Origin of the sequence: Dokdonella fugitiva (genome assembly GCF_004342425.1) — a bacterium.
Taxonomy (GTDB): Bacteria; Pseudomonadota; Gammaproteobacteria; order Xanthomonadales; family Rhodanobacteraceae; genus Dokdonella_A; species Dokdonella_A fugitiva.
The window spans coordinates 572,561-626,999 of sequence record NZ_SLWQ01000001.1 but is presented as its reverse complement, the minus strand read 5'-3'; the positions used below and the strand labels follow the sequence as shown (position 1 = coordinate 626,999).

The 54,439-nt window shown below is 71.1% G+C and carries 55 protein-coding genes (1 of these 55 only partly in view); 26 read left to right on the top strand and 29 right to left on the bottom strand.

The genetic code is table 11. From position 1 onward, the window contains the following. Nucleotides 1-160 precede the first annotated feature (160 nt). Nucleotides 161-826, top strand: coding sequence for a hypothetical protein (locus tag EV148_RS02690; RefSeq protein ID WP_131993047.1), 666 nt, complete (start codon nucleotides 161-163; stop codon nucleotides 824-826). A gap of 497 nt (nucleotides 827-1,323) precedes the next feature. Next, nucleotides 1,324-2,328 carry a choice-of-anchor Q domain-containing protein gene (locus EV148_RS02685; protein ID WP_131993044.1) on the top strand — a complete coding sequence of 335 codons (1,005 nt, stop codon included), beginning with the start codon at nucleotides 1,324-1,326 and terminating at the stop codon, nucleotides 2,326-2,328. A 31-nt stretch (nucleotides 2,329-2,359) separates the two neighbouring features. Here EV148_RS02685 and EV148_RS18335 read toward each other — a convergent pair whose 3' ends face one another. The 6 genes from EV148_RS18335 to EV148_RS02660 all read right to left on the bottom strand — a co-directional run bounded on the left by EV148_RS18335 (nucleotide 2,360) and on the right by EV148_RS02660 (nucleotide 6,757). After that, nucleotides 2,360-2,518: a hypothetical protein gene (locus tag EV148_RS18335; protein ID WP_158287278.1), complete on the bottom strand. Its 159-nt coding sequence runs from the start codon at nucleotides 2,516-2,518 to the stop codon at nucleotides 2,360-2,362. Nucleotides 2,519-2,654: 136 nt separating this feature from the next. After that, nucleotides 2,655-3,251, bottom strand: coding sequence for a 1-acyl-sn-glycerol-3-phosphate acyltransferase (locus EV148_RS02680; protein ID WP_131993041.1), 597 nt, complete (start codon nucleotides 3,249-3,251; stop codon nucleotides 2,655-2,657). Beyond that, nucleotides 3,248-3,670, bottom strand: a complete 423-nt coding sequence (gene arfB, locus EV148_RS02675; protein WP_131993038.1) for an alternative ribosome rescue aminoacyl-tRNA hydrolase ArfB — start codon at nucleotides 3,668-3,670, stop codon at nucleotides 3,248-3,250. Before arfB ends, EV148_RS02680 begins: the two co-directional genes overlap by 4 nt. 43 nt (nucleotides 3,671-3,713) lie before the next feature. Further along, complete coding sequence (locus EV148_RS02670) at nucleotides 3,714-4,409, bottom strand: hypothetical protein (RefSeq protein ID WP_131993035.1); 696 nt, start codon at nucleotides 4,407-4,409, stop codon at nucleotides 3,714-3,716. 27 nt (nucleotides 4,410-4,436) lie between these two features. After that, nucleotides 4,437-6,086: a ubiquinone biosynthesis regulatory protein kinase UbiB gene (gene ubiB / locus EV148_RS02665; protein ID WP_425479838.1), complete on the bottom strand. Its 1,650-nt coding sequence runs from the start codon at nucleotides 6,084-6,086 to the stop codon at nucleotides 4,437-4,439. Between the two features lie 5 nt (nucleotides 6,087-6,091). Beyond that, nucleotides 6,092-6,757, bottom strand: coding sequence for a ubiquinone biosynthesis accessory factor UbiJ (locus EV148_RS02660; protein WP_131993028.1), 666 nt, complete (start codon nucleotides 6,755-6,757; stop codon nucleotides 6,092-6,094). A gap of 116 nt (nucleotides 6,758-6,873) precedes the next feature. On the opposite strand from EV148_RS02660, the gene EV148_RS02655 reads away from it, so the two are divergent. Further along, nucleotides 6,874-8,259, top strand: coding sequence for an alpha/beta hydrolase family protein (locus tag EV148_RS02655; RefSeq protein WP_131993026.1), 1,386 nt, complete (start codon nucleotides 6,874-6,876; stop codon nucleotides 8,257-8,259). 39 nt (nucleotides 8,260-8,298) lie between these two features. Here EV148_RS02655 and EV148_RS02650 read toward each other — a convergent pair whose 3' ends face one another. Together EV148_RS02650 and EV148_RS02645 are read right to left on the bottom strand one after the other, a co-directional pair. Continuing rightward, a complete protein-coding gene (locus tag EV148_RS02650; protein WP_131993023.1) occupies nucleotides 8,299-8,688 on the bottom strand; it encodes a DUF4156 domain-containing protein in 390 nt (129 codons plus the stop codon). A gap of 207 nt (nucleotides 8,689-8,895) precedes the next feature. Beyond that, nucleotides 8,896-11,736 carry a M16 family metallopeptidase gene (locus tag EV148_RS02645; protein ID WP_131993021.1) on the bottom strand — a complete coding sequence of 947 codons (2,841 nt, stop codon included), beginning with the start codon at nucleotides 11,734-11,736 and terminating at the stop codon, nucleotides 8,896-8,898. Between the two features lie 171 nt (nucleotides 11,737-11,907). On the opposite strand from EV148_RS02645, the gene EV148_RS02640 reads away from it, so the two are divergent. From EV148_RS02640 to EV148_RS02630, 3 genes are all read left to right on the top strand, one after another. Continuing rightward, nucleotides 11,908-12,600: an SDR family oxidoreductase gene (locus tag EV148_RS02640; RefSeq protein WP_131993017.1), complete on the top strand. Its 693-nt coding sequence runs from the start codon at nucleotides 11,908-11,910 to the stop codon at nucleotides 12,598-12,600. Nucleotides 12,601-12,909: 309 nt separating this feature from the next. Beyond that, nucleotides 12,910-13,251, top strand: a complete 342-nt coding sequence (locus EV148_RS02635) for a hypothetical protein (RefSeq protein WP_131993014.1) — start codon at nucleotides 12,910-12,912, stop codon at nucleotides 13,249-13,251. A 42-nt stretch (nucleotides 13,252-13,293) separates the two neighbouring features. Further along, entirely contained in the window at nucleotides 13,294-13,782 is a 489-nt protein-coding gene (locus EV148_RS02630) for a tRNA (cytidine(34)-2'-O)-methyltransferase (protein ID WP_241987952.1), read from the top strand. A gap of 45 nt (nucleotides 13,783-13,827) precedes the next feature. Here the strand turns inward: EV148_RS02630 and EV148_RS02625 are convergent, their stop codons facing one another. The 5 genes from EV148_RS02625 to EV148_RS02605 form a co-directional block, all read right to left on the bottom strand. Then, nucleotides 13,828-14,823 carry an NAD(P)H-dependent glycerol-3-phosphate dehydrogenase gene (locus EV148_RS02625; protein WP_131993008.1) on the bottom strand — a complete coding sequence of 332 codons (996 nt, stop codon included), beginning with the start codon at nucleotides 14,821-14,823 and terminating at the stop codon, nucleotides 13,828-13,830. An 81-nt stretch (nucleotides 14,824-14,904) separates the two neighbouring features. Next, entirely contained in the window at nucleotides 14,905-15,396 is a 492-nt protein-coding gene (gene secB, locus EV148_RS02620) for a protein-export chaperone SecB (RefSeq protein WP_425479837.1), read from the bottom strand. A gap of 220 nt (nucleotides 15,397-15,616) precedes the next feature. Continuing rightward, on the bottom strand, nucleotides 15,617-16,060 hold the full coding sequence (locus EV148_RS02615; RefSeq protein WP_131993002.1) for a rhodanese-like domain-containing protein: 444 nt from the start codon (nucleotides 16,058-16,060) through the stop codon (nucleotides 15,617-15,619). A gap of 91 nt (nucleotides 16,061-16,151) precedes the next feature. After that, nucleotides 16,152-16,574 (bottom strand): hypothetical protein, encoded by a 423-nt coding sequence (locus EV148_RS02610; RefSeq protein ID WP_131992999.1) that lies wholly within the window; start codon nucleotides 16,572-16,574, stop codon nucleotides 16,152-16,154. A 51-nt stretch (nucleotides 16,575-16,625) separates the two neighbouring features. Further along, entirely contained in the window at nucleotides 16,626-17,087 is a 462-nt protein-coding gene (locus tag EV148_RS02605) for a YiiD C-terminal domain-containing protein (protein ID WP_241987951.1), read from the bottom strand. A 72-nt stretch (nucleotides 17,088-17,159) separates the two neighbouring features. Here EV148_RS02605 and EV148_RS02600 point away from each other — a divergent pair, with 72 nt between their 5' ends. From EV148_RS02600 to EV148_RS02590, 3 genes are read left to right on the top strand one after another with little or no spacing between them, the layout of a single operon-like run. After that, nucleotides 17,160-17,936, top strand: coding sequence for a uroporphyrinogen-III synthase (locus EV148_RS02600; RefSeq protein WP_131992993.1), 777 nt, complete (start codon nucleotides 17,160-17,162; stop codon nucleotides 17,934-17,936). A 47-nt stretch (nucleotides 17,937-17,983) separates the two neighbouring features. Continuing rightward, entirely contained in the window at nucleotides 17,984-19,078 is a 1,095-nt protein-coding gene (locus EV148_RS02595) for a uroporphyrinogen-III C-methyltransferase (protein WP_131992990.1), read from the top strand. Beyond that, nucleotides 19,075-20,334: a heme biosynthesis protein HemY gene (locus EV148_RS02590; RefSeq protein ID WP_131992987.1), complete on the top strand. Its 1,260-nt coding sequence runs from the start codon at nucleotides 19,075-19,077 to the stop codon at nucleotides 20,332-20,334. The genes EV148_RS02595 and EV148_RS02590 overlap by 4 nt, the downstream gene beginning before the upstream one ends. A gap of 715 nt (nucleotides 20,335-21,049) precedes the next feature. Here the strand turns inward: EV148_RS02590 and EV148_RS02585 are convergent. Together EV148_RS02585 and EV148_RS18825 are read right to left on the bottom strand one after the other, a co-directional pair. Then, nucleotides 21,050-21,622, bottom strand: a complete 573-nt coding sequence (locus tag EV148_RS02585) for a DUF2845 domain-containing protein (protein ID WP_131992984.1) — start codon at nucleotides 21,620-21,622, stop codon at nucleotides 21,050-21,052. A gap of 54 nt (nucleotides 21,623-21,676) precedes the next feature. After that, on the bottom strand, nucleotides 21,677-22,744 hold the full coding sequence (locus EV148_RS18825; protein ID WP_131992981.1) for a 2Fe-2S iron-sulfur cluster-binding protein: 1,068 nt from the start codon (nucleotides 22,742-22,744) through the stop codon (nucleotides 21,677-21,679). Between the two features lie 129 nt (nucleotides 22,745-22,873). Between EV148_RS18825 and EV148_RS18820 the strand changes: the two genes are divergently transcribed. The 5 genes from EV148_RS18820 to EV148_RS02555 all read left to right on the top strand — a co-directional run bounded on the left by EV148_RS18820 (nucleotide 22,874) and on the right by EV148_RS02555 (nucleotide 27,063). Beyond that, on the top strand, nucleotides 22,874-23,689 hold the full coding sequence (locus EV148_RS18820; RefSeq protein WP_131992978.1) for a hypothetical protein: 816 nt from the start codon (nucleotides 22,874-22,876) through the stop codon (nucleotides 23,687-23,689). 70 nt (nucleotides 23,690-23,759) lie between these two features. After that, a complete protein-coding gene (locus EV148_RS02570) occupies nucleotides 23,760-24,197 on the top strand; it encodes a hotdog fold thioesterase (RefSeq protein ID WP_131992975.1) in 438 nt (145 codons plus the stop codon). Between the two features lie 2 nt (nucleotides 24,198-24,199). Further along, nucleotides 24,200-25,150, top strand: coding sequence for a serine/threonine protein kinase (locus EV148_RS02565; protein ID WP_131992972.1), 951 nt, complete (start codon nucleotides 24,200-24,202; stop codon nucleotides 25,148-25,150). Nucleotides 25,151-25,220: 70 nt separating this feature from the next. Then, complete coding sequence (locus EV148_RS02560) at nucleotides 25,221-26,030, top strand: lysophospholipid acyltransferase family protein (RefSeq protein WP_131992969.1); 810 nt, start codon at nucleotides 25,221-25,223, stop codon at nucleotides 26,028-26,030. Next, nucleotides 26,017-27,063 (top strand): YheT family hydrolase, encoded by a 1,047-nt coding sequence (locus EV148_RS02555; protein ID WP_131992966.1) that lies wholly within the window; start codon nucleotides 26,017-26,019, stop codon nucleotides 27,061-27,063. Before EV148_RS02560 ends, EV148_RS02555 begins: the two co-directional genes overlap by 14 nt. Before the next feature lie 170 nt (nucleotides 27,064-27,233). On the opposite strand, the gene EV148_RS02550 is transcribed toward EV148_RS02555, so the two are convergent. Further along, on the bottom strand, nucleotides 27,234-28,730 hold the full coding sequence (locus EV148_RS02550) for an AAA family ATPase (protein WP_131992963.1): 1,497 nt from the start codon (nucleotides 28,728-28,730) through the stop codon (nucleotides 27,234-27,236). A gap of 116 nt (nucleotides 28,731-28,846) precedes the next feature. Between EV148_RS02550 and EV148_RS02545 the strand changes: the two genes are divergently transcribed. The 3 genes from EV148_RS02545 (at nucleotide 28,847) to EV148_RS02535 (ending at nucleotide 33,026) form a co-directional block, all read left to right on the top strand. Then, nucleotides 28,847-30,925, top strand: coding sequence for a tetratricopeptide repeat protein (locus EV148_RS02545; protein ID WP_158287277.1), 2,079 nt, complete (start codon nucleotides 28,847-28,849; stop codon nucleotides 30,923-30,925). A 78-nt stretch (nucleotides 30,926-31,003) separates the two neighbouring features. Next, on the top strand, nucleotides 31,004-31,636 hold the full coding sequence (locus tag EV148_RS02540) for a YbhB/YbcL family Raf kinase inhibitor-like protein (protein ID WP_131992957.1): 633 nt from the start codon (nucleotides 31,004-31,006) through the stop codon (nucleotides 31,634-31,636). Nucleotides 31,637-31,712: 76 nt separating this feature from the next. Next, nucleotides 31,713-33,026, top strand: a complete 1,314-nt coding sequence (locus EV148_RS02535; protein WP_131992954.1) for an aspartyl/asparaginyl beta-hydroxylase domain-containing protein — start codon at nucleotides 31,713-31,715, stop codon at nucleotides 33,024-33,026. A gap of 88 nt (nucleotides 33,027-33,114) precedes the next feature. Here EV148_RS02535 and EV148_RS02530 read toward each other — a convergent pair whose 3' ends face one another. Further along, on the bottom strand, nucleotides 33,115-33,897 hold the full coding sequence (locus EV148_RS02530) for an undecaprenyl-diphosphate phosphatase (RefSeq protein ID WP_131992951.1): 783 nt from the start codon (nucleotides 33,895-33,897) through the stop codon (nucleotides 33,115-33,117). 200 nt (nucleotides 33,898-34,097) lie between these two features. Here EV148_RS02530 and glnA point away from each other — a divergent pair, with 200 nt between their 5' ends. Then, nucleotides 34,098-35,507: a type I glutamate--ammonia ligase gene (glnA, locus tag EV148_RS02525; protein ID WP_131992948.1), complete on the top strand. Its 1,410-nt coding sequence runs from the start codon at nucleotides 34,098-34,100 to the stop codon at nucleotides 35,505-35,507. Nucleotides 35,508-35,743: 236 nt separating this feature from the next. On the opposite strand, the gene EV148_RS02520 is transcribed toward glnA, so the two are convergent. Together EV148_RS02520 and EV148_RS02515 are read right to left on the bottom strand one after the other, a co-directional pair. Further along, nucleotides 35,744-35,941, bottom strand: coding sequence for a CsbD family protein (locus EV148_RS02520; RefSeq protein ID WP_131992945.1), 198 nt, complete (start codon nucleotides 35,939-35,941; stop codon nucleotides 35,744-35,746). A 39-nt stretch (nucleotides 35,942-35,980) separates the two neighbouring features. Then, complete coding sequence (locus EV148_RS02515) at nucleotides 35,981-36,334, bottom strand: BON domain-containing protein (RefSeq protein WP_131992942.1); 354 nt, start codon at nucleotides 36,332-36,334, stop codon at nucleotides 35,981-35,983. Nucleotides 36,335-36,499: 165 nt separating this feature from the next. Here EV148_RS02515 and EV148_RS02510 point away from each other — a divergent pair, with 165 nt between their 5' ends. The 7 genes from EV148_RS02510 to EV148_RS02480 all read left to right on the top strand — a co-directional run bounded on the left by EV148_RS02510 (nucleotide 36,500) and on the right by EV148_RS02480 (nucleotide 44,166). Then, nucleotides 36,500-37,528, top strand: a complete 1,029-nt coding sequence (locus EV148_RS02510) for a two-component system sensor histidine kinase NtrB (protein WP_241987950.1) — start codon at nucleotides 36,500-36,502, stop codon at nucleotides 37,526-37,528. Nucleotides 37,529-37,541: 13 nt separating this feature from the next. Then, a complete protein-coding gene (ntrC, locus tag EV148_RS02505) occupies nucleotides 37,542-38,939 on the top strand; it encodes a nitrogen regulation protein NR(I) (RefSeq protein ID WP_131992939.1) in 1,398 nt (465 codons plus the stop codon). Nucleotides 38,940-38,981: 42 nt separating this feature from the next. Beyond that, nucleotides 38,982-40,196, top strand: coding sequence for a class I SAM-dependent methyltransferase (locus EV148_RS02500; RefSeq protein ID WP_131992936.1), 1,215 nt, complete (start codon nucleotides 38,982-38,984; stop codon nucleotides 40,194-40,196). Next, nucleotides 40,193-40,684, top strand: coding sequence for a GNAT family N-acetyltransferase (locus tag EV148_RS02495; protein WP_131992933.1), 492 nt, complete (start codon nucleotides 40,193-40,195; stop codon nucleotides 40,682-40,684). Before EV148_RS02500 ends, EV148_RS02495 begins: the two co-directional genes overlap by 4 nt. A gap of 14 nt (nucleotides 40,685-40,698) precedes the next feature. Next, complete coding sequence (locus tag EV148_RS02490) at nucleotides 40,699-41,658, top strand: lysophospholipid acyltransferase family protein (RefSeq protein WP_131992930.1); 960 nt, start codon at nucleotides 40,699-40,701, stop codon at nucleotides 41,656-41,658. Further along, a complete protein-coding gene (locus EV148_RS02485) occupies nucleotides 41,655-42,941 on the top strand; it encodes an acetyl-CoA C-acetyltransferase (protein WP_131992927.1) in 1,287 nt (428 codons plus the stop codon). The genes EV148_RS02490 and EV148_RS02485 overlap by 4 nt, the downstream gene beginning before the upstream one ends. Nucleotides 42,942-43,002: 61 nt before the next feature. After that, nucleotides 43,003-44,166: an RDD family protein gene (locus EV148_RS02480; RefSeq protein ID WP_131992924.1), complete on the top strand. Its 1,164-nt coding sequence runs from the start codon at nucleotides 43,003-43,005 to the stop codon at nucleotides 44,164-44,166. 126 nt (nucleotides 44,167-44,292) lie between these two features. Here the strand turns inward: EV148_RS02480 and EV148_RS02475 are convergent, their stop codons facing one another. The 10 genes from EV148_RS02475 to speE all read right to left on the bottom strand — a co-directional run bounded on the left by EV148_RS02475 (nucleotide 44,293) and on the right by speE (nucleotide 54,088). Then, nucleotides 44,293-44,871 (bottom strand): YkvA family protein, encoded by a 579-nt coding sequence (locus EV148_RS02475; protein WP_131992921.1) that lies wholly within the window; start codon nucleotides 44,869-44,871, stop codon nucleotides 44,293-44,295. A gap of 105 nt (nucleotides 44,872-44,976) precedes the next feature. Beyond that, the gene (locus EV148_RS02470) at nucleotides 44,977-46,812 is read right to left on the bottom strand and encodes a phospholipase D family protein (RefSeq protein WP_131992918.1); all 1,836 of its coding nucleotides are present in this window, start codon (nucleotides 46,810-46,812) and stop codon (nucleotides 44,977-44,979) included. Then, nucleotides 46,809-47,423, bottom strand: coding sequence for a YceI family protein (locus EV148_RS02465; protein WP_131992915.1), 615 nt, complete (start codon nucleotides 47,421-47,423; stop codon nucleotides 46,809-46,811). Before EV148_RS02465 ends, EV148_RS02470 begins: the two co-directional genes overlap by 4 nt. Nucleotides 47,424-47,432: 9 nt before the next feature. Further along, nucleotides 47,433-47,906: a SixA phosphatase family protein gene (locus EV148_RS02460; RefSeq protein ID WP_131992912.1), complete on the bottom strand. Its 474-nt coding sequence runs from the start codon at nucleotides 47,904-47,906 to the stop codon at nucleotides 47,433-47,435. Between the two features lie 121 nt (nucleotides 47,907-48,027). Continuing rightward, nucleotides 48,028-48,510, bottom strand: coding sequence for an EF-hand domain-containing protein (locus EV148_RS02455; protein ID WP_131992909.1), 483 nt, complete (start codon nucleotides 48,508-48,510; stop codon nucleotides 48,028-48,030). A 143-nt stretch (nucleotides 48,511-48,653) separates the two neighbouring features. Next, nucleotides 48,654-49,286 carry a ParA family protein gene (locus EV148_RS02450; RefSeq protein WP_131992906.1) on the bottom strand — a complete coding sequence of 211 codons (633 nt, stop codon included), beginning with the start codon at nucleotides 49,284-49,286 and terminating at the stop codon, nucleotides 48,654-48,656. Nucleotides 49,287-49,413: 127 nt separating this feature from the next. After that, on the bottom strand, nucleotides 49,414-51,117 hold the full coding sequence (ggt, locus tag EV148_RS02445) for a gamma-glutamyltransferase (protein ID WP_131992904.1): 1,704 nt from the start codon (nucleotides 51,115-51,117) through the stop codon (nucleotides 49,414-49,416). 121 nt (nucleotides 51,118-51,238) lie between these two features. Beyond that, nucleotides 51,239-52,153 carry an AEC family transporter gene (locus tag EV148_RS02440; protein ID WP_131992902.1) on the bottom strand — a complete coding sequence of 305 codons (915 nt, stop codon included), beginning with the start codon at nucleotides 52,151-52,153 and terminating at the stop codon, nucleotides 51,239-51,241. Nucleotides 52,154-52,225: 72 nt separating this feature from the next. Further along, nucleotides 52,226-53,176 carry a hypothetical protein gene (locus EV148_RS02435; RefSeq protein ID WP_131992900.1) on the bottom strand — a complete coding sequence of 317 codons (951 nt, stop codon included), beginning with the start codon at nucleotides 53,174-53,176 and terminating at the stop codon, nucleotides 52,226-52,228. A gap of 39 nt (nucleotides 53,177-53,215) precedes the next feature. Further along, nucleotides 53,216-54,088 carry a polyamine aminopropyltransferase gene (gene speE / locus EV148_RS02430; RefSeq protein WP_131992898.1) on the bottom strand — a complete coding sequence of 291 codons (873 nt, stop codon included), beginning with the start codon at nucleotides 54,086-54,088 and terminating at the stop codon, nucleotides 53,216-53,218. A 141-nt stretch (nucleotides 54,089-54,229) separates the two neighbouring features. Between speE and speA the strand changes: the two genes are divergently transcribed. Further along, nucleotides 54,230-54,439 carry the start of a biosynthetic arginine decarboxylase gene (gene speA, locus EV148_RS02425; protein ID WP_131992895.1) on the top strand. 1,674 nt of this gene lie beyond the right edge of the window, so 210 of the gene's 1,884 nt are visible here — the first part of the coding sequence; it begins with the start codon at nucleotides 54,230-54,232; its stop codon lies off the right edge, out of view.

Here is a 54,439-nt window from a genome sequence, read left to right as displayed (position 1 = left end):
GCTCGGGATTCCGGATAATTGCTCCGTCCGACTCCGTCCCCTTTGCGCTCGCAACTGTTGCGCGGGCGGACATTTCGGCTCGTAAAGGTACCGTGACCATTGTAGGATCGGCCAAGTTCACGGCATCCTGGGGGTGGGAATGCGTCTTCTAGTACCGATTGTGCTCATCGTCGTCTTGGGGGGATGTGCTGATGCCAAGCACCCGAAAGCCCTGGCGGGAGAGTGGAAGGAAATTGGCCAATCCAACCCACGTCACATTCTGTTCTACGAGTCGGGGGACTACGTGGAAAAGATTTTTGCGGGCTACCCAAGGGTCGCAAAGTGGGACGTCGAGAGCTCGGGATCCGAATTGGTTCTGAACGTTGCTTGGGACAAAGCCAGAGTCCGCAACATCACTGCGAAGGGACTCGAGATTGTGTTTGGACCACCCAAATACGTGCCCGAGTTTGGAGAACCCGGATTCCCGATCTACAAAATGGAAAAAGTGAGTGACCTTCCACCATCACCGACATGCAGCACAGCACAAGTCGAGTTCAAGCCGAAATCCGACGTCGTAATCAACGAACGAGGGACTCGCGCCGAATTTGACCTCGTCAATCACTGCTCTGAAAGGGTAGCCGTGCTGTATGACTACGCTCTAGTCACTCAGGAAGCCAATGTGAAGGCAGCCGATGTTTCGTTTGCCGGTCGGAATGAGGGCATCGCGCCTGGGGCCTTCGTCTCGGTCGTGGTAGAAAGTCGCAAAGGGAGCCTTGATGGCGTCAAAGGTATCCAGATGATTCCGATGTTTGTCACGACGGGCAAAGACAGCGGATCAATGTTCTAGGCGCATCGGACGCTGACACCACTTTGGGCGCCGGGAACGGCGGATCAGTTCCCGGACGCACGCCGTACCGTTCCGCGCCATCGAGAGCCGCGTGGACCTACGTGCCCCTCGAGGGGGCGGCTCAGATCCTGAGACGCGGGAGGGAGATGGAGAGCATCGCGGCTCCGCCGCTCCTGCAGCGGGAGCGAGCGTTGCCCGAGGATGTCTCCTGTGGGAGCGCCGGCAGGCGCGATGCGATGCCGCCTTCTCCGAATCCGCGGACGAGGCCCTCTATCGCGCGAAGGACGCGGGTCGAAATCGCGTCGACGCGAGCCGCATTCCCGAGCCGCCTTCGTAGCCGGGTTCCCGGCCGGTTCCGCCGTTCGATAACCCCGGGTTATCGGACGATCGCGGGGCGGAATGACGATAAGCCGGTGACATCGATCCATCCAAACATTTCATTGGCGGGGGATTCCGTCGGCCGCGCAGGATCCGGCAATGGCCAAGGGAGGACTCCGATGAACGTCCTGCGAAGCGTCGCCTGCGCGGCCGCGATGCTGCTTGCCGGCCCTCCTGCGCATGCCGCGTTCTACTGCGTCAACACGTCGCTCGCACTCGCGATCGCGCTGAACCAGGCGCAGAGCAACGGCGAGGACGACGACATCGAACTCGAAGTCGGCACCTACGCCCTCGGTGGCGAGCTCGACTACTTCGCGGCCGACGGCGAGACGTACGACCTGACGATCCGCGGCGGCTCGGCGCCGGGCACCGGTTGCTTCGAGCGTGCGACCTCGGGCGCGAGCGTGCTCGACGGCCAGGACGCGGTCCGGCCGCTCTACATCAGTGCGCACGGCCGCGTCGACGTCATCGGTATCACGTTCGAGAACGGCGCGCCGACGCAGTACGCGGGCGGCGCGCTGAACCTGTCCGCGCCGATCGCGCGCGTCGAATCGAGCGTGTTCGTCGCCAACCACGATGCGCCGGGCAACGTTGCCGCGGCGGCGTACGTGTCCGCGACGAGCGCCTACGTCGTCGGCAACGTGTTCCTGGCCAATGCCGGCGCGTCGACGGTGACGGTGTACTCGGACTTCGTCGCCGACGTGAACAACAACACGGTCGTCGGCAACCAGCTCCACGCCCATGCCGGCATCGGCGCGCTCAACCTGGTCGGGGACGCCCAGTTCAACCTCTCGAACAACATCCTCTGGAACAACGAAGGCAGCGACGTGTTCGACCAGAGCAGCGGCGGAGCCGACTACTGGCACAACGATGTCGGCGTCATCGCCAACATGCCGCCGCACAGCGTCAGCGGCAACCTCGACGTCGATCCGCAATTCGACGGGTTCCTCGGCCTGCGCCCGGCGCCGACGTCGCCGATGGTCAACGCCGGCATCGACAGCCCGCTCGGTGGGGTCGGCGGGACGGACGCGGGGGGTGGTCCGCGCATCATCGGCCAGCACGTCGACATCGGCGCCTACGAAACCGACGTGCTGTTCCGCAACGGGCTCGAACAGGCGACGTAGGCGCGGCTCCCGCCGACCCGCGGGGCCGCGGTCAGTCGAAGCCGTCGGCGAAGACGTGATCGAGCGCGCCGGCTTCGACGGCGCCCGCGTCACGACCGTCGTCGAGCGGGCGCAGGTAGCCGCGCTCGTCGCCGGCAGGTAGCCCGGGAATGCGGCGCCGATCGCGATGCTGTCCGGTTCGTTGCCCCACGGCGGGCGTTTCGACTCCGCCCGCTTCGCGGGCTGCGCTCAGCGCGAACGGGAATTTTCACGTTTCGACCGGCGAAGACTGCTGCCGCGACCGCCGCAGCGCTGCCGCCCCGGGCCCTCAGCCCCCGGCCCGGCCCTCACCCCTCGACATCATGATTCCGCCCCCGAAACGGCCGATACCACGCGCGCAGCGCGGCGAGGTCGGCGTCGAGGTCGGCGGTCGGCGTGAACGGTTCGCCGATCACGATCGAACGGGTTGCATAGTCGAACGCGACGGGCAGCACCGGCACGCCGGCGGCGCGCGCGATGTGCCAGAAGCCGCTGCGCCACTTCGCGACGCGCCGGCGCGTGCCCTCGGGCGCGATGCCGAGCCACAGCCGCGGCTGCGCGCGGAAGCGCGCGACCATCTGCTCGACCAGGCCGTGCGCGGCGGTGCGTTCGATCGGGATGCCACCGAGGTGGCGCAGCAGCCAGCCGAGCGGGCCGACGAACAGCTCGCGCTTGCCCATGAAGGCGATGTCGATGCCGATCGCGACCTTGAACAGCAGGCCCCAGACGCCGTCCCACCACGAGCTGTGCGGCGCGGCGATGAGCACGAGCTGCGGCACGTCGGGAAACGTACCGCGCAGGTTCCAGCCGCACGCGCGCAGCAGCGCCGCGCACAGGCGCCGGCGCGCGTTCTGCGGCATCTGCGGCACGGACGGCGGCAGGGCCGCCCATGCCGGTGCGGTCATTCGCCGCTCCAGTCGCGGCCGCGCGAACGCTTGATCGTCGAGCGCGTCTTCTTGGCGTCGATGCGGCGCTGCTTGGCGGCGCGCGACGGCTTGGTCGCGATGCGCTTCTTCGGTACGACGAGGGCGGCGCGGATCACCTCGGCGAGGCGTGCGCGCGCGTCGTCGCGGTTCTTGGCCTGGTCGCGGAAGCGGTTGGCCTGTATCACCAGCACGCCGTCGTCGGTGAGGCGGCGGTCGCGGCGCGCGAGCAGGCGCTCGCGCAGGGCATCGGTCAGGCTCGGTGACGAGCGCACGTCGAAGCGCAGCTCGACCGCGCTGGCGACCTTGTTGACGTTCTGCCCGCCGGGACCGGCCGAACGCACGAAGCGTTCGACCAGTTCGTCGTCGGGGATTTCGATCTTGCCGTCGATGTCGAGCATCGCCGCATTCTAGCAATGCGGCGACGCCGGCCGCGGGCGCGGCCTACGGGTGGTCGGCGGCGGCGCGCTCGCCGATCTCGGCGAGACGGCGCGCGTCGGCGGCGAGCTTGTCGAGCTGCTCGCTGTCGTTGCGGCCGGTCGCCTGTTCCATGTTGGTGCGCAGCTGCTGCACGCGGCGCGCGCAGAACTCCGCGAAACGCTTCGCGCGCTGGTTGGCCGGTTGCGTGGTCGCGACCTGCTGCACGCGCTGGCACACGTTCTCGGTCTGCTGCAACGCGGCGCCGGCGGTGCCGAGGTCGACGCTGCCCTGCGCCGGCTTCGGCGCGGCCGGGGCCGTGGTCACGACTGCCGGCGGTGCGGCGCCCATGCCGCCGGCCGCGCGCGCCATGTAGAGGTTCATCACGCGCGTGACGACGGCCGGCTGGCTGACGTCCTCGAACGTGAACTTCTCTGGATTGCGCGTGGCATCGCCGAACCAGGGCTGCAGCTTTTCGCGGCAGGCCTTCTTCGATGCATCGGTGCGCATCGCGGCCGGCAGGTTCTGCGAGAGCTTGTCGTCGCCCGACCACGCGCGCAGGCAGGCCACCGCGCTCCCCTCGATGCGCGCATTGGCGTCGCCGGCCTGCGCGCGCTCGGCGCGCAGCAGCGCGGTGAGTTGCGCGTCGTCGGGAACGCGCGGTGCGGAGCAGCCGGCGACGGCGGCGGCACAGGCGAGGCTGGCAAGGGCAAATTTCTTCATCGATGTCTCCAGTGGAACCGGAAGGGGCTAGGACCTGCGCGCGGCCAATGCGAATGCGCCGACCGCCGCGGCGCCGAGCAACCAGGCGACCCAGCGTGCGCCCGGCGGCGCCCCGGCGGGAGCGAGCAGGGCGACGCAGGCGGTGGCGACGGCCAGGGAAACGCCGGCCGACAGCCAGATCGCGACGCGCTGGCCGTGCCGCAGGCGGCGTTCGATCTCCTTCAGATCGTCGGAAGCGACGCGAAGTTCCATTTCGCCGGCATTCGCGCGGCTGAGCCAGCCGTGCACGAGCTGTGGCATGTCCGGCGCCGCGGCGAGCCATTCGGGCACGCGCCGGCGCAGCGTCCTGAGTACCGCGCGCGGTCCGCTGCGGCGGCGCCAGATCCGTTCGAGCACGGGCTTGGCGGTCGCCCAGATGTCGATCCGCGGGTGCAGCAGGCGACCGACGCCCTCGATGTTGAGCAGCGTCTTCTGCAGCAGGATCAGCTGCGGCTGCAGCGTGAGGTCGTGGCGGCGCGCGACCTCGAACAGCTTGACCACGACCTCGGCGAGCGAGATCTCGCTGAGCGGTCGCGTGAAATACGGTTCACAGACCGTGCGCACGGCCGCCTCGAGCTCGTCGAGGCGCGCGTCCGCGGGCATCCAGCCCGCGCGCACGTGCAGCTCGGCGATGCGCGCGTAATCCTGGTTGAACAGCGCGAGGAAATTCTCCGCGAGCCAGTACTGGTCGCGCTCGGGCAGCGAGCCCATGATGCCGAAGTCGAGCGCGATGAAGCGCGGGTCGGCCGGGCGCGTCGCGTCGACCCAGATGTTGCCGGCGTGCGCGTCGGCGTGGAAGAAGTTGTCGCGGAACACCTGCGTGTAGAACAGGCGCACGCCCTTCTCGGCCAGCGCGACGCGATCGATGCCGGCCGCGTCGAGTGCGGCGAGGTCGTCGACCGGTATGCCGCGCACGCGTTCGAGCGTGAGCACGCCCGCGCTCGTGTGCGACCAGACCACTTCGGGCACGTAGAGATCGTCCGAGCCGGCGAAATTGCGCCGCAGCAGCGAGGCATTGGCACCCTCGCGCTGCAGGTCGAGTTCGTTCACGAGGGTCGTCTCGATCTCGTCGACGATCGCCTGCGGGCGGATCTTGTCCGCGCTCGGATGCGTGCGCTCGACCACGCCGGCGAGCGCGCGCAGCAGCGCGACGTCGGCATCGATGCGCGCGTGGATGTCCGGCCGCAGCACCTTGACCACCACCTCGCGGCCGTCGGCGAGCGTCGCCGCATGCACCTGCGCGATCGACGCCGAGGCGAGCGGGGCGTCGTCGAAGCTCGCGTAGCGCGCTTCGATCGTGGCGCCGAATGCGCGCTCGATCGCCGCGCGCGCCTGCGCGGCCGGAAACGGCGCGACGCGATCCTGCAGCTGGGTCAGCGCGTCGGCCACGTCGGCCGGCAGCAGGTCGCGGCGGGTGGAGAGGATCTGACCGAACTTGACGAAGATCGGGCCGAGCGCGGTCAGCGCGAGCGCGAGCCGTTCGCCGCGCGGCAGGACGAGCAGGTCCGCGCCCGGCGCAGGCATCAGCGCGCGCAGCCAGGCGAGCGAACGCGGCCGGCGCGACGCCGGCAGCAGCTCGTCGACGCGATGGCGCGCGAGCACGCCGGCGATGCGCAGCAGGCGCGGCAACTGGCGCAGGGGAATCATGCGTGGCCGGTTCCGCCCGCGCGCAGGCGGCGCACGCGCGCATCGAGCCGCTCGGCGCGCTCGCGCAGTGCGTCCACGTCATCGAGGAAGCCGTCGAGCTCCGCGCGCGCGACGAGGTCGCGTCCTTCCTCGGTGAGGAATTCCGCCGTGTCGCGTGCGAGCGAGCGCGCCGACCCGCGCGTCCAGGCGAATGCGTTGCGCAGCGCGCGCGCGATCGCGACGCCGGCGACGTCGCCGAACGCCTGCGCGAACGCGGCATCGATGTCCGGCGCATAGCCGCGCAGGAGCTGTTCCAGTCGCCGCGCGAGTTCGGCGTCGCCGGCGATCTGCACGCGTCCGGGCGGCAACGCATCGTCGCGACCGCGCGCCAGCGCGAGGCCGAGCAGGCTGCCCGGCGTCGCGGCGACGCGCAGCGCGCTGTCGCCTTCGAAGGCGGGGCCGACGCGCAGGCGCCCGCCGTCGACGACGATGCGCAGGGCCGGTGCGCTGCGTCCGCTCGCGCCGGCGAGATCGAGCGTGACGGCGCGACCGTCGAGCGCCGCGAGGCGCGCGCGCGTGTCCGGGTCGAGCGCGATCGCGCGCGCGAGCACGGCCTCGAGCACGCGACCGAGCGCGGCGAGCAGGGGATTGGGCGTACGGACACGCGACGGAGCGGCTGGCATGGGCGCGGATTCTACCTGCCCGGACTGCCGCGGCGTTCGATCCGCGCGCAGGGCGCCGGTAATGCGGCGCTCAGGCAAGCTCCCGTAACGTGGCGCGCGCCGTTCCGGAGGGGCCCATGATGCGAAGTTGGCTGCAGCGAACCACCGTGCTCGTCGCGCTCGTCGCCGCCGTCGGCGCGCACGCGGCGAGCCGCGTGTACAGCGGCGAGGCGGCATCGGGCGCCTGGTACCAGTTCGAGGTGCCGGATGGCTGGCGCGCGGGCGACACGCTCGTGCTGTACCAGCACGGTTTCGACCTCAAGCCACCCGCGAATGCTCCCGGGCTCGGGCCGCTGCGCCGGGTCATGCTCGCGGAGGGCTATGCCGTCGCCGCGACGAGTTACCGGCAGCGCGGATGGGCATTGTTCACCGCGATCGAGGACAACCGCGAGCTGGTGCGCCTGTTCGCCGCGCAGGTCGGCGAACCCGGCGAGATCATTCCCTACGGTGGCTCGATGGGTGGCCTCGTCACCTTGCGCCTCGCCGAAACACGCGGCCTGCCACCGATGCGCGGTGCGTACGCGCTGTGTCCGGCGGCGGCGGGTTCGCGCCTGTGGGACAGCGCGATCGACCTGCGCCTCGCCTACGACGTCGTCTGCCGCGACGCCGGTGACCTGCCGCAGGGCGACGAGCCACTGCCGTGGGCGGTGGACCTCGCCGACATTCCCGACGACATCGGCGACATCGCCGACGATGCGAGCGTGCTGCGCGCCCTCGTCGCCGTGAACCGCTGCACCGGCGTCAGCCTGCCACCCTACCTGCGCAACGACGCGATGCAGCGACGGCTCGACGAGCTCATGGCCTTCACGCATATCACCGACGAGCATTTCTTCGTGACCAACATCGGCTACGCGACTTACGTGCTCGCCGACATCGTGCGCGCACCGGACAAGCTCGGCGGCCGCAATCCCTTCACCACCGCGGGCGTGGACTATTCGAGCGACCCGCTGGTGGACGCCGGCATCGAACGCCTCGTCGCCGACCCCGCGGCCGCGCTCGCGTTGCGCCGCGCGTCCGACTTCCGCGGCGACACCGGCGCGGTCAAGGTGATCTCGATGCACACGAGCCGCGACCAGCTCGTCGTGCCCGGCAACCAGGACGTCGTGCGCGAGCGCATCGCGCCGGACAAGCGCGTCGTCGCGATCGTCGACGAGGACGTGCCGAGCCATTGCGGCTTCAGTGATGCGGAAGGCGTGGCCGGCTGGGAGGCGCTGCGGACTTGGATCGGCGGCGCGCCGCAACCGCAGGTCGCCGACCTGCAGCAGCAGTGCGAGACGCTCGTCGCGGGTGACCTCGCCGACGGGCCGTGCCGGTTCGATCCGGGCGCCGACGTCGTGCCGTTCGATGCGATCGTGCGGCCACGCCCGGCGCAGGCCGCGGCGGCGCCACCTGCGCATTCGTCGCACGAGCGCCGGCCGTCGCCGGCCGCGGCAACGCGGCGCATCCGCGCGAACGAGCGCTAGGACCGATCGGGAACGCGTCGCTTCGGCCGCGTGCCGTGCTCAATTCCGGATCGGGAACGTCTCGGTCGAGCCGTCCGCGTTCTTCTGCTCGATCTTCATCGGTGCCCGATCGTGGCGGCCGCAGTGGTAGGCGCCCCAGGGCTGCTCGCCGTCGCGCGGCTCGCCGAGCGGCTTGATCGTATCGGCGCCGAGGGTGGCCGCCTCGTTGCGCGCAAGCACTTCCAGTTCATCGCGCACCTTGAGGCCGTTGCGATCCATCGGGCCGACATGGTCGAGCACCGACACGGTGACCTTGCCGACGTCGCGGCAGCCGTCGATGTCACCGTTCCATGCGGTACGCACCTTTTCGCCACCGGAGTCGAGCCTGATGCCCCAGCTGCAGGCGGCAAGCGGCAGGCACAGGACGAGCAGCGGTGACCAACGCTTCATGGGATTTCCTCCGACCGGGCGCGCGCATGCTAGCGCGCGCGGACTGAACGATGACTTCGAGATGGCGAAGCTGCGCCGTCCCGGCCAAAGCCGCGATCCGGGACGTGCCGTCCGGTGCGGGCGAAAGCGTCCCGGCTTTCGCCGGGACGACGGGTGAGGGGCGGTGCGCCGGCCGCCGATGGTCCGCCGGCGTACGGGTCCGTCCGCTCAGCGCACCTTCCTGCCGTCGGCGTCGATCACTTCGACGGCGCCGAGTTCGAGCTTGCGCAGCGACGCTTCGATGCGCGCGAGGTCGCCGACGACCACCCAGGTGAGCGCGTCCGGGCGCACGACTTCGCGCGCGGCCGCCTGCACGGCCTCGTCGGTCTGCGCCTCGATGCGCGCCTTCAGCGTCTGCACGTAGTCGTCCGGACGGTCGTACAGCTTCATGCTCGTGATCGCCGCGAGCACCGAGCCGGTCGTCTGGTATTCGCCGGGCAGGCTTCGCACGTCGCCGACCTTGATCTTGTCGATTTCCTCGTGCGTGAGCGGACGCGTGCCGACGAGTTCCTTCGCTTCGCGCAGGATCTCGGCCACCGACTCGGCAGTCTTGTCGGTCTGCACCGGCGCGTACATGAGGAACGGACGCTGGCCGATCGCGTTCGACAGCAGGCTGCCGGCACCGTACGCCCAGTGCTTCGCCTCGCGCAGGTTCATGTTGAGGCGCGAGGTGAAGCTGCCGCCGAACGCGCCGTTCATGGTCCGGATCTCGAGGTTGTTCTTCGCCTTCGTCGACGGCGCGACGACGCCGGCGAGGATCAGCGACTGCGACGCGCCGGGCTTGTCGAGCAGGAACAGGCGCGGCTGCTTCGGCGCGTCGACGTGCGCGATGTTCTTCTTCGGTACCGGCGTGTCCGCGGCCTTCCAGTCGCCGAACACGGCGTCGAGTTTCGCGATGACCGCGTCCAGCGTGGTGTCGCCGGCGACGAGGATCGTCACGTTGTCGGGGCGGATGAAGTCGCGCACCCAGGCGCGCAGGTCCGCCGCGTCGAGCGAGCTGATCGATGCCTCGGTGCCCGAGCCGGTGAACGGAATCGCGTAGGCATGGCCGGCGCCGTAGATGAGCGGCGGCAGGCTGCGCAGCGCGAGGCTCGTCGGCTGCGTCTTCTCCTGCGCGATGCGCGCGAGCCACTGGCCGCGGATGCGCGCGATGTCGGCATCACGGAAGGCGGCGTTGCGCACGACGTCGGCGAACAGCTTCAGCGACGGCTCGAGCTGCGAGGCGAGCGCATTGAGGCTCGCGTTGGAACTGTCGAGGCCGGAGCCGGCGCCGATGATCGCGCCGAGCCGCTCGGCGCGACGCGCGATCTCGAGCGAATCGAGTTCGGCGGTGCCTTCGTCGAGCATCGCCATCGTGAACGCGGACGTGCCGAGCTTGCGGCCCTGGTCAGACGCATAGCCGGCGTCGAACAGCATCTGCACCTGCACGACGGGAATCGCGTGGCGCTGCGCGAGCACGACGTCGATGCCGTTCCTGAGCTTGCCGCGCTCGAGCTTCGGGAAGCCGAGGTCGGGGAACGTCGCCACCGCCGGAACGCCCTTGCTGCGATCGATCGATGACGGCGTCGTCGTGTATGCGTGCGCGGGTTCGGCCGGCAGCTTGGCTTCTGGGCGCCCGGCGAGCGCGGGACGACCCGGCTTCTCCATTTCGTCGGCCGGCTCGCTGGTGTCGTCCTTCGCCGCCGGCGTGATCGTCAGCGTGTAGTCGCCGCGGGCGATCCACTTCTTCGCCGCGGCGAGCACGCTCGCCGGCGTCGCCGCGTCCATGCGGGCGAGGTCCTGCTTGTACGCGGCCGGATCGTCGCGATAGACCTGCCCTTCGGCGAGCACGCTCGCCTTCGAATTGACCTTCTCGAGCGCGCGGATGAAATGCGCGCGGTTGTCGGTCCTGACGCGCTCGAGCTCGTCCGCGGTCGGGCCGTGCTCGAGGAACTTCTTCCATTCGTCGGCGATCGCCGCCTCGACCTTGGCCGGGTCGACGCCATTCTTGACGTCGGCGCTGAGCTGCAGCATCGAGGCGAGCGCGAACGCCTGCACCGACACCGAGACGTCGTCGACGAGCTTGTCCTTGTAGACGAGGCGCTCGTACAGGCGCGAGGTCTTGCCACCCCCGAGCACGTCGGCCGCGAGATCGAGCAGGACCGCGTCGGCGTCGGCGAGGCCCGGGACGTTCCACTCGCGCACGATGCGCGTCTGCGCGACGCGATCGGTCATCGTGTCGCGCGTCGATTCCGTGCGCGGCGCGACCCACGGCTGCTGGCGCGGCACCGGCGGCCCGGCCGGGATGTCGCCGAAGTACTTCAGCATCTTTTCCTTCGCGACCTCCGGCGTGATGTCGCCGACGAGCGCGACGGTCACGTTGGCCGCGCCGTACCAGGCCTGGAACCACTGCCTGACGTCGGCGAGAGAGGCCGCGTCGAGGTCCTTCATCGAGCCGATCGTGTCGTGGTGGTAGGGATGGTTGGCCGGGAATGCGTTCGCCGCGACGCGCTCGTCGACGCGGCCGTACGGCTGGTTCTCGCCCTGGCGTTTCTCGTTCTGCACGACGCCGCGCTGCTCGTCGAGCTCGGCCTGGCCGATCGCGCCGAGCAGGTGGCCCATGCGGTCCGATTCCATCCACAAGGTCATGTCGAGCGCGGTGGTAGGTACCGTCTCGTAGTAATTCGTGCGGTCGAACCAGGTCGTGCCGTTCTGGTCGGTCGCGCCGGCCAGCTCGAACGGGCGGAAGAATTCGTCCTTGTGGTTTTCCGAGCCCTGGAACATCAGGTGTTCGAACAGATGCGCGAAGCCGGTCTTGCCCGCCGGCTCGTCGGCCGAGCCGACGTGGTACCAGACGCTGACCGCGACGACGGGCGCCTTGTGGTCCTCGCTGACGACGACGGTGAGCCCGTTCGGCAAGGTGAAGCGCGTGAACGGGATGTCGATCGCGTCGCTGCCGGCGGCATGCGCGGCGACGCCGCCGCAGGCGAAGGCGACGGTTGCGGCGAGGAAGGCGAGGGGCTTGCGCATGGGTTCTCCTGGCGCGGCGCGGAACGGGGAAAAACCGGCAGGGTACGCGCGCGCCGGCGGCGGCCGCAACGGACGTTGGTCATGCGGTCGGCGCGCGCGCCGCGCCGCGTGGCCGGGGATGGCTTAGACTGCACCGCGGCGGCAAGGTTCGCCGCGTCGCAGGAGATGCGCATGGCGCATGCCCTCGTCACCGGCGCGAACCGTGGCATCGGCCTCGAGTTCGTGCGCCAGCTGCTCGCCCGCGGCGAGCGCGTCGTCGCCACCTGCCGCCATCCGGGTCGCGCGCTCGAGCTGACCCGCCTCGCCGGCGCGCATCCGGGCCACCTGCTCGTGTTGCCGCTGACCTTGCCCGACACGCGCTCGATCGCCGAACTCGTGCGCGAGATCGCCACGCTCGACCTGCGCATCGGCCTGCTCGTCAACAATGCCGGCATGCTCGTCGAGGGCGAGCGCTTCGGCGCGATCGACGCGAAGGCGCTCGCCGACAGCTTCGCGACCAACGCGCAAGGGCCTTTCCTGCTCGCGCAGGCGCTTGCGCCGCGCCTCGCCGAAGGCGCACGCGTCGCCAACCTGACCAGCACGCTCGGCTCGATCGGTAGTACCGATTCGCTGTACAGCCCGAGTTATTCGATCAGCAAGGCCGCGCTGAACATGGCGAGCCGGCTGCTAGCGCTCGCGCTCGAACCGCGGCGTGCGATCGTCATCGCGCTCTGCCCCGGCTGGGTGCGCACCGACATGGGCGGGGCGAACGCGCCGCTTGGCGCGCCGGAGTCGGTGGCGGCGATGCTGCGCGTGATCGACGCGCTCAAGCCCGGCGACAGCGGGTCCTTCCTCTCCGAGCGCGGACACCCGATCCCCTGGTAGCTGTCCGCGGCGTGTCCGCGGCCGTGTCCGCGCGGCGCGGACGCGTCGCGCGCATGCCGCGCGAATCGTCGCGCGAATCGCCGCCATCGCCGCGCGACCGTCGCGGCGTGGGATGCGCGCGGGTGAAAAACCCGTGAAATACCGCGTAAAACCGCCGCCCGTGGCGTCCGCGCCGCGTCGCGACGTGACTTCCGGCCTAGCAACTCTTTTTGCCTTTGCTGCATCCATGAAGACCGTGAGCAGGGCAGTTTGTCGTTGGCACATCGCTTGCTCTGCACGATCTGGAAGCTCGCAAAAGGAGAAGTACCCATGAACGTCCGCACTCCGCTCATCCGCGCCGCCCTGGCCGCGACGATGGTCGCGGGTTCCTTCGCCCTCGAGCGCGTGCCGCACGCGGCCGCCGCCGAGGCAGGCCTGTCGGTCGAGAGCCGCGCGCCGCTGCACGCGACCTTGCTGCCGGAACTGCGCGTGACCGCGCGCGCCGCCAACCCGGATGCCGAAGCCGCCGCCGAACTCGCCGCCGGCGAGGCATTGCCGGTCACGCTGATGCCGACCGTGCGCGTCACCGCGGCCGCCGGCGATTTCGCGATGCTCGACACCGCGTTCGAGCGCATGTTGGGCGGCGATGGCGTGCTGCTCGCCGCCGACTGAGGATCCGCGCAGGCGCGGCGCGAGCGCCGCGCTTGCGCCTGCGTGGCGCGCCACGATAATGCGCGCGTGCTGCATGTCGTCCTCTACCAGCCCGAGATCCCGCCGAATACCGGCAACGTGATCCGCCTGTGCGCGAACAGTGGCGCGGCGCTGCATCTGGTGCGTCCGCTCGGCTTCGACCTCGACCACGCCAAGCTGCGCCGCGCCGGCCTCGACTACCACGAGTTCGCCGAGGTCACCGTGCACGACGATCTCGGCGCGTTCGTCGCCGCGGTCGCGCCGCGGCGCCTGTTCGCGTTGTCGACGCGTGGCCGCGCCCGCTACGACACGGTCGCCTACGCCGACGGTGATGCCTTCCTGTTCGGCCCGGAGACACGCGGCTTGCCGCAGGACGTACTCGATGCGATCGAGCCGCCGCATCGGCTGTGCCTGCCGATGCGTCCGGGCAACCGCAGCCTCAACCTGTCGAATGCGGTCGCGGTAGTCGTCTACGAGGCGTGGCGCCAGCTCGGCTTCGCCGGCAGCGCGTGATCGATCGGCCGTTGGGGCCCGCAAGCCCGCGCCGCGCTCCAGCCCTCAGGGATACTCGGGCTTCTGCTCCCGCGCGAGCAGCGCGCGCATGCCTTCGGTCGGCGTGAGTTCCTCGTGCAGCACCTTCTGCACGAGTGCGCTGATCGGCAGCTCGACGCCGTGCGCGTCGGCAAGTTTCATCACGGTGTCGACCGTCTGCACGCTTTCGACGACCTGGCCGATTCCGGCGATCGCCTGCGCGAGCGGCGTGCCGCGGCCGAGCGCGAGCCCGAGCCGGCGGTTGCGGGAGAGATCGCCGGTGCAGGTGAGCACGAGGTCGCCGAGGCCGGCGAGGCCCATCAGCGTTTCCGCGCGCGAGCCGAGTGCGGCGCCGAGGCGCAGCATTTCGGCGAGGCCGCGCGTGATGAGACCGGCACGCGCGTTGAGGCCCATCTGCATGCCGTCGGCGACGCCGGTCGCGACCGCGAGCACGTTCTTCATCGCGCCGCCGAGTTCCGCGCCGAGCACATCGCTGCCGGTGTACGCACGGAAGCGCGGCGAGTGCAGCGCGCGCGCGACGTCCCGGGCGAAGGTGGCGTCGGCCGAATGCACGGTCAGCGCGGTCGGCAGGCCGATCGCGACCTCGCGCGCGAACGATGGCCCGGTCACGACCGCGGCAGGATGGCCGGGCAGGCGCGCGGCGACGAGTTCATGCAGGAAACGGCCCGACGCGGGATCGAAGCCCTTGGTCGCCCAGGCGATGCCGATGCCTGGCGCGACCCACGGCGCGATCGCCGCGAGCAGGTCGTCGAAGGCATGGCTCGGCACCGCAAGGAGCAGGGTGCCGGCGTCGCGCACGCACGGCTCGAGCGCGCCCGACAACTGCAGCGCGTCGGGGATTTCGAGGTCGGGCAGGTAACGCGCGTTGCGCCGCGTCGTCGCCATGTCGACGACGGCCTGCGGCGTGCGGCCCCACAGCGTGGTCGGCACGCCGTTGCGCGCGAGCTGCACCGCGAGCGCGGTGCCCCACGAGCCCGCGCCGAGCACGACGAAGGCATTCATCACGAGACGACCGCGACCCGCCGGCGGCGGATCGCGGTGGACGAGGCGTGGCGCACGGCCATCATCCGCGGCCGCGCGCGATCAGGCGTTCGCGCCCTGCGGAGCGCCCGACTCGGCGCGCCGGCGCATCTGTTCGGCATACAGCGCGTCGAAGTTGATCGGCTGCAGGAAGAACGGCGGGAAACCGCCATTCTGCACGAGCTCGGAAATCACCTGGCGCGCGTACGGGAACAGCACGTTCGGGCAATAGGTCGCGAGCACGGCCTCGCGCGCCTGCGCGTCGAAGCCGGTGAGGCCGAAGATGCCGGCCTGCTGCACCTCGGCGAGGTACGCGGTCTTGTCCTCGACGCGGCAGGTCGCGGTGACGCTGAGCACGACCTCGTAGACGTCCGTGCCGATCGACGCGACGCGCTGCGCGAGGTTGAGCTCGACGTTCGGCTGGCCCTGCTGCTGGAAGATCTGCGGAGCGCCCGGCGCCTCGAACGAAACGTCCTTGACGTAGATGCGCTGCAGGTTCAGCTGCGCCTGGTTCTGCTCGGGCGCGGCCGCGCCGTTGGTGTTGTCTGCCATGATGTGCTCGATTGAGAGGTAAAGGCCGTCGATTATCCCACGGACGCGCCGGGCGCGCACGCGGGCCGCGGGAACGGGGCGGACGCGATGCGACGCGGTACGCGGGGCGGCGCGAACCGGGTCGCGGCTCCCGGATCCGGTGACGCGTCGCGGTCCGCTGCCGGGGTCGCCGGCCGCCGGCCGGGCGTTTGGCCGTCCAGACGGCCAGACACAGGGACCTGCCTCAGGCGCGACCCTTGACGAGCGGCATCTGCGCCTCGTTCCACGCTGCGACGCCACCCTCGAGCCAGAACACCTTCTGGAAGCCGGCCTTCTTGAGGCGTTGCGCGGCCTGGGCCGACGTCTGCCCGTTGCGGCAGACGAGCGCGATGGGCTGCTCGCGCGCCTTGGCGAGGTCCTTGTGGGCGGGATCGAGCGCGCTCATCGCGACATGCTTCGCGCCGGGGATGTGCCCCTTCTCGAACTCGGCCAGCGCCGACACGTCGACGACCAGCGCGTTCTCGCGATTGATGAGCTGGGTGAGCCCGGCCGGGGTCAGCGCCGCATAGCCGCGCGTGAACCGCTGCGCCTCGGTGACGAGCAACGCGACGAACACGCCGACGAACGCGAGGGTGAGGTAGAAGTGGTTGCCGAGGAACTCGGGCAGGCGGTGCAGGACGTCGGACATCGGCTTCGCTGGCGGGGGCACGGGACGTGCGCGGCCGGCGATTATCCGGCACGCGCCGTTGCGAGGAAAGCCGGCCCGCGCGCGGCGCGCCTCAGTCGTGCCGCGAAATGTCCGGCAGGCCGGTCGTCAGCCACCAGCGCTTGCCGGCCTCGTCGTACTTCCAGACCTGGCGGTCGATCACCGAGCGCACGCTCTGCGTGTTCACGTTGACGAGCTCGATCTGCACGGTCTGGTGCATCTCGTCCTCGCTCACCGGCACGACCGGCTGCTCGTTGTAGCCGGTCACGCGCACCTGGCGGAAGCGGTCGAGTTCGAGCTGGGTCGGCGGGTGCTCGGCGAGGGCCTTCGGCTCGACGAAATTCAGCGCCTGCGAAACCTCGCCCCAGCGGATCGTCGCCGCGTAGCTGCGCAGCGTCTCGTCGAGCAGCGTGGTCTTGGAGCGCATCTTCTCGGTCGCGCAACCGCCGAGCAGGGCGAGGGCGGCAATCAACAGGACGGACGACAGGCGATGCATGGCGAACCTCCGCGGCGGATGCGTCGATTGTGCAGCAAGCGCGACGCCGCGTCAGCGCGGAACCAGCGCGACGAAGCGCGCATCGAGCGTGGCCGCGTCGCCGTCGTCGGGCAAGGGGACGCGGCAGTGCACGCGCAGTCGCGCCTTGCCGCGCTCGGCGAGCGTGGCGGCGAACGCGTCGAGCGATTCGCCAGGTGCCGCCGCGGCGATCGCGCGGAAGTCGTGCCACACCGGGGCGAGATAGCGGATGCTGCTGTCCTGCACGTAGATGTCCGCGTGCATCGCGCGCGCCTGCAGCACGAGCTCGAGCAGGCCCCAGCCGGCCAGCGTCATCAGGCTCGCGAGGCTGCCGCCGAAGGCGCAGCCCTTGTCGTTGACGTTCGGCGCGAGCGGCGCGGCGAGCGCGAGCGAGGCGCCGTCGAAATCGGCGACCGAGAGGCCCATCGCGCGCGTGAGCGGGATGCGGTCGAGTTCGCCGCGCAGCGTGGCGAGCGCGGAGGAGGGTGCGTGCATCGGCATGTCCGGCAAAAGGGCAAGTGTGCGCACACGCTGCGCGCGCCTCAAGCGCGGCCGTATGATGCGGCCATGCCGACTCCCGCACGCCTGCCGCGCGTCGACGCGGGCCGCGCGCTCGCGGGCGCGACCGTCGTGGTGACGCGCCCCGATGCGACCGCGTTGCTGCGCAGCGCGCGCCGGCTCGGCGCGTGCGCACTGTCCTTGCCGGGCCTGTCGTTGCGCGCGCTGCCGGTGGCGCGCCCGCCCGGCGCCATCGACGCCTGGATCTTCACGAGTCCCGCGGCCGTGCGCTTTGCGCTGGATCGCACGCCATGCCTTTCCGTGCCCGCGCGCGCCGTCGTGTTCGCGGTCGGCGCGGGCACGCGCGCGGCGCTTGCCCGGCATGGCATCGACGCGACCGCGCCGGAGCGTGCCGACAGCGAAGGCCTGCTCGCGCTGCCCGGGCTCGGTGACATGCACGGCCGCCGCCTCGCCCTCGTCGGCGCGCCCGGCGGGCGCGACCTCATCGCGCCGACGCTGCGCGCGCGCGGCGCGGACGTCCTGCCGATCCACGTGTACCGGCGACTGCCGCCGCGCCTGACACGCCGCCATTTCGACGCCCTCGCCGTGGCCAAGGACCCGCTCGTGACCCTGCTGTCGAGCGGCGAGGCGCTCGCGAACCTCGTCGCCGCGCTGCCATCGCCGCTGCTCGCGCGCCTGCGCGCACGGCCGATCGTGGTCAGCAGCGCGCGCCTGGCCGCGGCCGCGCGTGCGGCCGGCTTCGCGGAGATCGCGACCGCGGCGTCGGCGGCGCCGCGCGACCTGCTCGCGACGGCATCGCGCGCGCTCGCCGACCGCCGGACGTGACGCCGTGCCGCGCTGCCGGCGCCGGCGCTTTCGGCTAGCATGCGGACATGAGCGAAGACATCGGAAGTACCTCGCCAGCCGCCGGCCGCGAACTTGCGCCGCGGACGCCGCCGCGCGCCGCCACGGGGCGCGGCGGTGCCCGCCTCGCCTGGCTGGTCGCCTTCGCCGCGCTGGTCGTCGCGCTCGTCGCGCTGTGGCGTGTCTACGCGCTCGAACACGGTCGCGCGGCCGCGCAAGCCGGTGCGATCGACGATCTCGGTGCGCGCCTCGACGCGCTGTCGCGCACGGTCGACCAGCGCAAGCGCGACATCGACGGCCTGCGCGCGCGCCTCACCGATGCCGACGACGTCAACAAGAGCGTGCGCGAGGAACTGCTCGCGCTCGGCGAGCGTTCGCGCCATCTCGAGGACGCAGTGGCCAACCTGTCCGAGCAGCGCCTCAGCGGACGCGATGCGCTCGCGCTGAACGAGGCGGAGTTCCTCCTGCAGCAGGCACGGGAGCGTCTCGCCCTGTTCCAGGACGCAGCGGCGGCGATTTCCGCGTACCGGCTGGCCGATTCGGCGCTCGCCGCGGCGGAAGACCCGGTGTTCGCGTCGGTGCGCCAGACGATCGGCGCGGAACGCCAGGCGCTGGAGGCGAGCCGGCCGGCCGAAACGCACGCGGCGCTCGCCGCGCTCGCGCGCCTGCGCGAGGCTGCCGCCGCGTTGCCCGCACGCCAGGCCGCGGCGCAGGCAGGGCCGGCGACGACGTCGCGCTGGTCCGGTTTCATCGAACAGTTCGTGAAGATCAGCCACGACGACGGCGACCCGCTGGCCGCGCGCGACCCGGGCCTCGCGCGCTCGCTCGTCGTGCTCGACCTGCGTGACGCCGAGGCGGCGCTGCTCGCGCGCGACGGCGACGGCTACAAGGCCGCGCTCGGCCGTGCCCGCACGGGCATCACCGCAACGTTCGACGAGGCTGCCCCGCCCACGCGCGCGTCACTCGCCGACATCGACCGGCTCGCGGCCGAACCGCTCGCCCCCGCGTTGCCCGAACTCGGCAGCGCGCTGAAGGAATTGCGCAACCTGCGCGCGACGCGCGCGCTCGCGCATCCCCCGGTGCCGGCGGCGCGGGTGGCCGCGCCGGACGGAGCGGGCACATGAGGCTCTGGCGCACCGTCCTGCTGTTCCTCCTCGCCGCGTTCGTCGCGGCGCTCGCCTGGCACTGGCTGGCGGCGGATCCCGGCTACGTGCAGGTGCGCCTGCGCGGCACGACGGTCGAATCGAGCCTCGTCGTCGCGATCGCGCTGCTGCTGCTGGCATGGGCCTCGCTCACCCTGGCCTGGGGTCTCGCGCGCTGGCCGTTCCGCGCCTGGGGCCGCTCGGTCAAGCGGCGTGGCCGCGAACGACTCGCCGCCGGCCTCACCGCGTTCGCCGAAGGCGACTACGCGCAGGCCGAACGCGACCTCGCGCGCGCGGCGCAGAACAGCGCGTTCCGCACACCCGCGCTGCTCGTGTCGGCGCGCGCCGCCTACGAACGCGGCGCGCCCGAGCGCGCATCGCAGGCACTCGACGACGTCGGTGCGGGCGGCCTGCGCGCGGCCGACGCGACGCGTGCGCGCTTCCTCGTGGAAGGCGGTCGCCATGCCGAGGCGCTCGCCCTGCTCAAGCCGAAGGCAGCGACGGGCGAGCTGTCGCCCCGCGGCTGGCGCCTGCTCGCCGAAGCCGCGCTCGCCTGCGGCGAGGTGCAGGCGGCGCTCGACGCCCTGCCCGCGATCGCGCGCAGCCAGTCGCTGACCGCCGACGCGCAGGCGGCGCTCGAGACACGCGTGCTCGCCGCCGTGCTCGCGGCGGCGCCCGACGCGACACGACTCGCCGCGGCGTGGAGCGGCGCGACGCGCGCGCAGCGCAAGCGCGCCGAACTCGTCGCCGCGTTCGCGCGCCGTGCCGCCGGGCTGGGGCAGGTGCTCGCCGCGATGGATGAGATCGAATCGGCACAGCGGCGCGAATGGAGCGACCTGCTCGCGACCGTCTACGGCGAACTCGGCGCGGCCGAGGCCGGCGCGCGCCTGCGCGTGGCGGAGTCCTGGCTCGCGCTCGCGCCGAACAGCGCGCCGCTGCTCACCACGCTCGGCCGGCTGTACGTGCTGCAGGGCCAGTACGGCAAGGCGGAGGATGCGCTCGAGCGCGCGCTCGCGCTGACGCCCTCGGCGGCGACGTGGGAGGCAGTCGGCGACTGCCGCAAGGGCGAAAACGACCTCGCCGGCGCGGCCACCGCGTACGCCAATGCGCTGCGCTGCATGCGCGGCGAGGCGACCGTCGCGCTCGCGCCCCTGCTCGCACGCGATGCGCTCGACACGCGGCCGATCGCATTCGAGGAACGCAGCGAGCACGGCGTGCCGCGCCTTCCGGCTGCGTAGGGTGTCGCGCGGTCAGCCGCGCAAGGCTTGCTTCGCTCGTCGCGACGCCGTGGCTTGGTTCCACCTGCCTCGCGGCGAGCGAGAACGCCGTCATTCCGGCGAAAGCCGGAATCCAGCTTTTCGCGTGATGGGGTGAGGCGTCGGCTCACGCGGTGCGCGGCTTCTTTCGCGTAGCGCGACGCTGTCGCAAGGTTCCGCTCGCCTCGGCGGCGAGCGGGTGCCTTCTCTTTGCTTGCCCAAAGGGAAGGCACCGAGAGAAAGGGCACCCCGCGTCGCCGCCCGCGAGGCTTCGCCTCGCGGGTCCGCGGTCGTCGGCCGGTTGCGCCGAGCGCATCCCTGCGCTGGCGGCGCAATGCGCGCGATCCATCGCGCGCCCCCTTCGGGCCATTTCGGCCGCCGCCCGCCGGCGCCGAGGGGACCCGGTGGAGCACAAGCAGAAGCGCAAAAGCGCAGAAGCGCGGAGCTACCCTGTCGTCCCGGCGAAAGCCGGGACCCAGCGCGTTCGTCCCACACCGCCGTCATTCCCGCGAAAGCGGGAATCCATTTTTTCCTGTTGCCGGCGTCAAGACCACGCTGGATTCCGGCTTGCGCCGGAGTTCTGCTGCTTGCTTGGATGGCGTTGCCCGGCGCGTGCGCTCGCGAAACCTGCTCGTCGTCCCGGCGAAAACCCGGACCCGGTGCCTTCGACCGCCGCGACGAAGAGCTGGATCGGCTCTCAGCGCGTGAGCGATTCGACCGTGTCGACGCGGCCGTCGACGAGGCGTACCAGGCGGACGCGGCGGCGGTCGCCGAAATCGTAGATCCAGTCCTCGCGCCGCTGTTCGCGCCAGCGCTCGACACCGGGCGCGGGCCGGCGCACGAGCGCGTCGTTGCGGCTGCGTCGCGACGCGGGTTCGCCGCAGAGCGCGACGAGTTCGCCGGCGCTGAGGCCGTCGAGCAGGCGGTTCGGTTCGCAGTTTTCGCCGATGCGGTCGACGCCGTAGCCGAGCGTGTCCTCGCGCGCGAGCACGCCGTCGCGGAACAGGAGCCGGCGCATGAGCTGGCGCGGGCCGAAGTTGTAGTACCAGGCGTCGTACTGCACTTCGCGCTGGCTCTCGAGCGGCCCGTCGCGACCGAGCACGACGACGTCGGTCCAGCGGTCGCTCCAGAACGGATCGCCGCAGCGCTCGCGGACCTGGAAATCCTGCGCGCCGTCGCTGACGAGGCGGTTGCCGCAACGCATCGCCGCGACGGGCGCGCTGGCGAGGAGGGCGAGCAGGACGAACGGAAGCAGGAGCGCGCGGTGCATGGTGCATCTCTTCGATGGATCGCGGATGGACCGCAGGGCGACCCCGGATGTTCCTCAGGGGCCGTCGATGCCGGCGCGTCCGCGCAGGATCTGCGCGATCACGTCCGGCGCGTAGTCGAACGAATCGTAGTACAGGCGCTCCTCGGGCAAGCCCGCGTCGGCGAAGGCGCGGCGGCCTGCATCGACCATCGCCGGCGGTCCGCTCATGTAGACGTCGAAGCCGGACAGGTCCGGTTCGTCGTCGAGCAACACTTCGTGCACGAGTCCCATGCGGGCCGTCGCGCCTGCTTCCGGATCGCTCACGACAGGGACGAAGCGGAACGCCGCGACGTCGCGCGCCCAGCGCGCGGGCAGTTCGCGCAGGTACAGCTCGGCCGCGCTGCGCGCGCCCCAGTACAGCGCGATCGGTCGCCGCGTGCCGAGTGCGAGGAAGTGTTCGATGAGCGCCTTGATCGGCGCGAAGCCGGTGCCGCCGGCCATGAACAGCAGCGGTCGCTCGCTGTCCTCGCGCGGCACGAAGGTACCGAGCGGGCCCTCGACGTCGAGTTCGGCGCCGGGCTGCAGCACGTCGAACACCGCATTGGTGAAGTCGCCGCCGGCGACGCGGCGCACGTGCAGCTCGATCGCGTCGTCGTCGTGCGAACCGGTGTGTGCAGGCGCATTCGCGATCGAGAACGCGCGCCGGCGGCCACCCTCGAGCAGCACGTCGAGGTACTGGCCGGCCAGCCGCCGCAGGCGCTCGCCGGGTGCGGGCGCGAGGTGCAGGCGCATCACGTCGTGGCTGAGCAGGCGCTTGCCGGCGATGCGCAGCGTGAGGCGCCGACGCGGAATGTCGGCGACCGAGGCGACCTCGCGCGCGGCGATCGTGATGTCGCCGCTCGGCACGGCCTGGCACAGCAACACCTGGTGGCGCAGCTGTTCGGCCGCGTTGAGCGCGCTCGGCGGATTGCGCGGATAGGTGCAGGCGCCCTCGACAAGGGTCGCCTTGCAGCTGCCGCACACGCCGGCGAGGCAGGAGTACGGCAGGGCGAGGCCGGCACGTCGCGCGGCTTCGAGCACGGTCTCGCCGGGCAGCACGTCGAAACGCTTGCCGCTGGCCTGCAGGGTGACGGTGTGGGACACGCGATCGGGGATCGTGGAGTGGCGGTGATTGTCGCCCAATTCGACGCGGGCCGCGAAAACGCAGGTGCATGCCCTCGTCCGGCCATCTGCCGCGGCGACGATGCGCGTGGCGAACGGAGGAGCACGGACATGGGCGGAACGCGTATCCCCGATACGGGCGAATCCGATCGCGCCGGCACCGACGACGCGCGTCGCCGCTTCCTCCAGGGTGCCGGCGCCGGCGCGATCCTGCTCGCCGCGCTCGCCGGCTCGCGCGCCTGGGCGGGCGGCCGGCCCGAGCCGCTCGTGCGCTGGGCGCGCGAACTCGCCGTGCTCAACGGGCGCGTCGTGCGCGGCGAGTTGGCGGTCACCGACTGGCAGGCGCGCATCGAGCAGCTCAACACCTCGGTCGCGGTCGAGGACCTGGTCGCCTGGCTCGACATCGACCGGCTCGAGCGCGGGTTCCGCTATCCGACGCGGCTCGCCGACGTCGCCGATCCCGTGCTCCCTGCCGACCTCGTCTCGCCCGGCGCGCGGCGCGCCTGGTTCGTGCGCGTATTCGGCATGCGTCGCGGCGGCACGATCATTCCGCACGTGCACAACCACATGGTGTCCGCGCACCTCGTCGTTTCGGGCGCCTTCCATGCGCGCACGCATGACCGGCTGCGCGACCTCGACGACGCGGTCGTGCTGAAACCGTCGATCGACGGCCGCCTCGCGCGCGGCGCAATCATCAGCATGTCGGACCGGCGCGACAACCAGCACTGGCTCGTCGCGCTCGAGGACCGCTCGCTGACCTTCGATGTGGGCGTGGTCGACGTCGCCGCGTCGTGGCCGTACCGGCTCGCGGCGAACAGCAACCACATGATCTTCGTCGACGCCGGCGCCAAGCCGCAGGCGGACGGCCTCGTCGTCGCCCCGGTGATGAGCTTCGGGGCCTGCGCGGCGAAATACGCCGGCGCCTGACCGCGTTCTTTCGGCCCCCGGCCCCGGGCCCGCAGGCTATAGTCCCCGCCCCCACCGCGGAGCCCGCGCCATGCCGATCTGGAAGCAGACCACCGACCTCGAGCGCATCAACGCGTGGAACCGCGGCTGCCTGGTCGAGCACCTCGGCATGCGCGTGACCGCGATCGGCGACGACTGGGTGCAAGGCACGATGCCGGTCGACGCGCGCACCAGGCAGCCGTTCGGCCTGCTCCACGGCGGTGCGTCGGTCGCGCTCGCCGAATCGCTCGGCAGCCTCGCCGGCAACCTGTGCATCGAGGCGAGCGAGATGGCGGTCGGGCTCGACATCAACGCCAACCACGTGCGCGCGGCGACCGAAGGCGACGTCACCGGCACCGCGCGCGCGGTGCACATCGGCCGCACGACGCAGGTGTGGGAGATCCGCATCGTCGACGCGCACGCGCGGCTCGTCTGCATTTCGCGCCTCACGCTCGCGGTGGTGCCGCGGCCGACGCCGAAGGCGGTCTGAGGATGACGGCGGCCGCGCCGTACGACGCGCTCACGCCCGACACCGTGCTCGACGCGATCGAGGCGGCCGGCTACGCGACCGACGGCCGCCTGCTCGCGCTGCCCAGCTACGAGAACCGCGTCTACCAGGTCGGCATCGAGGACGGTGCGCCGCTGGTCGCGAAGTTCTACCGGCCCGCGCGCTGGAGCGATGCGGCGATCGCCGAGGAACACGCGTTCGCGCTCGAACTCGCCGCGGCGGAACTGCCGGTCGTCGCGCCGCTCGTCGTCGACGGCGCGACCCTGCTCGTGCACGCGGGTTTCCGCTACACGCTCTATCCGCGCCGCGGCGGCCGCGCGCCCGAGCTCGAATCGGCCGACCATCTCGCCTGGATGGGGCGCCTGCTCGCGCGCCTGCACGCGGTCGGGGCGCGCAGTCGCTTTCGCGTCCGTGGCGCGATCGACGGCGACGGCTTCGTGCGCGAAGCGGCCCGCGCGGTGCTCGCCTCGCCGCTGCTGCCGCGCCACCTGGAGGAGCGCTACCGCGCGCGCACCGTGGCGATTGCCGACCTCGTCGACGCGCGCTTCGCGAGCGTCGCGCCGGCGACCTTGCGCCTGCACGGCGACTGCCACGGTGGCAACGTGCTGTGGACCGATGCCGGCCCGCATTTCGTCGACCTCGACGACGCGCGCACTGGCCCGGCCGTGCAGGACCTGTGGATGCTCGCGCCATCGCCGCGCGCGCTCGACGCATTGCTCGAAGGCTATGCCGAGTTTCGTGACTTCGATCCGCGCGAACTCGACCTCGTCGAACCGCTGCGCCTGATGCGGCAGATCCACTGGGCCGGCTGGGTCGCCGCGCGCTGGCACGATCCGGCCTTCCCGCGCGGCTTTCCGCAGGTCGGCGAGGAGCGCTGGTGGGAGCAGCACCTGGCCGACCTCGCCGAAGCGGCCGAACGCCTGCAGGACGGCTGAACGCTTCGTGCAGCCTCGTGCGGCGGCGCACCAGACTCCGCTACTATCACGTCGATACCTGCAGGCCACGATGAACCGACTCGTCGAATCCCCCGTTGCCGCCGTACCGTCGAGCGACCGCTTGCGACCCTGGCGTTACGGCTGGCGCGTGCCGCAGCTGTTGTTGCACGCGATCGTCGCCGTGCCGCTCGCGCTGCTCGCGCTGAACCCGCTCGCCGCACGCATCCGCGTCGGCCGCACGACGTTCGAGAAGGCGATGATCCGCTGGTGGTCGGCACGCCTCGTGCGCATCTTCGGCCTGCGCATCCGCAGTTTCGGCGAGCCGTTGCCGGGCGCGGTGCTCTACGTCGCCAATCACATTTCATGGCTCGACATCGAGCTCATGCACAGCCGGCGACCGGTCAGCTTCGTGGCCAAGAGCGAGATCGCCGGCTGGCCCTTCGTCGGCTGGCTCGCCTCGCGCGCGGGCACGATCTTCCATCGCCGCGGCAACACCGATTCGCTCAACGCAGTCATGGCACGCGTGGTCGAGCGCCTGCGCGCGGGCGAGCCGGTCGGCGTGTTTCCCGAGGGTGGCAGCGGCCACGGCGACCGCGTCGGCACCTTCCACGCGCGCATCTTCCAGACCGCGCTCGACGCCGATGTCGCGGTGCAACCGGTCGCGCTGCGCTACGGCCGCGACGGCCGCCAGGATCCGCGCGTCCCGTTCGGCCGCAAGGAAAGCTTCTTCACGAACTTCCTGCGCGTGCTCGGCAACCCCGCGATGGACGCGGAGATCCATTTCCTCGAACCGGTGCCGGCGACGCCCGAGGCCCGCCGGCGCATGGCGGAACTGAGCCGGGCGCGCATCGTGCAGACGCTCGGCTATGGCGACGACTGAGGCCGCGCTGCTCGCCGCCGGCAAGGACGAACGCCGCGGCGAGCTGCCGCGCGGCGTCGATTTCCGGCCGCCACGCTGGCTCGCCAATCCGCACCTGCAATCGATCCTCGCCTCGAGCGCGCTGCGCCGCCTCGCCTTGCGTGGCGCGCAGCGGGATCTGGACCGCGGCAGCGAGGAACACCTGCTCGACTGCGGCAACGGCGTGCGCCTGCAGGGCTTCCTCGCGCGCCAGCGCGGGCGCGCGCGGGCGCTCGGGCTGGTCGTGCTGCTGCACGGCTGGGAAGGCAGCGCGCGCTCGTCCTACGTGGTCGGCACCGGAGCACGCCTGCTCGGCGACGGCTTCGACGTGTTCCGCCTCAACTTCCGCGACCACGGCGACACGCATCACCTGAACCGCGAGCTGTTCCACTCCAACCGCATCGACGAAGTCGTCGCCGCGGTGCGCGCGGTGCGCGACATGTTCGCGGCCGCACCGGTCGCGCTCGCCGGGTTCTCGCTCGGCGGCAACTTCGCGCTGCGCGTGGCGTCGCGCGCGCCCGACGCGGTGCGCTATGCGATCGCGGTGTGCCCGGTGGTCAGCCCTGCCGCGGGCCTGTTCGGGCTCGAGCGAGCTCCGTGGATCTACCAGCGCTATTTCCTGCACAAGTGGCGCGAGTCGCTGCGGCGCAAGCGCGAGCTGTTTCCCGAGGTCGACTGGTTCAGCGCGCAGGAGCTCGCCGCCGACCTGCGCGGGCTCACGCGCGCGCTCGTGCTGCGCCACACCGACTTCGGTTCGCTCGACGCCTACCTCGACGGCTATTCGATCGCGGGCGATCGGCTGCGTACGCTCGAGGTGCCGGCGACGATCCTCACCGCGGCAGACGATCCGGTCATCCCGGTCGCCGACTTCCACGCGCTGCAGCTGCCGTCGAACGTCGAGCTCGACATCGCCGCGCATGGCGGCCATTGCGGCTTCATCCTCGATGCACGCCTGCGCAGCTTCACCGTCGACTACATCGCACGGCGCATGCAGCGACATCTCGCGGTGGAGTGACGGGCGGGCGGGGAGCGGCGCTGCTCAGGGCTTGGGGAGACGAGTTCGCCGCGCGTGATGCGGATGCCGGGCAGGAAGGTGTCGCCCTCGACCATCGCCGCGCGCGGCGGCAGGCCGATGCCGGGGAGGAACGCGACGACGTGCCCGAGCGTTCGCCTCCATCGCGGCACTCAGCCGGCCGGCACCGTGCGGCCGCGCGCCCACGCGCGCAGCCCGGCGACCTTTTCCGCCATGAGCACCGACAACGGCCGCGTTGCCGCGCACTCGGCGAGCAGCTGCGCCTGGGTCGGCGCGTCCTGTTTCGCGGCCGCGGCGGCGTACAGCGCGGCGACGACGATCTGTTCGATCTCGGCTCCCGAGTAGCCGTCGCTCGCCGCGGCGAGTGCGTCGAGGTCGAACGCCGCCGGATCGAGGCTGCGCTGCGCGAGGTGCAGGCGGAAGACGTCCACGCGCGTCGGCGCGTCGGGCAGGTCGACGAAGAACGTCTCGTCGAAGCGGCCCTTGCGCAGCAGCTCGGCCGGAAGCTGGTGCACCTCGTTCGCGGTCGCGACGAGGAACACCGGCGCCTTGCGTTCGGCCATCCAGGTGAGCAGGTAGCCGAGCACGCGACGCGACACGCCGCCATCGTCGCCGGAGGTCGACAGCGCCTTCTCGATTTCGTCGATCCATAGCACGCACGGCGCGAGCAGCTCGGCGCTCCTGAGCGCCTCGCGCAGGTTGCGCTCGGTTTCGCCGTGGTACTTGTTGTAGAGCGTGCCGAAGTCGAGGCGCACGAGCGGCACGCCGAAGCCGCCCGCGGTAGCCTTGGCAGCGAGGCTCTTGCCGCATCCCTGCACGCCGAGCAGCAGCACGCCCTTGGGCGGGTCCAGCCTGACCGTCTGCTTCTCGCCGAGGAACGCCGCGCGGCGCTGGGCGATCCACTGCTTGAGCCGGGCGAGCCCGCCGACGTTGGCGAACTGCGCCGTCTCGTACTCGAAATGCAGCAGGCCGTTGCGGTCGAGCAGCGCGTGCTTGGCGCGCGCGAGTTCGGGCAGGTCGGCCGCGGTGATCGCGCCGTCGTCGTAGATGAGCTTGCGTGCGATGCGGCGCGCGTCCTCGAGGGCGAGGCCGACGAGGTTGCGCACGATCGCGCGCGCGGCCTCGGCGTCCACTTCGACGCGCCGCCCGCCGTGGTCGCGCGAGTAACGGAACGCCTCCTCGCGCAGCATCGCGGCGAGCGCTTCCTTGTCGGGCAGCGCGAACTCGAAGCGCGTCGCGACCGCCGCCAGCTCGCCGGGCAGTTCGATCCCGGCGCCGACGAGCACGAGCGTGTGTTCGGCCGACTCCTGCCGCTGCACGATCTCGCGCAGCAGGCGCAAGGTCATCGGGTAGCGCAGGTACGGCTGGAAATCGAGCAGCAGGTAGACGCCCGCGACCGGCGTGCGCTTGATCGCCTGCAGGCTCATGCTCGCGTCGGGCGCCTCGCGCATCGATTCGTCCCCGTCGTCGTCGAGATCGAGGTCGAGCCGCTCGAGGCCGCCGGTGATGCTCCAGCGCCAGAACGGCCGCAGGCACTGCGCGATCGCGTGGCGGAAGCCCTCGATCACGCCGTTTTCGTCGGCGGAATCGACCAGCAGCAGCGGCGTGCGGGCCCTGAGCAGGGTGGAGAGGTCCTGGTTGCGGCTCACGGTGGTCGCGCTGGGGATCCAAGGCGCGAAAGCCTAGCATGGCCGGATGCGGCATAATCGGCGGTCCGGCGCGTGCCCGCACGCGCATTCCACACCTCCACGCGAACGACGCACGCATGCTCAAAGACGCCATCGACCTGCATCGCCAGGGCCGCTTCGACGAAGCCGAGAAGGGCTATCGCGCGAGGCTCGCCGAGCAACCCGACGACGTCGAAGCGCTGCACCTGCTCGGCATGCTGCGCTACCAGCTCGGCGACACGCCCGAAGGCAGCACGCTGCTCCAGCGTGCGCACGCACTCGCGCCCGAAGACGCCGGCATCGAACTCACGCTCGCTTCGATGAGCTTCCGCGAGGGTGACCATGAAGCGGCGCGACGGGGTTTCCATGCCGCGCTCGCGCTCGACCCGAACCTCGCCGGCGCGCACGCGGGCCTGGGCCAGCTCGCGCTCATGCGCGGCGAGCAGGCGGTCGCCGAACAGCACTTCCGCACCGCGCTGCGCAACGGCGAGGAGCCACATGCGCTCGCCGGCCTCGGTGGCCTGCTGCTCGAACGCGGCGACCTCGACGCGGCGCTGCGCCATCTCGGGCGTGCCGCCGACCTCGCGCCGAACGACGCGATGATCCAGTTCATGCTCGGCCAGGCGTTCGCGCGCCGCGACACGCCCGCGTTCGCCGAGCAGGCGTTCCGCAACGCGCTGCGCATCAAGCCCGACCTGCACCAGGTGCGGCCGTGGCTCGGCTCGGTGCTGCTCAAGGCCGGTCGCCGCGGCGAGGCCGACGCGCAGTACCATGAATTGCTCGGCGTGCCGGGCTTCGAAGTCGCCGCGCAGGTCGGCCTCGCCGACGTCGCGCGCGCCGAGGGCCGCTACGAGGACGCGGTCGCGTCGTATCGCGCCGCGCTGGCGATCGATCCGGCGCTGCCGATGCCGGCGCGCGCGCTGGCCTGGTCGCTGGCGCGGCTCGGTCGCGTCGACGAGGCGATCGAGGCGTACGACGCCTGCCTCGCGATGGCGCCCGACGACGACGTGCGTGCCGCGCGCGCCGACCTGCTCAGCCTCTCCGGACGGCTGCCGGACGCGGCCGCGGTATGGAAGGAGATGCTCGAGCGCAATCCGGCCGACCTGCTCGCGCGCAACCGGCTCGCGCTGCTCGCCGAATACCTCGGCGAACTCGACGCCGCCGAAGCGCACGCGGGCATCGTGCTCGCCGCGCGCGAGGATGCCGAGATGCGCCTCGTGCGCGCCCGCGCGCGCCTGCGTGAGGGCGATGCCGACGGTGCCCGCGCGATGCTCGACGCGCTCGAAAAGGGCGATCTCACCGACGGCCAGGCGCGCCTGCGCTGGAACTACCTCGGCCGCCTGCACGATCGCGCCGGCGACGCGGCCGAGGCGGTGCGCTGCTTCGCCGAGGCACAGCGCGGCGCGCCCGTCGCGGTGCCCGCGCTCGCCGATCCGCACCCGCAGCTCGACGCCGCGCTCGCCGAACCGACGCAGGCGCCGTGGGCGCAGGCACCGGTACTGCTGCTCGGCACCCCCGGCAGCGGCGTCGAGCGCGTGGCCGCGCTGCTCGCCGACCAGCCGGGCCTGACCGTGCTGCGCGACCGCATCGGCCCCGCCGCGCGCGTGGACCATTTCAGCCAGCCGCGCTTCCAGCACTACTGCGGCGAACTCGACGCGGCCGCACGCGAGGCGTTGCGCGAGCGATGGCTCGCGCCGCTGCGCGCGGGCGGAGTCGCGCTCGATCGCCCGGTGGTCGACTGGTTGCCGCGCTGGGACGCGCACCTGCTCGCGCTCGTGCGCCGGGTCATGCCGGGCGCGCGCATCATCGTGGTCGAACGTGATCCGCGCGACGCGCTGCTCAACTGGCTCGCGTTCGGCTGGGCGCGCGGCTTTCCGTGCAGCGACGTCGACGGCGCCGCCGAATGGCTGGTGCGCGCGCGCCGCCACCTGCAGCACGGCGTGGCACTCGACGACCCGCGCCGCCTCGTCGTCGCCGCGGATGCGCTGCTCGACGATCCGGCCGGCGCCGGCGATGCGCTCGCGCGTTTCCTCGGCCTCGATGCGCTCGAGCCGGGCCACCAGTTCGCCGCGATGATGCGCAGCCTCGGCGGCTTGCCGGTGCGCTTCCAGGCAGGGCATTGGCAACGCTACGGCGACGCGCTCGCGGGCCCGTTCGGCAAACTCGTCGCCGGCTGAACGGCGGGCGCATACGTACGCGCACGACTGTTGTGCGTGCGCCGCGCTGCGCGATACTGCGGGCAGGAGGTGCCACCCGTGCGTATCCGCAGCGACGATTTCCGCGACATGCAGCCGATTCCGGACGATTGCGCATTCGGCCGTCCCGGCACCGCCGACGCGCCGTGCGTGCCGTCGGCGAACCGCAGCCCGCACCTCGCCTGGGACCAGGTGCCGGAAGGTGCGCGCTCGTTCGTGATCACGTGCATCGACAGCGACGTGCCGACCCGGGGCGACGACGTCAACCAGCCCGGACGACGCGTGCCCGCCTCGCTGCCGCGCACGGATTTCGTGCACTGGCTGATCGCCGACATCCCGGCCGACTGCCGCGAGCTCGCGCGCGGCAGCTGCGGCGAGGGCGTCGTCGCGCACGGCAAGCGCACGCCGCCGGGGCCCGCCGGTTCGTGCCAGGGCATCAACGACTACACCGGCTGGTTCGCCGGTGACGCGGCGATGGCGGGCGACTACCTCGGCTACGACGGGCCGTGCCCGCCGTGGAACGACGAGCGCGTGCATCACTACCATTTCCGCATCCACGCACTCGACGTCGACAGGCTCGGCGTGCAGGCCGGGTTCTCGCTCGCGCAGCTGCGCGAGGCGATGGCCGGCCACGTGCTCGACGAGGCCGGGCTGACCGGCACCTACACCCTCGCCATTGCGCTGCGCCGCTGAGGCCGCGCAGGGCGAAGCCGGTCGCGGCACGCGCTGGCGCTGCTAGCATGTGCGGTTTCCGCGCAGGGCACGACACATGAACACGACTCCGGCATCCACGGCCGCCGACGAACGGCGCGCCGCTGCGCTCGCACTGGTCGCGCAGGGGCGCGTCGCCGAAGCCGAGCGCGCGTTCGGCGAGCTGCTGCGCGATCAGCCCGACGACGCCGATGCGCTGAATTTCCTCGCGATCTGCGCGCACGGGCGCGGCCAGGCCGACGCGGCCCTCGAGCTGCTCGGCCGCGCGCAGGCCGAGCATCCCGCCGACACGACGACGCTCACCAACCTCGGCGTCCTGCACCGCGAACGCGGTCGCCTCGAGGAAGCGCAGGCGGCCCTCGCCGAAGCCGTGCGCATCGCGCCGCGGTCCTACGTCGCCCGCCTGCGACTGGGAGAGGTGCTCGAGGCGCGTGGTCGCCTCGGGCAGGCGCTGCCGGCCTACTTCGGCGCGATCAATCATGCGCAGGAACTGGGTCTGTGGCTCAGCGATGCGACCACCGACGCGCCGCTGCGCCCGCTGGTCAAGCATGCGATGCGCGCGGTCGCGGCCGGACGGCGCATGCTGTTCGCCGCGCTGCTGACCCCGTTGCGCGAACGCCATGGCGATGCCGCGCTCGCTCGCGTGGGCCGTGGCCTGGCCATCTACCTCGGCGAGCTTGCGCCGGACTTTCCCGATCCGCGCCAGCGGCCGAAGTTCTTCTACGTGCCCGACCTGCCGCCGACCCCGGTGTTCGCGCGCGAACTGTTCCCCTGGTACGAAGCGCTCGAGGCGCAGACCGAGGTAATCGGCGAGGAGATGCGCGCCGTTTACGCCGCCGATGGCGGCTTCGAGCCGTTCCTCGGCCATTTCGACGATACCTCGCCGCTCGCCGCGCACCTGCGCAACGAGCGCGACAAGCCGGTCTGGGACGCGTTCTTCTTCTTCCGCCACGGCGTGCGCAACGATGCCAACGCCGCCCGCTGCCCGCGCACCACCGCGATCCTGGAAACGCTGCCGCTGTGCCGCATCCGCGAGCATTCGCCGGAAGTGTGCTTCTCCGTGCTCACCGCGGGCTCGCACATCCTGCCGCACCACGGCGTGACCAACACGCGCGTCGTCACGCACCTGCCGCTGGTGGTGCCCGAGGGCGACCTCGCGCTGGCCGTCGCCGGGCAGGTGCTGCGCTGGCAGGAGGGCCGCTGCTTCAGCTTCGACGACACGTTCGAGCACGAGGCCTGGAACCGCAGCGACGCCACCCGCGTCGTGATGCTGCTCGACGCGTGGAATCCGCATCTCGACGAGATCGAGCGCGAGGCGATCACCGCGCTGATCAGCGGCATCGGCGACTTCAACCGCGCCGCGGGGCTTTGAGGCGAAGCGCCGCCGTAGTTCTTCGAGAACGATGTCGTGGAGAGCAACTTCCGGCTGACGGCGTCCGCGCCGCTCCTCGCGTGCGGCTTCACGCCATGAAGAGCAGCGTGAGGCCGAGCGCGATGCGGTAGACCGCGAACGGCGTGAAGCGGTGCGTGCGGATGTAGCCAAGCAGCCAGCGCACGGCGACGAACGCGGTGACCGCGGAGACGACGAAGGCGAGCGCGAGCGCACCCCAGTCCTCGTGCACTTCGCCGCCGGCCTTCAGTGTCTTCAGGAGTTCGTAGCCGCTCGCCGCGAACATCGTCGGAATGCCGACGAGGAAGGCGAATTCGGTCGCGGCGGCACGGTTACCGGTACCGGCGAGCATCGCGACGAAAATCGTCGCTGCCGAACGCGACGTGCCCGGGAACACGCCGGCGACGACCTGGGCGAGGCCGACGAGGATCGCGACGGTCCAGGTGATCGTGCTGCGCTCGGGCCGGCGCGCCGCGAGCCACTCCGCGGCAAGCATCCAGACGCCGCCGAGCACGAGCGCCCAGGCGACGGGCGCGACCGACTCGGGCAACTTGAAGCCGAGTTGCGTCGCGGCGAAACCGAGCGCCGCGGTGATGAGGAACGCGGCGCCGAGCTTGAGCACGTAGTCGCGCTGCACCGGGTCCCCGAGGCCGCGGGCGAGGCGCCAGAGGCGCTCCCGATAGATCAGCACGACGGCGAGGATCGCGCCGGCCTGGATCACCACGTTGAACAGGTCCGAGCGCGCGCCGAGCCAGTGCTCGGCGACGAGCAGGTGTCCGGTGCTGGAGATCGGCAGGAACTCGGTGATGCCTTCGATGAGGCCGAGCAGGAAGGGGCTGACGAAGTCGCTCAAGGGACGGCCGGGCAGGGTAGGAAGCGCGGATTGTACGGCGTGCGCGATGCTCCACCATGGCGCGAACACGGGCGCAATATGCACCACCGTGGTGCGAAAGTGGGTCTCCTTGGGCGGGAAACGCCCGTCAGGGCAGCGTCCAGCCCGTTGGCACGACCGTTGCTGTAACTGGCCGTCCCTTTCCTTGCCGAGGCTTCGCCATGCCTGCCCAGAACGTGCTCAAGATGATCAAGGATCACGAGGTCGAGTTCGTCGACCTGCGCTTCGCCGACATGCTCGGCAAGCAGCACCACGTGACCTTCCCCGCGCATTCGGTCGACGAAGCGCTGTTCGAGGACGGCAAGATGTTCGACGGCTCGTCGATCGCCGGCTGGAAGGGCATCAACGAGTCGGACATGGTGCTGCTGCCCGACGCCGACGCGGCGTTCATCGACCCGTTCATGGCCGACAAGACGCTGGTCCTGCAGTGCGACGTGCTGGAGCCGAGCACGATGCAGGCGTACTCGCGCGACCCGCGTTCGGTCGCCAAGCGCGCCGAGGCGTTCCTCAAGTCGACCGGCATCGCCGACACCGCGTTCTTCGGCCCCGAACCCGAGTTCTTCGTGTTCGACGGCGTGCGCTGGCAGAACGACATGCACAAGACCTTCTTCGAGATCGAATCGGAGGAAGGCCACTGGTCGTCGTCGGCCAAGCTTGATGGCGCCAACAGCGGCTACCGGCCGGGCGTGAAGGGCGGTTACTTCCCGGTGCCGCCGGCCGATTCGCTCCAGGACCTGCGCAGCGAGATGTGCAAGGTGCTCGAGCAGATCGGCATGACGGTCGAGGTGCACCACCACGAAGTGGCCACCGCGGGCCAGTGCGAGATCGGCACGCGCTTCAACACGCTCGTGCGCAAGGCCGACGAGCTGATGGCGATGAAGTACGTCATCAAGAACGTCGCGCACCAGAACGGCAAGACCGTTACCTTCATGCCCAAGCCGATCGTCGGTGACAACGGATCGGGCATGCACGTCCACCAGTCGCTGTCCAAGGGCGGCCAGAACCTGTTCGCGGGCGACCTTTACGGCGGCCTGTCGCAGACCGCGCTGTATTACATCGGCGGCATCTTCAAGCACGCGCGCGCGATCAATGCGTTCGCCAATGCGACCACCAACAGCTACAAGCGCCTCGTGCCGCATTTCGAGGCGCCGGTGATGCTCGCCTACTCGGCGCGCAACCGCTCGGCGAGCTGCCGCATCCCGTTCGTGCACAGCCCGAAGGCTCGCCGCATCGAGGTGCGCTTCCCCGATCCGATGCAGTCGGGCTACCTCACGTTCACCGCCCTGATGATGGCCGGCCTCGACGGGATCCTCAACAAGATCGACCCGGGCGCGCCGGCCGACAAGGACCTGTACGACCTGCCGCCGGAGGAAGAGAAGAACATCCCGACGGTGTGCCACTCGCTCGACATGGCGCTCGAGGCACTCGACAAGGATCGCGGCTTCCTCAAGGCCGGCGGCGTATTCAGCGACGACCTCATCGACGCGTACATCGAACTCAAGATGCAGGAGGTCACGCGCTTCCGTGCGGCGACGCATCCGCTCGAGTACCAGATGTACTACGCGATCTGAGCCGCTGCGCCGCGAAAAAGCGCCCCGCGCGGTGATGCCGCGCGGGTGCGCCAGAAGAGCAAGCAGCGCGCGTGCTGTCGGCGCTCTCGGCGTGCCGCGGTACGCAACCAGTGCGCCCCCGGTGAAAGCCGGGACCGGCGCACCCCTACCGGTGCGCTGGCTGTGCCAACAAAAGGAGGGCGACGCGAGCGCCGCCCTCCTTCATGCTTCCCTGCGTCGGTCCCTGCGGGGTGTGCTTACAGCGTGCGATCGAACTCGCGGATCTGCCGCTCCGCCTCGTCCCTGGCGATGCCGTAGCGTTCCTGGATGCGGCCGGCGAGGTACTCGCTGTTGCCTTCGGCGACCTGCAGGTCGTCGTCGGTCAGCTTGCCCCATTTCGCCTTGAGCTTGCCGGCGAGCTGCTTCCACTGGCCCTTGATCCTGTCTTCGTTCATTGCGTATCTCCGTTGGTCACTGGAATCCGTGCGCGAGCGTCAGTTGTGCGACTTGAGGCCGCTCGAGTCGACGTTCTTCACGCCCTTCACGCTCTTGGCGGCCGCAACGGCCTTCTGCACCGCGACGTCGTTGGCGAGCACGCCGGTCAGGGTGACATTGCCGTCGACCGTCTTGACGTCGATGTCCATGCTCTTCACGCCGTCGGTGGTGGCCAGTTCCGACTTCACCTTGGTGGTGATCCAGGTGTCCGTGATCGGCTGGTCGGACTTGTTCGCGGTCTCGTTGTTGTTCGGGGCCGCCGCCGCTTCGGCCGCGGCGGCAAGGCTGGCGCCGCCGAAACTCAGCAGCGTCGCGAGCGCGAGGGTCGACATACGGAAAGTCTGCGTATTCATGGGGTACCTCCTTTCGATGGCGCGCCATGCAAGCGGCGCGACGATCCCGGCGGGTCGTGCGAACGACGGTAGGTCGACCGTGCTAACCATCGAGTGAATAACGCGATTTTCAGTGTGGCTTCGATTCAGCCTGGCGCTGCCGAGGCGATGCACTACAATGGTGCAATGTTTCCCGAGCCCGCTATCACGGTGCCTGCGCCGGCTGCCTGGCCACTCTCCGAGCATTCGGCGACGCCGATGGCGCTGATCGCGCGCGGGCACGTCCTGCTCGCCGCCAATCCCGCCTTGCGCGACTGGTTCGGCGGCGCCGTCGCACGCGCGTGGCGCGGCGAGCAGCTGGCCCTGCTCGATGCGCGACCGCCGCGCCTCAGCGATGCGGCCGAGCGCGCGTTCGTCGAACAGCGGCGCGTCTGGCTGCGCGAGGCGCGCGTGCGCACCGCGATCGGCGATCGCGGTGCCGACCTCGCGTTGACGCCGCTCGATGCGCAGGTGCTCCTGCTCGAAGTGCTGCCGGTGGCAGCGGAACCGGCGACGGCGACGCGGCTGTCCGAATCCCTGCGCGGCTTCGCCCACGAGGTGCGCGGGCCGCTCGCGGGCATGCGTGGCGCGGCGCAACTGCTGCATCGCCGCCTCGATGCCGACGAGCGCGAACTCGCCGGACTGATCGTCGCCGAAGTCGATCGCCTCGCGGCGCTGTCCGGGCGCCTGTTGCATGCGGGCGCGAAGCCGCGCCTCGCGCTCGCCAACGTGCACGAGATCGTCGAGCGCGTCGCCGCGCTGGCGACCGCGGGCGCCGACGCGCCGCTGCGCCTTCGCCGCGACTACGACCCGAGCCTGCCGGCCGTGCGCGTCGACGCCGACCGCCTGCTGCAGGCATTGCTCAACCTCGTGCGCAACGCGCTCGAAGCCGGCGCGCGCGAACTCGTGCTGCGCACGCGCGCCGAGCATGCCGTGCGCATCGGCGAGCGCGTCGCGCGCCTCGCCGCGCGCATCGACGTCGTCGACGACGGCTGCGGGGTGCCGGCCGCGCTCGCGGACACGCTTTACGAACCGCTCGTTTCCGGTCGGCCCGACGGCAGCGGGCTCGGCCTCGCGCTCGCGCGCGAGATCGCGCGCGAGCACGGCGGCGACCTCGGCCACGCGAGCCGGCCCGGGTCGACCGTGTTCAGCCTGCTGCTGCCGGTGAGCGAATGAGCGCGTGGTTGCCATGACCGCACCCCTTGCCTGGATCGTCGACGACGACCGCGCCGTGCGCCTCGTGCTCGCGGCGGCGCTGCGCGAGGCCGGCTTCGATGCGCGCGAATTCGGCGACGCGGAAGCGGTATTCGCCGCCTTCGACGAGGCGAGCCCGGACCTGCTGTTCACCGACGTGCGCATGACCGGCGCGAGTGGCCTCAAGCTGCTCGAGCGCATCCTCGCCCAGTGGCCGCGCCTGCCGGTGATCGTCATGAGTGCATTCACCGACGTGGCGACCACCGCGTCGGCCTACCGGCTCGGGGCGTTCGACTACCTGCCCAAGCCGTTCGACCTCGACCAGGCGGTCGCGTCCGCGCGGCGCGCGCTCGCGCAGCACCCCGTCGCCAGCACGGCGCCGCTCGTCGCCGACTACGCCGAGCACGAACTGATCGGCCGCAGCGCGGCGATGCGCGAACTGTTCCGCGCCATCGGCCGCGTCGCGGCGAGCGGGCTCGGCGCGCTGGTGACCGGCGAAACGGGCACCGGCAAGGAGCTCGTCGCACGCGCGCTGCATCGCGAGAGCGCGCGCGCGGCGCAACCGTTCGTCGCGCTCAATACCGCGGCGATCCCGAGCGAACTGCTCGAATCGGAGCTGTTCGGCCACGAGGCGGGCGCGTTCACCGGCGCCACGCGGCGCCATGCGGGCCGTTTCGAACAGGCCGAGCGCGGCACCCTGTTCCTCGACGAAATCGGCGACATGCCGCTCGCGCTGCAGACGCGCCTGCTGCGCGTGCTCGCCGCGGGCGAGTTCTACCGCGTCGGTGGCCGCGAGCTGATCCGCGCCGACGTGCGCGTGCTCGCCGCCACCCACCAGGATCTCGACGCGAAGGTCGCGCGTGGCGAGTTCCGTGCCGACCTGTTGCATCGGCTCGACGTCGTCCGCCTCGAAGTGCCGCCGCTGCGCGCGCGTGCCGACGACGTGCCGTTGCTCGCCGAGCATTTCCTCGCGCGCGCGGTCGCGCTCGCCGGCGGCGAGCCGAAGCACTTCACGCCGGCCGCGCTCGGCGCGCTGCGCGCCTACGCCTGGCCGGGCAACGTGCGCCAGCTCGAGAACCTGTGTCGTCGCCTGGCCGTGCTCGCGCCCGGGCGCGAAGTCGGCGTCGGCGACTTGCCGCCCGCGATCCTCGACCAGGCGCCAGCCACCGGCCCTGCCGGCTGGGAAGCGGCGCTGCGGCACTGGGTCGAGGCACGCCTGGCCGAGGGCGCGACCGACCTGCGACGCGAGGCGAACGCGGTGCTCGAGCGCGTGCTGATCGACGCGGCACTGGCCGCGCATGGTGGCCACCGGCAGAACGCGGCGCGTGCGCTCGGGGTCGGGCGCAATACGATGACGCGCAAGCTCGGCAGCTCGCGCCGCCGGTCGCGCTGAGCCGCCTGCTACCATGCGCGGGTTTCCCGGTTGCGATTGCGCATGCCCGAGCTTGCCCTGATCCACGCGGCGCTGACGGCGCCGACGGCCGACGCGCCGATCGCGTTCACGATCCGCTTCGAGGTCGATGCCGACGTGGCGTTCGACGTCGACGTGTCGCTCGACATCGAGGACGCGTCGACCGGCTCGCCGCGCCTGAAGGCGCAGCTTGCGGCCGCAGGCTGGGACGTGAGCTGGCTGCCGCGCGGCCATTACGAGGTGCACGCCCTCGCGCCGCGCATGCCGCTGCCGGCGGGACGCTACGACGCGCACGTAGCCCTCTGGCATCGCGACGCCGGCGCACGGGTGAAGTCGGGCGCGGCGCGCATCGCGTTCGAGGTGGACGCCGCCGCCGCGGATCCGTCGGCGACGCTGGCCTGGCAGCTGCGCAGCCTGCCCGGCACGGTCCCGCTCGACCGCCTGTCCTGGCGGCGTGGCGGTGGCGACTGGTTCTTCAAGCACTTCGACCATGCCGCGCGCACGACCGCGAGCTACCTGCTCGGCGATTCGCCGCTGCTGCGCGGGCGCATCCTCGACGTCGGCTGCGGTGACGGCATCACCGACCTCGGCATCGCGCTGCGCTGGCGTCCGCAGGAGCTCGTCGGCATCGATCCGTTCCGCGGTTACGAACGGCTCGGCGAAGTGCTCGCCGGCACCGCGCTGCCGGCATCGGTCGTGCCCCCGTCGCTGCGCTTCCTGCCCGCGAGCGCGAACGAAATCCCGTTCGAGGACGACCGCTTCGACGTCGTGATCTCGTGGGGCTCGCTGGAACACATCGTCGGCGGCTACGCGCAGGCCCTGCGCGAGATCCGTCGCGTGCTGCGTCCCGGCGGCCTGCTGATGGCGCATCCGGGCCTGTTCTATTCCGACGTCGGCAACCATCTCGGCGAATTCCCGTTCGCTCGCGAGGAGCCGTACGTGCACCTCAAGCGTTCACGCGAATGGCTGCGCGAGCGCGTGCTCGCCGGCGAGCCGGACCGCATGGATCGCAGCGGCGACGTGGCCACGCCCGCGCAGTACTGGCAATGGTTCACCGAGCTCAATCCGATCACCGTCGGCGGGTTCGAGCGCGAGCTGCGCGAACTCGGGTTCGAGCCGTGGCGCGTCGCGCTGCGCACGCACGACCGCGTCGATTACACGGCGGAACTGCAGTCGTATTCGTTCGTCGACCTCGCGGTGGGGGAGCTGTACGTGTCGGCGTGGAACCGCAAGCGATGAATACCGGCACCCTCGGCGCGCCGCGCGTGCGCGACGCGGTGGCATCCGACCTCGCGTTCATCGTCGAAGCCAACCTCGCGATGGCGCGCGAGACCGAGGGCAAGGCGCTCTCGCGCGAGGTGCTCGAGCGCGGCGTCGCCGCCGTGCTCGAGTCGCCCGCGCGCGGCTTCTACCTGGTCGCCGAGCGCGCTGGCGAGGCGCTCGGCTGCCTGCTCGTCACGCGCGAGTGGAGCGACTGGCGCGACGGCGACTGGTGGTGGCTGCAGAGCGTCTACGTGCTGCCCTCGGCGCGGCGCGGCGGCGTGTTCCGCACGCTGCACGGCGAGGTCGCGCGGCGTGCGGCGGCGACGCCGGGCGTGGTCGGCCTGCGCCTGTACGTCGAGCGCGACAACGTGCGCGCGCTGGCAACCTACGCCGCGATCGGCATGCACGAGACCGCATACCGGCTCTACGAGCGCGAGGCCGCGCGCGGGCGGGACGAGCGGTGAGACCGTGGTGGCCGATGCTGCGGCACGCATTGCACGACGCGTGGCAACTGTCCCTCGTGCCCGCGCTGCCGGGCCGATTGCCGTGGCCGCGCGCGTGGGGGCTCTGGCGACGTCTCGCCGCGCGACCCGGGTTGTATGCCGATGCCGTGGCTGCGGCGGCGATAGCGGCCGAGTTCGTGCCGGTCGGCGACGCTGCCAGCTTCGAGCGAAACGTGCGCCTGACCTGGCTGCTCGACATCGCGGACCTGCACCTGTCGCGCCGGCACGGGCTCGACTGGTGGCCGGATGCGTTCGAGATCGATGGCGCCTGGCCGCGGCAGGGCCCGTTCGTCGTACTCACGTTCCACTACGGTACCGGCTTGTGCATCTGCCGTTCGCTGCGCCAGGCCGGCCATCGCAACCGTTTCCTCTCCGGTCGCTTCGACGCCGACGCCTTCCGCGCGCGGCCGCTGCTGGGGCGCTACGGCCGCGTCCGGCTGGCCGAAGTCGAACGGCTCGGCGGCGAGCCCGTCGTATGCCGTCCGGGCGTGCGCGAGGTCCTGCTCGACACGCTCGCGCGCGGCACGTCGGTGGTCGGCCTCGTCGACGTGCCGCCGCGTCTCGCGCCGCGTGGCCAGCATGCGGTCCCGCTGCTCGGCCGGGAGGCCAGCCTGCCCGACGGCCTGCTGCGACTGGCCGCCGACGCCGGGGTGCCGATCGTCCCGTGCTGGGTCGAGATCGATTTCACGACCGGCCGGCGTCGCCTGGTGATCGGCGCGCCGCGCGCGCCCGAGCCGATCGGGCCGGCGCTGGCGGCGTTGGCGGCCGACCTCGAGCGGCTGGTTCGCGCGCAGCCGGCGGCATGGATGTTCTGGCGCGAATGGCGCGACTGGCTGCAGGATGCGCCGCGGTGCACCGCGACGGGCACGTTCTCAAATGTGGATGCAGGGGTTAGGCTAGCCCCTTCGGAACCGGCGACAGGGTTTTTGGCATGAATTCCCCCATGGGGCGCGCAGGCATCATCGGAGGTGTCCGCATCCCGTTCTGCCGCAACAACACGGCGTATGCCGAAGTCGGCAACTTCGGCATGGCGGTCAAGACGCTCGGCGCGCTGGTCGAACGCTTCGGCCTGCACGGCGTCGAACTCGGGGAGGTCGCCTATGGTTCGGTGATCAAGCACGCGTCGGACTGGAACCTCGCGCGCGAAGCGACCCTTTCGTCCGGGCTCGCGCCGACCACGCCGGGGCTCACCACCGCGCGCGCGTGCGGCACCTCGCTCGACAACGCGATCCTGATCGCGCAGAAGATCGCGAGCGGGCAGATCGAGGCGGGCATCGCCGGCGGCGCCGATACCACCAGCGACGTGCCGATCGTCTATTCGCGTGCGCTGCAGCAGCGCCTGCTCGCGGTCAATCGGGCGAAGACGCCGGCCGACAAGGCGAAGGTCGCCTTCAAGGGCTTCTCGTTCGGCGACCTCAAGCCGTCGTTTCCCGGGGTGGCCGAGCCGCGCACGGGCAAGTCGATGGGCGAACACTGCGAGCTCATGGCGCGCGAGTGGAACATCGGCCGCGAGGAGCAGGACCGCCTCACGCTCGCCAGCCACCAGAAGCTCGCGGCCGCCTACGAACGCGGCTTCTTCAAGGACCTCGTCGTGCCGTTCCGCGGCGTCGAGCGCGACAACATCCTGCGCCCGGACACGTCGCTGGAGAAGCTCGCCGCGCTCAAGCCGGCGTTCGACAAGACCTCCGGCCACGGCACGCTGACCGCCGGCAATTCGACCGCGCTGTCCGACGGCAGCGCGGCCGTCCTCATCGCCAGTGACGAATGGGCTGCCGCGCGCGGCCTGCCGGTGCAGGCCTACCTCACCCATGCGCAGGTCGCGGCGGTCGACTTCGTGCGCGGCGAAGGCCTGCTGATGGCGCCGACGATCGCCGTGCCGCGCATGCTCGCCGCGGCGGGCCTCGGCCTGCAGGACTTCGACTTCTACGAGATCCACGAGGCGTTCGCCGCGCAGGTACTGTGCACGCTGCGCGCATGGGAATCGCCCGACTACTGCCGCGACCGCCTCGGCCTCGACCGGCCGCTGGGTTCGATCGATCCGGCCAAGCTGAACGTGAATGGTTCGAGCCTCGCCGCCGGCCATCCGTTCGCCGCGACCGGCGCACGCATCGTCGCCACGCTCGCCAAGCTGCTCGAGCAGAAGGGGCGCGGCCGAGGCCTCATCTCGATCTGCACCGCCGGCGGCATGGGTGTCACGGCGATCCTCGAACGGCCTTAGACTGGGGCCCGGCGCGGTCGTCCGTGGACGATGAGCGCTCGTGCAGCAAGCGAGGGATTCGATGGAAGACAGCACCTATGCGCTGGTCCTCACCGGCGACGTCCTGCCGGGCCATGCCGAAGAAGCCGTCTGGCCCGCGCTCGCGGCGTATTTCCGCATGGACCTCGACAAGTTGCGCACGCAGCTGGTCGCGCGTGCGCCGCTCGCGATCAAGCAGGGCGACGACCTGGGCAAGTTGCAGACCTTGCAGGCGGGGATCGCCGCGCTGGGCGCCGAAGCCGAAGTCTGCGCGCCGGATGGCCGCCCGAACCTGTTCGTCGTGCTCGCCAACACGCCGCGCGGGCCGATGCCGCGCGTATTCGTCGACGACCGCATCGAGCGCGGCCTGTGGCCGGCGCGCCTGTCGGTCGCCGAGGTCGGTTCGTCGGCATGGCGACCCTACGCGGAACTTGCGACGCCGGCCCCCGCTGCACCGGCCGATCCGCCGGCGGCCGAATTCGAGGCGAATGCGTTCACCTCGCGCGACACCACGCGCGCGCACCGGCCGACCTCGAAGGCCGACCACGGCCACAACCTCGCTGCGGTCGCGACACCGACCGCGGACGCGCCACAGCGCTTGCCCGCGGGCGAAACGATCCATGCGGGTTTCTGGCGCCGGGTCGCGGCCGCGCTCGTCGACGGCCTGCTGATCGGCCTCGTGATGGGCGCGTTGCAGGTCGTGATCGGGCTCGGTGCGGTCGGCAGCCTCACCGGCGCGCGCGATCCGACGGCGGCATTGCCGGCGCTGATCGGCTCGATACTGCTGTTCACCGCGCTCGCGTTCCTCGGCCAGTGGCTGTATTTCGCGCTGTTCGAATGCAGCGCGATGCAGGCGACGCCGGGCAAGCTCGCGTTCGACCTCAAGGTCGTCGACGAACTCGGCCAGCGCATCGGCTTCGGTCGCGCGACGGGGCGTTATTTCGGCAAGATCGTTTCCGGCGCGATCTTCTACGTCGGCTTCCTCATGGCCGGATTCACCGAGCGCAAGCAGGCCTTGCACGACCTCATGGCCGCGACCCTCGTCGTGTTCCGCGACGTGCAGCCGGGCCGGCCGATGCCGGCGGCGCGGCCGCCGATGCCGTGGTACGGATGGCTCATCAACATCCTGCTGCTCGGCCTGCCGATCGCGGCGATCGTGTTCGCGATGGCGATGTTCCCGAGCCTGCTCGCTTCGCTGCAGGGCTGAGCGTCGCGGCCACCGGAGCCGGAGCGGTTCCACTGCGGCGATGGCGGCTGCAGGCAGCGAGCAGCCATTCCCCGGAATGCGAAGGGCCGCGCGAGGCGGCCCTTCGGAATGCTGCGGCGGAGCGCCTCAGCCGCGGAACGAGAACAGCACCGGCCTCCAGCCGCCCGAGCTCTGGTAGCTCTGGCCACGACGCTTGCGCATGCGGTCGATCAGTTCGAGGCGACGCGCCTCGGCCCACTCGACGCGCTGCGTCTTCAGCGAGGCCGGGTCCACGCCGTGCGCCGCGGCTTCCTGCTTGCGGTAGGCGACGAAATCCTCGTACGCCTCGATCTCGTGCTGCAGTTCCTTCACGCACAGCTCGATCATGATCGCGTCGTCGAGGAAGCCGAGCACCGGCACGCTGTCCGGGATGATGTCCTGCGGGTTCGCGAAGTAGGTGAGGCAGGCGAGCACGCGCTGGCGGTCTTCGTCCGGCATCGCGAAGCCTTCGTCGTGCACCATCGCGATCATGCTGTCGAGCTTCTGCAGGCGCTCGGCGATGAACTGCGGCAGCTTGTTCGCATGGCCGTCCGCGAGCAGGCGCGCGGCGGCGTCGGTGACCTGCTGCGCGGACAGGTTTTTCGCCTCCTGCTGCGAGCGCTGCATGGCGTCGATGAAGTGCTGGAGGTCGGCATCGCCGAGCTCGATGGTGATGGCGAGCGACATGGATCAGCTCCAACGGAAAAGCGGACGGGAAGACTAGCCAGCCCGGCCGGGGGCGTCAATCGCCGGCGTTGCGGGTTCGCGCACCCTGCAAGCCCGTCGTGGCGGTCAGAGGATGCCGACGAGCCCCGCCCCGAAGGCCGTGACGATGCGCGTGTAGATCGTCTTCAGCGGCAGGTCGACCTCGGGGAAGTCGCCGACGTCGACATGGCAGTCGTAGAAGCCGGGCGTGCCCGGTCGCGACGGCGCGCAGCCGGGCGCGAGTTCGAAGCTGGTCGCATAGCGGAACGGCCACAGGTCGAACAGCGGCAGCGACGTCGAAACGTCGGCGATCGCGTTGTTGAGGCGGCCGAGCAGTCCGCCGCGGCGCCGCTTGGCGATCGTCCAGGCGTTGCCCGGCGCCGCGTCGCGCTCGATCGCGGCGCTCACGCGCGCGGCGACCGCAGCGTCGTAAATGATGAAGCCCGATTCGGTGTTGTAGTCGTCCGAGCGCGGATCGAAATTGTGCGAGCCGATCAGGCTGATGCGATCGTCGATGACGAGCGATTTCGCATGCAGGCCGAGGCGCACGCCGCCGCGCAGCAGCGGCGCCCGCCCGTAACGGGCGTAGCGCCCGGCATTGCCGCCGCCGACGAGCCGGTCGTAGCCGGCGACGAACGCGGCTGCGTCCTCGGGAAACGGCTTGAACTCGTGGATCTCGAAGCCGTAGCGCTTGAGGTAACGCTTCTTGTACTTGTACGACAACGCGTAGACGTAGAACGCGTCGGTCGCGGCGAGGGAATTGGTCGAGACGAGCACCTCGACCGGCGGCGTGCGCCGGTGCAGGTCCTGGAACACCTCGCGCGCGCGCCGGCTCAGCACGAGGTACGGCGTCTCGAACACGATCCGATGTTGCGCCCCGCGGAGCAGGCCGCTGATGTGCGTGGTGAGTTCGAGCAAGGCGGGGTCGTCGGGGCGCGCCGCCTTGTCCGGCGCGTCGGAGAAGTAGTCGACGCGCCCGGTGCGCAGTGCACGGCTGGCGAACTGCGCGCGCACGTAGCCAGCGTCGCTCGCGCGGGCGCGCAACGAGTCGATGCGGTCGCGATCGACGCTGCTGCGCGGTTGCAGCGGCGTGCGCGCGTCGCCATCGGCGACGAGGCGGCGATTGACGTCGTTGAGGCGCGTCAGCGGCACCGCGCGAGGATGCGCCCAGAAGCGGTCGAACGACGCCTGCATCTCCGCGCCTGCGGCGGGGCCGAGCACGAGCATGTCGCGGTCGCGGTAGTCGAACTCCTGGTCCCAGTCGAAATAGCGGTTCTCGTAGTTGCGCCCGCCGGCGATGCCGATCTCGCCGTCGACGAGCAGCAGCTTGTTGTGCATGCGCTGGTTGAAGCGCGAGAAGCAGCAGAGCAGGCCGGCGGCGAATTCGAGCGGTTGCGTGACCGCTTCGGCGAAGGTCGGGTTGTACAGGCGGAACTCGAAGTTGGCATGCATGCGGGCGATGCGCGCGAGCCATTCGACGTCGTCGAGCGAGAACAGCTGGTCGGCGAGCACGCGCACGCGCACGCCGCGCCGCGCCGCGGCGGCGAGTTCGTCGAGGACGAGCCAGCCGGCGTCGTCGTCGGCCCAGATGAACGTCTGGATGTCGATGCTGCGCCGGGCGGCGCGGATCAGGTGCACGCGCAGCAGCAGTGAATCCTCGCCGCGTTCGAGCACGTCGACGTAGTGCACCGGCGCACCCTCGCGACTGTCGGCGCGCGCGCGTGCGGCAAGCCCGTGGTACGGCGAGTCGATCGCGCAGTGGTCCTCGCGCGTGCAGTCGACGGCCTGCGGCCGCGTCGCCGCGACGATCGCGTCGGCGCGGCGGGCGAGCGGCCGGTTCAGGCCGCAGCCGGCGAGCAGCAACGAGGCGGCGAGCACGAGCCAGGTGGCGGTACGCGCGCGGCGTAGCGGCGATTGGTTCATCCGGGCGTCGGCACCGACGCGGCGTCACGCTGCGGCGGTACCGCGTACACCGTGAAGTCGAGTTCGACCTTGTCGGCGAGCGTGCCGCGGTGCGAACCCATGCCGAACATCGAGCGGCGGATCGCACCGGCGACGCGGATCGGGCAGTCGTAGGCGGGACGATCGCATTCGGCGGGTTTGAGGTCGAACTGCACCGGCTGGCGCACGCCGCGCACGGTCAACTGGCCCGGCAGCTCGCCGCCGGCGCGCAGGCGCGCGCGCGGGAATGCGTCGGAGGTGAACAGGATCTGCGGATGCGTCGCGGCGTCGAAGAACTCGGGCGACTTGACCCATTCCTCGTAGGACGCACTGCTCATGCGCACGCTGGCGACGTCGATGCGGGCGTCGACGCGCAGTTCGTTGCGGAACGGATCGAGGCGCACGGTGCCGTCGACGCTGCCGAAGTGCCCGCGCACGCCGAGCAGCCACAGCACCTTGACGCGGAAGCCGACGTCCGAGCGTCGCGCGTCGAGGCGGATGATCCCGCCCTCGGGCATGCCATCACGCGCGAATGCGGGTCCGGCACCGCCGAGCAGGCCGCAGAGCAGGAGCAGGGCGCGGGCGCGGTGCATCGCGGGGTGTCAGGGCCACCAGAAGTGGCGTACGCGCGCCGTGCCCGGCTCGATCGATCCGGCCGGCAGGGCCAACCAGGCGACGGCGCCCGGCGGCATGCCGCGCCCCGAGTCCGATGCGCCTTCGGTGAGCAGGGCGACCAGCGTCTCGAGCCCGGGATTGTGGCCGACGAGCATCACGGTGTCGGCATCGGCATGATCCTCGAGCACGCGGATCAGCGTCGCGGGCGTCGCGTCGTAGACGCGCGGCTCGAAGCGCAGGTCGGCGTAGCCGAGGGCAGCCAGCACGCGTTCGCAGGTCGCGCGCGTGCGCGCCGCGGGCGAGCAGAGCACGCGCACCGGCGCGGCGGCGTGCTGCTTGAGCCACGCGCCGGCGTCATCGGCCTCGGCTTCTCCCTGCGCGCTCAGGGGACGGCTGGCGTCATCCTGGCCGGGCGCCGCCGTTTCCGCGTGCGCGTGGCGCAGCAGGATGATCTCGCGCATCGTCATCGGTGAATGCCTCGGCAGGTGCGGTGCCCGATGATGCCGCATTCGTGCCCGCGGCGGTCAAGCAAAAGCGGTGGCCGGCCGCGCGGAACGGGCCGGCCACCGGGGCACGCCCCGCTCAGCCCTGGTCGTCCGGCATGGCGGTGGCGTCGTGGCGGCGCCCGAAGTCGCCGCGACGGGGCAGCAGCTTCTGCGCGTCGACGCTGTCGGAGCCGCCGCTCAGGCGATCGAAGCGCGCCATCTGCCGGGCTTCGTAGTCGGCCTTGCTGATGCTGCCCGAGCCGTCCGTGTCGAAGTGCTTGATGAGGCGCTCGGCACGCCGGTGCGCGCGTCGCGTGGCCTGCGGCGACGCGGCAATCTCGTCCGCGTCGACGCGGCCGTCGCCGTTGGCATCGAGCTTGGCGAAGCGGCGGTCGACCCAGGCCTGGTACTCGGCGCGGCTGACCATGCCGTCGTGGTCCGCGTCGACCTGGTCGAGGAAGCGCTGCTCGAACTCGGCGCGGCGAGCGGCGTGCGAGCCGGCGTCGTCCGGCGCCTCGGTGGCGCAGGCAGGACCGGCGGCGAGCGCGAGGGCGAGCAGCAGGGGAGTGGGGATTCGCATGGGGAGGTACTCTTCACCGCGGCCACGACGGCCGCACTTCCCCACAACGCACGACGCCCCCGCGCGCCGACCGGCGCGTTGCAAAGAAGGTGCAAAGCCCGCCCGGGTCGCTTCGCTGCCGCGCGGTCGCGCGGCCGGGCCCGTCAGGCGAGCTTCTTCAGCCAGCGCAGCAGCTTTGCCCAGTCGTCCTGGTGCGAGCGCACGCTCTCGGAGTGGTAGTCGAAGATGCTCTTGCCGAGCGCATTGGCGAGCACGTAGCCCTGCGTGTCGCGCAGTTCCGCGACGAGCGGGAACGGAAAGCCCTTGATCTCCTCGACCGCGAGCTGCGACGCATTCGTCCACGGCTTGAGCCGGTTCGCGACGAGGCCGACCGCGACCTTGCCCTTCTTCACGCGCGGCAGCGCGCCGACCTCGGCGAGGAACGGCTGGGTCGCCTCGAGGTCGATCGCCGATGGCAGCACCGGCACGAGCAGGACGTCGACGTCGTCGAGCCACTCGCCGACCTCGCCCGGGCGGATGCCCGCCGCGCTGTCGATCACGACGCGTGCCGCGTCCTCGGGGACCTGCTTGTGCCAGTCGCGGCGCAGCCCGGAAATGCCGAGCACCGCGTTCGGGTGTGCCGCGCGCTTCTCGCTCCAGCGCAGCGACGAGCCCTGGCGGTCGGCGTCGACCAGCACGGTGTTCTTGCCGTCGACCGCGTAGTACGCGGCCAGGTTGGTCGCCAGCGTGCTCTTGCCCGCGCCACCCTTCGAACTCGCCACCAGGACCTTCAGCATGAACGCCTCCGCCGGTACGCAAAGTGCGGGGAAGGGTACACCGCGCTCCGGCAAGGGCCAAACCGGGCCCCTGGGCGGCGGTACGAGCCGCTGCCCAAGGGGCCTGCCCTGGCGCCATGAGCCGCCGCTAGTAGCCGGCCGCCTGGCCGTCCTTGCGGCCTTCGGAAGCCCCGATGTAGACGTGGTTCCTCGCGTCCCAGCCGATCGCCTGGTAGCCGCCATAGGGGCCGTTGGCGAAGCGCACGCTGTGGCCCTTCTGCATGAGGCCGCGCACGGTTTCGTACGGAAAGCCCGATTCGAGGTCGACGAAGCCGCCGTCCTGCATCGGCTCGGCCTGGCCCTCGGGGGAGGTCGAACCTTCGTGCTGGATGCGCGGCGCGTCGCCGGCTTCCTGCAGGTTCATGTGGAAGTCGATGAGGTTCTGCACGATCTCGACGTGCCCCTGCGGCTGCATGTCGCCGCCCATGACGCCGAAGCTGAGCCAGGGCGCGCCGTCCTTGGTGATGAACGCGGGGATGATCGTGTGGAACGGGCGCTTGCCGGGCGCGTAGGTGTTCGCATGGCCTTCCTTGAGCACGAACAGCTCGCCGCGGTCCTGCAGGATGAAGCCGAGGCCGGGCGGCGACATGCCCGAACCCATGCCCCGGTAGTTCGACTGGATCAGCGAGACCATGTTGCCCCAGCGGTCCGCGGTGGTCATGTAGATCGTGTCGCCGTCGAGCTTGTGCGTGCCGGGCTCCGCCGCCTTCATCGCGCGGTCCGGCGAGATCAACTTGCGTCGCTCGGCCGCGTATTCCTTCGACACGAGCCAGTCGATCGGCGCCTTGGCGAAGTCGGGGTCGGCGTAGAACTTCGCGCGGTCCTCGAACGCGAGCTTCTTCGCCTCGACGAACAGGTGCACGTGCTCGGTGCTGCCGAACGGGATCTTCGAGAAGTCGTAGCCCTCGAGGATGTTGAGCATCTGCAGCGCGGCGAGGCCCTGGCCGTTCGGCGGCAGCTCCCAGACGTCGTAGCCGCGATAGTTGGTCGAGATCGGTTCGACCCATTCGCCCTTGTGCGTGGCGAGGTCGTCGTAGGACAGGAAGCCGCCCTGCGCCTTCATGTAGTCGGCGATCACGTGCGCGATCGCGCCCTTGTAGAACGCATCGCGACCACCCCGGGCGATCGCCCCGAGCGTGTTCGCGAGGTTCGGGTTCTTCCAGATCTCGCCCTTCGCGGGCGCCTTGCCCCCGTGCGTGAACTGCTCGGTGAAGCCGGGGAACCTGGCCAGGCGCGGTACCGACAGGTTCCAGTAGTAGGCGATGAGCTCGGTCAACGGGAAGCCGTCGCGCGCATAGGCGATCGCGGGCGCGAGCACGTCCTTCATCGGCAGCTTGCCGAAGCGGTCGTGCAACGCGAACCAGGCGTCGACGCAGCCCGGCACGTTGACCGGCAGCGGGCCGAGCGGCGGGATCGCCTTGTAGTCGTGGTCCCGGAACCATTTCAACGTGAGGCCTTGCGGCGAGCGGCCCGAGCCGTTGTAACCGTAGAGCTTCTTCGTCTTCGCATCCCAGATGATCGCGAACAGGTCGCCGCCGACGCCGTTCGACACCGGCTCCATGAGGCCGAGCGCGGCGTTCGCGGCGATCGCCGCGTCGACCGCGGTGCCGCCCTGCTTGAGCACGTCGAGGCCGACCTGCGTCGCGAGCGGATGCGAGGTCGCGACCATGCCGTGCGTGGCGATGACCTCCGAGCGCGTCGCGAACGACGCGCCGGTGATGCGGTCGCCGGCGTGGGCGGCGGAAGCAGCAGTGCACGCGGCGACGGCGAGCACGAGGGCGATGCGACGCATGAGGGTTCCCCTGGCCGGAAAGCGCCGAGGATACGCCGCGGCCCGCGGCGCGGATGTAAAGAAGCGTAGGTGCGCGCGGGTGCCGTCTCCGGGCGGCGAATCGGGTTCTCCGTTCGCGTCGCTATGCCGCGTGCGCGAGCACGAAATGCCACAGCGGCAACGTCGCCATCGACAGCACGATGCCGAAGCCGACCAGCGCCGCAGCGAGTTCCGGCGCGAGGCCGGCGAGCGACAGCAGCGCGCCCGCGGTGATCATCGGCGGCATCGCGGTTTCGTAGACGGCTGCGGCGCGCATCGCGCCGTCGAGGCCGAGCAGTGCGCAGAGGCCGAGCGCGAGCAGCGGCATCAGCAGCAGCTTCGCGACGAGGCCGTATGCGAATGCGCCGAGGTAGTGGCGCGGCATGCGCAGGCGCAGCTGCATGCCACTGGCGAGCGCGACGAGCGGCAGCAGGCTGTCGGCGAGCAGCCGCAGCGGCTTCGCGACGACATCCGGGCAGTCCTTCGGCATCAGCACGAGCGCGACGACGAGCGCGATGAACGGTGGGAAGGTGGCGATGCGGCGCGCGATCGAGCGCAAGGTCGGCCGCTCGCCGCCGTACAGGCCGAGCACGACGAGGCCGAACGTCGAGAGGATCAGGAAGCTGCCGAACTGGTCGTAGACGACCGCGTAGCGCAGCGCGTCGGAGCCGGCGAGCGCGGGGATCAGCGCGAAGCCGAGGAACGAGGTGTTGCCGAGCGCGACGAGCAGCAGCAGCGCCGCGGTCGCGGCGCGGTCGAAGCGCAGCACGCGCGCGAACAGCAGGGTCAGGGCCGCGCTCGCGACGAGGATCAGCCACGGCAGCGCGATCAGGCCGAGCAACTCGCGCTCGAACGCGAGGCGCGGCGCGTACAGCAGCACCGCGGCCGGCAGGCACACGTACAGTACGACGAGGTTGAGCGCGGCCGGCGCGGCCTCGGGGACGATGCGCCGCCAGGCGAGCAGCCGTCCGACCGCGAGCATCGCGAGGACGAGGCCGAACGCGGAAAGCGCGGACATCGGACCGGCCGCCGTCAGCACGAGCGCGGCGGGGCCGCGTCGGGCCGCGGCGCGCGAACGGCCGGGGCGACCTCAGCCATGCGATTCGAACACGCCGGCGTGGTCGGCGACATGGCGATGGATCGCCTGCAGCGTCGCCTCGTCGTCGATCTGCGATTGCAGGCGCCCGGCGATCGCCTCGAACGCCGCGGCGTCGGCGCTCGCGCCGGCCGGATGCGTCGCCCAGGCCTGCGCGAACGCATCGGCGAGTGCGTCGAGTCCGACCAGGCGCAGGCGCGTGACGAGCGCATCGCGATAGTCGGGGCCGAGGTTGTCGATCGCGGTTTCCAGCCCTTCGCCGTCGATCTGGTCGAATGCGTGGAAGATCGTGCAGATCGTCGTGTAGCCGTCAGGGAGCGGCGGCAGCGCCGACGCGTCGTAATCGTGGCGCGCGAGCAGATGGCCGTACAGGTACTGCGCGGCGCTCCACAGCACCGCCGGGTCGGCCGTGCGCCAGAACCTGACCGGAATGGCGGCGCGGGGCCGGAGCGGGAAGAGCCGATCGCGCACGAATCCGTTGAGATCGCGCAGCGCCTCGACGATGCCGGCCGGGATGCCCGATACGTCGTCGGCCAGTGCGACGAGTCCGGGCGACTCCCGTCGCGCCTGCGCGGCCGCTTCCGCGGAGAGTTCGAACGACCACTCGCCGAGGACGCCGCCGGCCCCCTTCGCGTGCAGGGTCAGCACGTTCCGCGGGCTGAACCGCCCGGCGAAACGTCGCACCGGCCCACGCGTCGGTTCGAGCAGGCGGGCCAGGTCGAGCAGCCGCGAAGGGATCTCGTACCAATCGCCGCCGACGACGTTCAACGGACCGCCTTTCCACTCGATCAGGTCCATCTCGATCCGGCCGCCCCTGCATCGGGCTACGATCTGCGCGGTCGCGTCCTTCTTGTGCGTGGCGCACTCGGGAAAGGCCGGGTCGTTGCGGCAGAAATCGAGCGTGCGCGCGATCTCGAACAGGATGCGTTCGATGGCGTCCGGCATGACCATGCTCGAACTCCCGGCGAAGGGTGCGGCGTGGTGCTACTCGCCGAACGCCTCGCGCATGAATTCCGGCAGCGCGAGCGCGGCCTTGTGCATGTCGACGTTGTAGTAGCGCGTGGCGAACTGCTTGGTCGCCGCGCCGCGCTCGCGGAAGCCGCTGAGGTCGGCACCCTTGCGCGCCATCGTGCAGCTCCACCAGCCGGTCGGGTAGAGCGGCTGCGGGAACAGCAGCGTCTTCACCGCCTGGAAGTCCGCGACGCGCATCGCCGTGCGCATCGACTTGATGAGATCGAGGTGCACGAGCGGCGATTCGCTCTGCTGCACGAGGATGCCGCTCGGCCGCAGCGCGCGATGGCAGCTCGCGTAGAAATCGGCGTTGAACAGGCCTTCGGCAGGGCCGACCGGGTCGGTCGAGTCGACGATGACGACGTCGATCGATTCCGGCTCCTGCTCGGCCATGTACTTGATGCCGTCGATGAACAGCAGTTCCGCGCGCGGGTCGGCGTTGGACTCGCACAGCTCGGGGAAATACTGTTCGGCGAGGCGCGTCACGCGCTCGTCGATCTCGACCTGCACCGCGTGCTCGACTTCCTCGTGGCGCAGCACTTCGCGCAGCGTGCCGCAGTCGCCGCCGCCGATGATGACGACGCGCTTGGCGCGCGCGTGGGTGAACAGCGCCGGATGCGACATCATCTCGTGGTAGAGGAAGTTGTCGCGCGTGGACACCATCGTGCAGCCGTCGATGACCATGAGCTTGCCCCAGTCGGTCGTGTCGTAGATCTCGATCGACTGGTACGGCGTCTGCTCCGCGTGCAGGCGTTCCTTGATGCGCAGGCCGAACGACGAACCGGAGCGCGCGTGCTGCTCGGTGAACCAGTTCTGGGCGGTGGCGTTCTGCTGGGGCGCGGACATGGTGCTTCCTGCGGAAGGGGAAAGGGCGGATCCGGCGGGCGCCGGGGGGCGCGATTGTAGCCGGTCCCGCCCGCGGCGACATACGCGGATCGCGACGGCTCGTTACACTATGCCGCTGGCCCGAGCGGATGGAGCACCGAGTTGAGCAAGCAGCGCTGGACCGCCGAGGAGGCACGCCACACCTGGGCGGTGCCGCACTGGAGCGAAGGCTATTTCGACGTCGGCGACGACGGCGACCTGCTGGTGCGCCCGCGTCGTGGCGACGGCCCGGCGCTGTCGCTGCCGGCGATCGTCGACGACGCCTGCGCGCAGGGCGCGCGCCTGCCCCTGCTCGTGCGCTTCGCCGACATC

Excerpts from the sequence above, each read along its gene's own strand:
- EV148_RS02685 (WP_131993044.1), top strand. The coding sequence starts at position 1,324 with ATGAACGTCCTGCGAAGCGTCGCCTGCGCGGCCGCGATGCTGCTTGCC.
- EV148_RS02680 (WP_131993041.1), bottom strand. The coding sequence starts at position 3,251 with ATGACCGCACCGGCATGGGCGGCCCTGCCGCCGTCCGTGCCGCAGATG.
- arfB (WP_131993038.1), bottom strand. The coding sequence starts at position 3,670 with ATGCTCGACATCGACGGCAAGATCGAAATCCCCGACGACGAACTGGTC.
- EV148_RS02670 (WP_131993035.1), bottom strand. The coding sequence starts at position 4,409 with ATGAAGAAATTTGCCCTTGCCAGCCTCGCCTGTGCCGCCGCCGTCGCC.
- EV148_RS02660 (WP_131993028.1), bottom strand. The coding sequence starts at position 6,757 with ATGCCAGCCGCTCCGTCGCGTGTCCGTACGCCCAATCCCCTGCTCGCC.
- EV148_RS02655 (WP_131993026.1), top strand. The coding sequence starts at position 6,874 with ATGATGCGAAGTTGGCTGCAGCGAACCACCGTGCTCGTCGCGCTCGTC.
- EV148_RS02650 (WP_131993023.1), bottom strand. The coding sequence starts at position 8,688 with ATGAAGCGTTGGTCACCGCTGCTCGTCCTGTGCCTGCCGCTTGCCGCC.
- EV148_RS02645 (WP_131993021.1), bottom strand. The coding sequence starts at position 11,736 with ATGCGCAAGCCCCTCGCCTTCCTCGCCGCAACCGTCGCCTTCGCCTGC.
- EV148_RS02640 (WP_131993017.1), top strand. The coding sequence starts at position 11,908 with ATGGCGCATGCCCTCGTCACCGGCGCGAACCGTGGCATCGGCCTCGAG.
- EV148_RS02635 (WP_131993014.1), top strand. The coding sequence starts at position 12,910 with ATGAACGTCCGCACTCCGCTCATCCGCGCCGCCCTGGCCGCGACGATG.
- EV148_RS02625 (WP_131993008.1), bottom strand. The coding sequence starts at position 14,823 with ATGAATGCCTTCGTCGTGCTCGGCGCGGGCTCGTGGGGCACCGCGCTC.
- EV148_RS02615 (WP_131993002.1), bottom strand. The coding sequence starts at position 16,060 with ATGTCCGACGTCCTGCACCGCCTGCCCGAGTTCCTCGGCAACCACTTC.
- EV148_RS02610 (WP_131992999.1), bottom strand. The coding sequence starts at position 16,574 with ATGCATCGCCTGTCGTCCGTCCTGTTGATTGCCGCCCTCGCCCTGCTC.
- EV148_RS02605 (WP_241987951.1), bottom strand. The coding sequence starts at position 17,087 with ATGCACGCACCCTCCTCCGCGCTCGCCACGCTGCGCGGCGAACTCGAC.
- EV148_RS02600 (WP_131992993.1), top strand. The coding sequence starts at position 17,160 with ATGCCGACTCCCGCACGCCTGCCGCGCGTCGACGCGGGCCGCGCGCTC.
- EV148_RS02595 (WP_131992990.1), top strand. The coding sequence starts at position 17,984 with ATGAGCGAAGACATCGGAAGTACCTCGCCAGCCGCCGGCCGCGAACTT.
- EV148_RS02590 (WP_131992987.1), top strand. The coding sequence starts at position 19,075 with ATGAGGCTCTGGCGCACCGTCCTGCTGTTCCTCCTCGCCGCGTTCGTC.
- EV148_RS02585 (WP_131992984.1), bottom strand. The coding sequence starts at position 21,622 with ATGCACCGCGCGCTCCTGCTTCCGTTCGTCCTGCTCGCCCTCCTCGCC.
- EV148_RS18820 (WP_131992978.1), top strand. The coding sequence starts at position 22,874 with ATGGGCGGAACGCGTATCCCCGATACGGGCGAATCCGATCGCGCCGGC.
- EV148_RS02570 (WP_131992975.1), top strand. The coding sequence starts at position 23,760 with ATGCCGATCTGGAAGCAGACCACCGACCTCGAGCGCATCAACGCGTGG.
- EV148_RS02565 (WP_131992972.1), top strand. The coding sequence starts at position 24,200 with ATGACGGCGGCCGCGCCGTACGACGCGCTCACGCCCGACACCGTGCTC.
- EV148_RS02560 (WP_131992969.1), top strand. The coding sequence starts at position 25,221 with ATGAACCGACTCGTCGAATCCCCCGTTGCCGCCGTACCGTCGAGCGAC.
- EV148_RS02555 (WP_131992966.1), top strand. The coding sequence starts at position 26,017 with ATGGCGACGACTGAGGCCGCGCTGCTCGCCGCCGGCAAGGACGAACGC.
- EV148_RS02545 (WP_158287277.1), top strand. The coding sequence starts at position 28,847 with ATGCTCAAAGACGCCATCGACCTGCATCGCCAGGGCCGCTTCGACGAA.
- EV148_RS02535 (WP_131992954.1), top strand. The coding sequence starts at position 31,713 with ATGAACACGACTCCGGCATCCACGGCCGCCGACGAACGGCGCGCCGCT.
- glnA (WP_131992948.1), top strand. The coding sequence starts at position 34,098 with ATGCCTGCCCAGAACGTGCTCAAGATGATCAAGGATCACGAGGTCGAG.
- EV148_RS02520 (WP_131992945.1), bottom strand. The coding sequence starts at position 35,941 with ATGAACGAAGACAGGATCAAGGGCCAGTGGAAGCAGCTCGCCGGCAAG.
- EV148_RS02515 (WP_131992942.1), bottom strand. The coding sequence starts at position 36,334 with ATGAATACGCAGACTTTCCGTATGTCGACCCTCGCGCTCGCGACGCTG.
- EV148_RS02510 (WP_241987950.1), top strand. The coding sequence starts at position 36,500 with ATGTTTCCCGAGCCCGCTATCACGGTGCCTGCGCCGGCTGCCTGGCCA.
- ntrC (WP_131992939.1), top strand. The coding sequence starts at position 37,542 with ATGACCGCACCCCTTGCCTGGATCGTCGACGACGACCGCGCCGTGCGC.
- EV148_RS02500 (WP_131992936.1), top strand. The coding sequence starts at position 38,982 with ATGCCCGAGCTTGCCCTGATCCACGCGGCGCTGACGGCGCCGACGGCC.
- EV148_RS02495 (WP_131992933.1), top strand. The coding sequence starts at position 40,193 with ATGAATACCGGCACCCTCGGCGCGCCGCGCGTGCGCGACGCGGTGGCA.
- EV148_RS02490 (WP_131992930.1), top strand. The coding sequence starts at position 40,699 with ATGCTGCGGCACGCATTGCACGACGCGTGGCAACTGTCCCTCGTGCCC.
- EV148_RS02485 (WP_131992927.1), top strand. The coding sequence starts at position 41,655 with ATGAATTCCCCCATGGGGCGCGCAGGCATCATCGGAGGTGTCCGCATC.
- EV148_RS02480 (WP_131992924.1), top strand. The coding sequence starts at position 43,003 with ATGGAAGACAGCACCTATGCGCTGGTCCTCACCGGCGACGTCCTGCCG.
- EV148_RS02475 (WP_131992921.1), bottom strand. The coding sequence starts at position 44,871 with ATGTCGCTCGCCATCACCATCGAGCTCGGCGATGCCGACCTCCAGCAC.
- EV148_RS02470 (WP_131992918.1), bottom strand. The coding sequence starts at position 46,812 with ATGAACCAATCGCCGCTACGCCGCGCGCGTACCGCCACCTGGCTCGTG.
- EV148_RS02465 (WP_131992915.1), bottom strand. The coding sequence starts at position 47,423 with ATGCACCGCGCCCGCGCCCTGCTCCTGCTCTGCGGCCTGCTCGGCGGT.
- EV148_RS02460 (WP_131992912.1), bottom strand. The coding sequence starts at position 47,906 with ATGCGCGAGATCATCCTGCTGCGCCACGCGCACGCGGAAACGGCGGCG.
- EV148_RS02455 (WP_131992909.1), bottom strand. The coding sequence starts at position 48,510 with ATGCGAATCCCCACTCCCCTGCTGCTCGCCCTCGCGCTCGCCGCCGGT.
- EV148_RS02450 (WP_131992906.1), bottom strand. The coding sequence starts at position 49,286 with ATGCTGAAGGTCCTGGTGGCGAGTTCGAAGGGTGGCGCGGGCAAGAGC.
- ggt (WP_131992904.1), bottom strand. The coding sequence starts at position 51,117 with ATGCGTCGCATCGCCCTCGTGCTCGCCGTCGCCGCGTGCACTGCTGCT.
- EV148_RS02440 (WP_131992902.1), bottom strand. The coding sequence starts at position 52,153 with ATGTCCGCGCTTTCCGCGTTCGGCCTCGTCCTCGCGATGCTCGCGGTC.
- EV148_RS02435 (WP_131992900.1), bottom strand. The coding sequence starts at position 53,176 with ATGCCGGACGCCATCGAACGCATCCTGTTCGAGATCGCGCGCACGCTC.
- speE (WP_131992898.1), bottom strand. The coding sequence starts at position 54,088 with ATGTCCGCGCCCCAGCAGAACGCCACCGCCCAGAACTGGTTCACCGAG.